We start from the raw sequence: 57,671 nt of genomic DNA on the forward strand, positions 1-57,671 counted from the left end.
TTTGCATTACAATTGGGCCCGCTTTAATTTTATTGGCGGCATTTGAAAATTTTAAAAATAGCTTATCGAAAATATTTATAACCATCGGACAAGTACCTATGTTTTTTTATGTGGTACATATCTACATTATTCACGTTGTAGCCATTTTTGCAGCTTTAGCAACTGGGTATCAATTCTCCGATATGATACTAAACGTATGGATACCTTTTAGTCCTGATTTAAAGGGTTATGGATTCAGTCTCCCTATTGTATACCTAGTCTGGTTAGGTATCCTTGTGGTCTTATATCCTATAACCAAAAAATATAACCGTTATAAAAAAGACAATAAAGACAAGTGGTGGCTAAGTTATCTATAATTAACTACCGCCAACACCGTGTATCATTAATGGCTATTTCTCGCGGACTTTCTATCTGTAATTTATTTGATAACTTTAGTAATTAAACACGCAACGAAATCATACACAAAACCGTTGTGCTTCATTATAAAAAACCACGAACCAATGATAAAATTCTTCAGAAAAATTAGACAAAAAATGCTGACTGAAAACAAATTCAGTAAATATCTCATTTATGCAGTTGGAGAAATTATTCTTGTAGTTATTGGAATATTGATTGCCCTTCAATTAAACAATGCTAAAGAAATTAGTAAACTGGATGAAACAAGGCACAACTACTATAGTCAGATTTTAGTGGATCTGGATAAAGAAATAGAAAACATTACCAATCGAATTTCCTTTTTAGAAAGTAACACGGTCTCTTTTGAAGCATACAACAAATATATAGAGACTTTAGATTTAGAGCCTAATCAAATTATGAAGGAATTACTTAAAATTAATAGAGTATCTAGATACGCATCCTTCAACACGAATACTATTCAAACATTAGAATCGACTGGAGATATAAAATTAATGCCAGAAATTATTCGAAATCAACTACTCGATTTAAAGCGCGCTCAAGAAAGCTACAGTAAAGTGTCTAATGGCAATAATGAAGTATACTTAAATGCGCTAATGAAACCGCTTCAATTAGGTCTTCTTCGATTAAAAACGAAAAAACCCATTTATAAAGGTTCAAGAATCCATGCTAATATGGAAGAAATTATTTTGACACTTGAAGGTGCATTAAGTTTAAAGTATTTTACTGAAATTAACAATACTAAAGCCCTTATCGATATGCGGATTCATATAAAAGAATTAAAAGAAATGATTAATCTGGAACTTAAAAACAAATAACGAAAGCACAACCACACATATAATTAATTACTAGCTTCTCGCCTACGTATAAAAGTCTTCGCAGATTTTCATCCTACTGTACGGTTTCCCGTAAGGTAATTATCAAGCCTTGTTATATCTTCGAATGGTGAACTAATGTGAATAACTTTACTAAAGATACGTAGAACTACGTATTGTAAATAAAGGGTTTAAATGGTAGCTTCGCTTATAACTAAAGGTGCTTTCTTTAAGTAAAAGTTGCGTTTATTGATTATATAACACGTTGCCTACAATTTGAAGGGAATGGACAGGGGAAACGATAAGAAAAAAGAATTAAATTATAATTATGATAAAAAATAAAGGAGCGATAACATTTTGGATTTCTATGGACAAAAACCCATTCGCATTCAAAGATGGAAACCAAGTAAAATTTGTAAACCAAGATATAAACGGAGAGCATTTAACTATAAATTTGGAATCAAAACAGATAAATGTCATTTTTAACAAAGGTACAAATCGAGCAATATCAATATTTTCCCCAATAATCAGCAATATAGACCCAGTTAAAAATTTTGTGGCGGTATCTTGGTCTTCAGAAAAAATACTCATAATGTTTAATGACCAAGAATTGTTCAATAAAAAATTCGTTACGAACATTAAAAAAATATCTATTTCTGGTTCTCCTGAAAACCCTTCAATCGATGAAGCTTTCGGCTTAACGTTTCAGTTACATGCCCCTTATAACAAAGATGAGGTTACTCTATTGATTAATCCAAATATAACAGATTATGAAGATTCTATGGGAGATGAAAATGTTTCTATAAGGCATCTTACGTTCAGTGAACATACACCCGACACGAAAATTATAAAATTTGATTTTGGTGATAATAATGTAAAGAAAATAGGAGGTACTTATATCAAATTGGAAAAAATAGGCACAATTGTATTTGAAAATCAAGAATTTTTAACCTTTGATTTCTTTATAGAGGATATATCTACGGAATAGATGTACTTCCAGTCAAGATAGTGGTCGAAATCCCGTTTGTTTTCTATTGTTCTGCAATGATGCCATCGGAGTTATTAAAGAAAACACTTAATTCCATTGTTGGAGACGAAAAAGAATAAAAACTGTAGGCAACACCTAATAAAATTTATTACTTGTTCCATTCTACTTACACAAATCCCAATGGATTTTTATATCCGTTTTATTTGCTAAACCCATAACTTCATCACTCAACAAATCTGTTACACAACCATTTCCATTTATTATACATTACTGTACTTTATGAAAGATAAGATTATTGAAAACATTCAAAATATTGAGAAGAAATATTTACCAATAAAGGAAATCTTAGAAAAATCTAATAACTCGAATAAGTATCACGGTTTATATAAAGGAATTATTTCTATACAGAGTAAAATTGTAAACAATCCAGATATCCTGTTCTTAGGAATTAATCCAGGAGAAGGAGCATATATAGAAATGAACCAGAACTCTAAAAACCATAAAACTAAGTTCCCTGAAAAATTAATTTCTAACATTGATTATTTATCAAATATAGAACTTGATTGGGTAAAAAAAGGTGTTTCAAGAGGTGAAAAAATAAAAGGAAAATGGTTTGGTTATGAATGGTATGAAAGGGATAGAAAAATAAATAATTCTTTTCCTTCAAGAATGATTGATCTACTCTATTATTGGAGTGAATTAAAATTAGGGCAAAATATTGAATCAAATTCAGAACAATTTATACAGCAGTTTAATGAATAAATAATTGACAAAATTGTATATTCTAATATAAATCCGATTGCGACTAAATCAACTACTGAATTAGAAAAAATTATTACCTTACTTTCTAAAGAGGAAAACCTAAAAAATCATTGGAGCCATAATAAACAGAATAAAATAACAAAATCAATAGTGAAAAATTTCTTTAGACAAAGGACTTTTGATTTAATAAACATTCTAAAACCTAAAGTTATAGTGTGTTTAGGAAACACTGTATATTCAGAACTTACTTATCGAAAAACTGTAAATAAAAATAAAGTTTTTTCTTCAAAATATAATGTAAGAAATATAGAATATGATATGGTTACATTTTCAAGATCAGGTACTTGGTCTCCTCTATTGAAAGACGTTTCAATTCAAATAAATAATAGTCTTTCAAATCATAACTAATATCAAAATACCTAATCCCCTAAAAACTTCAAAAGCACAAACTAAGGTTTGTGCTTTTCTATTTTCTACAAATACCGTTTCAAATCATTTCCTAGAACAAAAACAAATCCCTCCTGTCCTACTCCAAAAACCCCAACATCTTTGCATTCACAACTTCCGCTTGATCGATAGATAAAAAATGACCTGCATTGCGTATCACTTCTCCTTTTCCCTTAGGTAGCATGTTTGCAATTTCTACGGTGCGTTTTTCATTAATCATATCGTCATCCCCAATTAAAACCAATACTGGCATTTGCAGTGATTTCAACTCTTTATTAGAAAACGGTTGCATACTCGACATAAATTGATTCACCGAATCTTTTTCGGTAGCAATATAATATTGCTCTAAATAGGCATCACTAATATTAGGTACATTACTAGACATACTTTCTAGGCTTTGTGCAATTTGCTTTTCTTTAGAAGAAAGTAACGTCGCAATATTTTTAAATAAATCCATACTTGGTTTAATCCAAGTAAAGGTTTGCGCCGGACTCAATAAAATCATGCTTTTAATACTTTTCTGGTTGTCTAAAGCCAGGTTTACCGCTAACCAACCACCTCTAGAAGCGCCAATTAGATCAAAGCGATCTAAGTCTAAAGCAAACAACACTTCTTGATACCAATCGATAACGTGGTCTACACTATCTAAATCGGTATACAAATAAGACTTTCCTGGTTCTAGTATAAAATCAATAGCATACACACGATGGTTGCTGCTAAGTGCTTCTATATTTGGGTACCACATGGTAGAACTCGCATTCATGCCATGCAATAAAACTACAGGTTCTGCATTTTCTGGTCCGCTAACAATCACATGCGCAACACCATCGGTAGTAGGAATGTATAATTCTTCAAAAGCAACATCCCATAATTTTAGGGTTTTGTCATAGGCTTCAAAATATGCCTTATCCGAAGCATCTGCCTTGGTAATATAATCTGGTATTTTTTTATAGGCATCGTATTTACTAGTACAACTAACAAATAAAACAGAAAAAATAAGTGCAGTAAAGAATCTCATAATTGGTGTTATTAATCCGTGTAAAAGTAACTATAAATAGCGTTTCACGTGCTACCAATTTTGTAAATTTGTTATTCTGAAAAATAAAACAAAGAAGATTTTTCCGATCTTATCTACCAACAGGCAGGTTCACGGAATAGAAAACACAACCAATGGAAAGAGCCCACGTTTTAGAACAAATCATTACTGGTTACCGAAATACCATTCAGCAACGCTACCAATATCAAAACATCAAGGATACGTACGGAATTCCAGATTCTATAGATCCCGAAACCGTAAACCAGCTTCGGGAATACTTCTTGAATTATATGTATCCCGAATTTGAAAAACGCCAAGAATTAAACGAAGCGTTTAACAGCCTAGAAGATTTTACCAAGCATCCTAAAAAATTGGTAGCCGTTGCATTAGATGCTACCAAACTGATCTTTAAATACGGAAGACATCTTCCTAAAATATTAAATACCGGATTAAAAGCCATGCAATCTTTTAAAGCTGCAGATACTTTTGAAAATAACCTGGTAGATGAAGCCATCAAAAATAACATCGAAGGACCTTATAATCCAGAAAAGATAGATGCGCTCATTACCTTATTGTCTCGCGAAGAAATAGAGAAATTTATTAGTATTTCAGAATCGTTATTTGATGTGTTACATGATAAAGTTCTGATTAAAAAAATCAAAGGGATTATTGAGTATCTAATAAAAATGATGCAAAAAAAGGAAAATACCTATACTCCGCAACAAATTAAAGGTCTAGAAATGGGTCTGGAAATGTTAACCGAAGGGGATGCCCTTTTTAACCGATTAACTTTAGAAGACCAACAAAATTTAGTCGACCTCATTATAGAAATAGAAAAAGATGCTTTAGAACGTATTTTTTAGAAAGTACTAAAGCCACAACTAAAATTCCAAGTCTCAAGGCAATTGCTTAACTTTGTTGTGCTATAAAAAAGTATTCCATAAAACAATAATGCCATTTCCTCTTTCGCGGAATAAATTATGATAAACATACCCGAAAAAACATTACAAGATTTAGAATTTTCTACCGTTTTACAACAAGTAAGTGAACTTTGCATTACGCCTTTAGGACATGCAAAAGCCTTACAAATTACGCCGTATAAAACCAAAGAAGAATTACTAGTATCCTTACAATTGGTAGACGAATATCTATCGTCTTTTCATAATGACAATAGAATCCCGAATCATGGTTTTGACACTATTGCTAAAGAATTAAAGCTTTTAAAAATTGAAAACACGTTTTTAGAAATACACAGTTTAAAAAAATTGGTATCTATTTCATTAACCTGTAATGAGATTGTAACATTCCTTAAAAAGTTTCAGGAGTATTATCCTAAATTACATGACTTCGCTTTCTATATCGAAGTGACCAAAGAAATCATTGAAAAAATTGATGCGAATGTAGATCGTTTTGGTGATATAAAAGACGACGCTTCTCCCCTGCTTTTTGAGATAAGAAAAAGCATGAATGCGCTTAAAGGTAAAATTAATGGTAGTTTTGCTTCGGCATTAAACAGTTACCATCAACTCGATTATTTAGATGATATACGCGAATCTGTTGTAGAAAACAAGCGGGTTCTTGCTGTAAAAGCCATGCACAGACGTAAGGTGAAAGGTGCTATTATGGGAAGTAGTAAAACAGGAAGTATTGTTTATATTGAACCAGAAGCGACTTTAAGACATACCAGAGAACTTAATAATTTAGAGTTTGAAGAAGCCGAAGAAATTGTAAGAATCCTTAAGGAAATCACCAATTTTGTAAGACCCTTTTTACCTTTATTAGAAAAGTACCAAGACTTTTTAATTGCCATCGATGTGATTTCCGCGAAAGCGAAATATGCAAGATCCATGGATGCTATTCTTCCGGAAATTAATGAAAACAGAACGCTATTTATACGCGATGCTTATCATCCTTTATTACTTTTAAATAATAAAGCGAAAAAGGAAAAAACATTCCCGCAAACCATAGAATTAAAACAAGACAGTAGAATTATTGTTATTTCTGGTCCCAATGCAGGAGGAAAAAGTATTACACTAAAAACCGTAGGATTATTACAAGTCATGCTGCAATGTGGGATGTTAATTCCGGTACATGAACGTAGTTCTGTGTGTTTATTTGATAGAGTTTTAAGTGATATTGGAGATAACCAATCTATTGAAAATCATTTGAGTACCTACAGTTACCGATTAAAGCAAATGAATTATTTTTTAAGAAAGTGTAATAAGAATACGCTTTTCTTAATTGATGAATTTGGTACAGGATCAGATCCGGAACTTGGTGGCGCTTTAGCAGAAACTTTTTTGGAAGAATTTTACCATCGGGAAGCCTTTGGGATTATCACCACACACTACTCCAACTTAAAGCTATTAGCCAATGAGTTACCTTTTATGGAAAATGCAAATATGCTTTTTGATGAAAAAAGTTTAGAGCCTATTTACAAACTCGTGATTGGTAATGCAGGAAGTTCGTTTACGTTTGAAGTAGCGCAGAAAAATGGGATTCCGTATAGTTTAATAAACCGTTCTAAAAAGAAGATAGAACGCGGTAAAGTGCGTTTTGATGCTACTATTGCAAAGCTTCAAAAGGAAAGAAGTAAACTTGAGAAAACCGGACAATCTTTAAAAGAAAACGAAAAGAAAAAACTTGCTGAAGCAGATAAGCTCGAAGAGATTAATGCGAAGGTGCAGAAAAAGCTAGAAAACTATCAAGAGCTATATGATAGCAATCAGCGTTTGGTATATTTAGGAACCAAAGTGAATGATTTAGCCGAAAAATTCTTCGATAATAAACAGAAGAAGCAATTAATGGCTGAACTGTTTAAGCTGGTTCAAATTGAAAATTCGAAACGTAAAAAAGTTACTGTCAAGCAGAAAAAAGCTAAAAAACAGAAAGAGACGCAAGTCAAACAAGAAGTAGAAAAGAAAGTAGAAGTTATTAGAGAAAAGAAAAAGGAAGCCAAGAAAAAAGCAATTGTTCCCGATAAGCCTAAAGCAATTCTAAAAGTTGGTGATCGTGTACGTATGGAAGATGGTCGTGCTGTTGGAACCATTGATAAAATGGAAAAAAACAAGGCCGTTGTGAATTATGGTATTTTTACGACTAACGTTAGTATAGCGATGTTAGAACTTGTAGAGGCTGTTAAAAAGTAGGCCGTCTGTACAATTACAGTTGCAGTTTGCAATAAAAACAACATAAGAGTAAGCCAAGAAAAACATTCGTGTATTCGTGGCTAAAAAAATAATTAATAAAAAGAGATTCCTACTTTCCTTCTACGACAGGCAGGTTCGGGAAATATTATGAACCAATTACCAAAACATAAACAACTAATCTTATTTGATGGTGTTTGCAACTTATGCAACAGCACAGTACAATATGTGATTAAACACGATAAGAAAGATGTGTTTCGGTTTGCGGCTTTGCAAAGTGATATTGGGCAAACCATAATAGCCAAGTATCATATAGATCCTGTAAAAACGGATTCTATTCTACTCTACTCTAATGAAAATGGATTGAAAGTGAAATCTACTGCTGCATTGTATATTGCCAAGCATTTAGGTTTTCCGAATAATATAATGGTGGTGTTTTTAATTGTACCAACGTTTATACGGAATAGCGTGTACAACTACATTGCTAAAAACAGGTATAAATGGTATGGTAAAAAAGATGCTTGTATGATACCTACTCCCGAATTGAAAGATAAGTTTTTAGGATAATTAGTTAGTCGATTCTAACAAAAGGAATTTCGGAAATAGCACTTAGAATAAGTTGTCCTTCTGCATTAAAAGAATACGGAGTGTTTATTTCTTCGTCCATCAAAAGTTGTATGTTATTGCTGGTAGCATTCCATTCTATTCCTGTAGCAGAAGAAGTTGCTGTTCCATCATCATGGTATTCAGCATAAATTTTAACTCCAGAATTGTCAGCATAAAACTCAAAAGTATTAACAACACTTGCATTAGAATCTAAACGTTGCCATTCACCAACTAATGTGTTCGTTTCGTTTTGGTTGTCGTCCATATCGTTAGTACTACAAGAAAATAATGTAGCAACTATTAGTAATACGACTGCAAAACTAGATGTAATGGTGTTTTTCATTTTATAATATATAAAGACGATTAACAGGTTTTAATACCACGCTTCGTTTTAAAAATTAAATTCTTTCTACCAGAAAGTGTATTCTCAATAATATACTTGTAAGATTTCTTTCTTGTGATGGTATTTGTGTCCACTTTAAACTCTAATAACTGTACTTCGTTTATAGAAGATACAGAGATATTTTCAATGGTAATTGGAGTTGAATGTAATTCATTTACTAATTCTATATCTTGAGCAGATGCTGCAAAAAAAGAAAAAGTAACCAATAAGAGGGTTGTTACTAATTTCATGAGACCTTTAATTTATTGAAGTAAAGGTAGTGGTAGTATCTAGTATGCTAAAATATATTCGGTATAGAACAAGTATATTAGATGATGAAAAAATTATTGTAAAAAAAATCGATGAACAACCAATTCCTTTTAAATTTTGCCATAAAAACCTACTGTTTTAGAGGGGTTTTAAAATGAATAAAATTAGATTGAATGTATAATGGCTGTAAAAAGCTTTGTTAAGTAGTGTGTTGGATTACTATAAATTGAATAATTTATTCAAGCTTCTATAGGTAATACGCTCCATAACATCAAACTCTCCATCTGCAAAAAACATCGTTTTTATTTCTACAAGTAGTTTATCGATATCCTCTTTTGTGAAGTGATGTTCTTTAAGACCTGCTTGAATTTTTTGAATACTCTGATAATCATTATCTGCATCAAACTCATCATGAATTTTCTGAAAGGTTTGCATGTCTACTTTTTCAATGATCAGGTTTCTTTCTTTATTATCCTCTTCAAAATTAGAGTTTGCAGCGTATAATAAAGTATAAGCAATTAATTCGTTTTTAGTCCAATGCATCTTATTATCTTTTGTAATTAAAGCGCCGTATTCTGTCCAGGAACCATCATAAACAGCAATATTCTTATAATCTATACTATCTGCTGCTAATGCTAAAACACAAGCTGTAATTCCAGAACCACAAGAAAAAACGAGATTGTCCTCCTTAGTGGTTACGTTTTTAAATATTGTTTTTAATTGTTCTTTAGATAGTAGTTTTTTATTCTCTAATAAATCTTCAAACGGCAGGTTTATGGAATTTGGTATGCTTCCACTTCTTAAGCCTTTTCTTGGTTCAGCCACTACTCCTTTAAATCTACCTGCAGATCTTGCATCTAAGATGGTATAGTTTTTGTCTTCTTGAATTTTTAAAATATCATCAAAAAACAACATATAACCAGGTTGCTTTTTGGCTTGAAAATTACCAACTTGTACGGGATGCGTTTGTTTTATTTCAATAGGAAATCCTTTTTGTTTCCATTCTGGGAATCCGCCATTTAAAACAGCAACATTATCATAACCAAAAGCTTTAAAAAGCCACCAAACTCTGGCGCTGGAGTAAATGCCTTTTTCATCATACACTACAATTGCGGAATCTTTATTAATACCCAATTCTTGTGAAGAGGCCGTAAATTGTTCTGCAGAAGGAAATGCACTAGGAAAGGCATCATCGACATTACTAAACTTCTTTTTAATATCGAAAAATCGTGTATTTGGTATTTGATCTGTTTCGGAATCTACCTCCTTTGCATCCACTACTTTTGGTATGGTTGCATTTAAAACAACTAGATTATTAGCATGTACATTTTCATGTAACCAATCTACCGAAACAAGTGTATCATTAATGGTGATATTCGACATCATATAGCATCTATAATAATTAAGTTTTTACTTTACAGCATCATAATTATCATCCCATTCTTTTGGTTTCGGATGGTCATGAAGCTTTCCTAAAGATTTGGCAACTATCATAGAAACTGTAGCATCTCCAGTTACATTAACAACCGTTCTACACATATCTAAAGGTCTATCTACTGCAAAAATTAAGGCCAAACCAATAGGTAATAATTCTGCTGGGAAACCTATAGATTCTAAAACGATTACTAGCATTACCATTCCTGCACTTGGTACCGCAGCACTTCCAATAGAAGCTAATAAAGCTGTTGCAATAATCACTAATTGGTTCGTAAATGTTAATCCTTCTGGCCAAATTACCTGCATGATAAAAACAGCAGCAATACCTTGATATAAACTTGTTCCGTCCATATTTACGGTTGCTCCAACTGGTAATACAAACCCAGAAACTTCTTTATCTACACCTAAATGTTCTTCCACACGTTCCATAGTTACTGGTAAAGTTGCAGCACTTGAACTTGTAGAAAAAGCTAATAATTGCGCTGGAGATATTTCTTTTAAAAACCAAAGCGGCGATTTCTTAACCACAAACTTTATAAGTACTAAATAGAAACCAATCATTAAGGCCAAACCTAGCACTACACAGCCTGCGTAGTTTAATAGTTTGATTAAAATTTCGGTATCATCAAAGGCTATAATTACGTTTGCCATTAAAGCGAATACGGCATAAGGCGCAAATAACATAATTAAATCCACCATTTTCATTACGACTTCATTTAGCGAATCAAAGAAATTTATTAGCGGTTTTGCTTTTTCTTCTGCGATTAGCAATAAACAAATACCAACAAATAAAGCAAAGAAAATAACCTGAAGCATTTTTGCTTCTGCTAACGAAACGAATATATTACTCGGAAAAATATCGACTAAAGCCTGTAATGGCCCCGCATCATTTTGCGCTGTAGCTTTGGCTAATTTATCGGTAACACCGGCATCATTTTCATATTTCATTTTGATTTTAGTAATCGTATCTTGCGACATTCCAACTCCTGGTTTCACGGTATTTACAATCGTTAACCCAATTATAATAGCAATTAGCGTAGTACCAACATAAATCGCGATGGTACGTAATCCCATGGATTTAATTTTAGAAATATCTTTTAAATCGGAAATCCCTTTAATTAACGAAGCAAGAATTAACGGAACAGCAATAAGCTTTAAAAGGTTAATAAAGATTTTACCCCAAGGAGCAATCCAATCGGAAACAAAATCTTTGCCATCATACGCATTCATTATGAATCCGAAGATAATACCCAATATCATTCCTATTATTATTTTCCAATGTAATGCTAATTTCATGTTGTTTATTTTTCATTTCCGTTAGGCGGAAACTTCGTTAGTTTGTTTTTCTTCCTATTGTTTTATGTCTCCAAACCTCATAAAGATAACAATCTGTATGTTCTTCTTCTGGATTATTAATTGGTAATTCTTTCTGTATCCTTTTGGCTTTGTCATAGTCTGAAACTAATCCATACCCATTTAAATCATTTGGTAGAAAAGTTTTATCAAAACCACCACAGTTAGTCAGAGCACTTGTGTCTCCTCCAATTTCGATTAAATCATACCCTATAAAATCATAGGTAGCGTTTAAATCTGCTTTTTCTTTTCCTGGTTCTTTAATTATCGCTAGTAAATTAAAAAAGGGAATATCCTTCACATGATTCAAGACATAATCTAAGGAATTAAAATAGAACATGACCATACCGTTATCCGATATAATATAATACCACACTTCAGCCGCATCTAAATCTAATACAAATGCTAACCGGTTCAAATTTCCATCTAAAGAAACCAATTCTTTTACATGAAATAATTCTGTCCAATCTATGTATTCTTTCCAGCTAAAACCAGTGGTATTCTCGGAATCGTACGTTTTTAACGCCGTATAGTAAATCTCAGGTTTCATCGGAATGTCTATAATAATTTCAGTCTACCTACTTTCGCGGGAATTTTATTTATACATTTTGTTTAGTAAATAATAATCTGCTATAACCAATGCTGCCATTGCTTCTACAATAGGAATTGCACGAGGTACCACACAAGGATCATGTCTTCCTTTTCCTTGCATTTCTAAAACTTCGCCTTTACTATTTATGGTTTCTTGTTTTTGCATAATGGTTGCCACTGGCTTAAAAGCAACACGGAAATAAATATCCATGCCGTTACTTATTCCTCCTTGAATACCACCAGAAAGATTTGATTTCGTGGTTCCGTCTGCATTAAAAATATCGTTATGTTCGCTACCTTTCATTTTAGCACCACAAAATCCGCTACCATACTCAAAGCCTTTTACAGCATTTATAGAAAGCATGGCTTTACCAAGTTCTGCGTGTAATCTATCAAAAACAGGTTCGCCTAAACCTACTGGTACATTTTGCAGAACGCAAGTTACGGTACCACCAATAGTATCTCCTTCTTTTCTAATTTCTTTAATTCTAGCAATCATTTTCTCTGCAATTGCTTCATCCGGACAACGCACTATATTGTTTTCCGTTTTGCTAAAATCTAAATCTTGGTATGGTTTATCTATAAAAATTTCGCCTACAGAAGATGTAAACGCATTAATTTTTACATTTTTAAGTACTTGTTTTGCAATCGCTCCTGCAACTACTCTACAAGCAGTTTCACGTGCAGAACTACGTCCGCCACCTCTATAATCACGAACACCATACTTTTGATCGTAGGTGTAATCTGCGTGACTAGGACGATACACATCTTTAATATGGGTATAATCTTTAGATTTCTGGTTTGCGTTTTTAATAACAAAACCGATTGGAGTTCCTGTGGTTTGTCCTTCAAATATTCCAGATAAAAACTCTACCGTATCTGGTTCTTTACGTTGTGTTACGATTTCAGACTGTCCTGGTTTTCTTCGGTTTAATTCGTTTTGAATAGCTTCAAAATCCAATTGTATTCCCGAAGGACAACCATCTATTACGCCACCAATTGCAACGCCGTGAGATTCACCAAAAGTGCTAACTTTAAATATATTTCCAAAAGAATTTCCTGCCATTTTTATATTACGAATAGTTATTTGTGCTAATGTAAATCTATTATTAGAGAAATAAAAAAATTAATTGCACCAAATATTTTAATGCTTTAATATTCAAAATATTATATGAATATTAGTTTGAACTAATACAATATAAGCTTATTTTTGTTGCTTAAAAAAATGATTAATATGAAAAACATAAAAACCCTTTTATTATTTGCATCTGTTTTACTAATAGCTTCTTGTAGTAGTGATGATGACAATACTCCTTCTACACCAATGTCTACTTTAACGGTAAATCTTTTTGGAATTGCACCATTAGAAGGAGATGTGATATACGAAGGTTGGGTTATGGTAGACGGATCTCCTGTTTCTACAGGAAGGTTTAATACAACATCTGCCAATAACATTACTAAAACCTTTAGAGTACCAACTGCCGAATTAGATGTAGCTACTGCTTTTATTCTATCTATTGAGCCTAAAACTAATGATGATCCAGCACCGTCTAATACAAAAATTATGAGTGGTGATTTTATTGGAAATTCTAATGCTGCTACTTTAAACATTGAAAACCAATTTTCAGGTATTTTAGGAATAACTGGGAAATTTATATTAGCAACACCAACGGATGCTGTAGCGGATAACGATGAATTTGGAGTATGGTTTATGAATCCTCCTAATGCTGGATTAACTAATTTACCAACATTAGCATCTGGTTGGAAATATGAAGGATGGGTTGATATTAACGGAACTGCAATTTCTACTGGAAAATTCACAAATGCAAATTCGTCTGATGAATCTAGTTTCTTTAGTGGTAATGAGACCGCTCCATCATTTCCTGGTGAAGACTTTTTAGCAACAGGTGTTCCAATTGACGGAATTACTTTTCCTATAGATTTAAGAAATCAAAAAGTTGTTGTTTCTATTGAACCACATCCAGACAATAGTGCAAGTCCTTTTTACTTAAAGCCATTAACTGCTAATACCAACACTGCCATTGGTGGTTCTAATGTATATAGTATGACCTTAAACAATGCATCTTTTCCTTCTGGATTGGCTGTAAAATAAAGAGTATTATTTTATAATGCTTATTGAAGAACCTCCTTTTGGGAGGTTTTTTTATACAATAAATGCTCCTTTCTGTTATATTAAATCTTAATATACATAACCTAAACTTTACAATTCCCTAGTAATTATATAATTACCTGTTAATATTCAAATAACATACAAGTGTGTAATTTGAATAATAATAAAAGTTAAAATCTTACTAGTTTGAAAAAGAAAAGAAAAGTAGAAATTGCTGTTATATCCGATGTGCATTTAGGAACCTTTGGTTGTCATGCGAAACAATTACTAACTTATTTAAATAGTATAGACCCCAAAAAACTAATCCTTAATGGAGATATTATAGATATTTGGCAATTTAGCAAACGCTACTTTCCTCCTGCACATTTAAAGGTGATAAAAAAAATAATTACCATGGCGGCAAATGGTACTGAAGTCATCTATATTACTGGAAATCACGATGAAATGCTCCGGAAATTTAGTGATTCGCAAATTGGTAAAATTTCTATTGTAGATAAATATGTAACCGAACTAGATGGTAAAACAGCATGGTTTTTTCATGGTGATGTTTTTGATGTTTCCATTCAAAATGCCAAATGGCTAGCCAAACTTGGAGGTTATGGTTATGATTTTCTTATTGTTATTAACCGCTTTGTAAACTGGTGCTTAGTAAACTTAGGAAGAGAGCGTTATTCCCTTTCCAAGAAAATAAAGAATAGCGTAAAAGGTGCCATTAAATACATTCATGATTTTGAAGAAGTAGCTACAGATTTAGCAATAGAAAATGGTTATGATTATGTTATTTGCGGACATATACACCAACCAAAAATGATTGTTAAGGGGAATAAACACGGACAAACAACCTACTTGAATTCTGGCGATTGGGTGGAAAATTTCACCGCTCTAGAATATCAATTTAAACGTTGGAAAATCTACCATTACAACAAAGATAAGCTCTCCCCTTTTTTTGCTGATGAAGATATTAAAGAAATGGAAATGAAAGATTTAATTGCCGCAATAACCATTGTAGATCAAAACAAGAAGAAATTAGATTAGCGCTTCTTTTAAAATGGTAATAGGATGCAATGCCTCACGTTGTGTTCCATCTTTTATCTGATGCCTACAACTGGTTCCATTTGCAGCAATAAGAGTCTCTTTACTTGCTTTTCGAACAGCTGGAAATAGCGTTTGTTCCCCAATTTGCATACTTACTTCATAATGCTCTTTTTCATACCCAAAACTTCCAGCCATACCACAACAACCACTTGGTATAATGGTTACTTTGTAATTCTCGGGAAGGTTTAAAACCGCAAAACTAGAAAGCTGATTTGCCTGTGCCTTTTGATGGCAATGTCCATGAAACTTAATCGTTTTCGCTTCTTTAGTAAATTGCGAAGCTTTTATATTTCCTAGTTTGATTTCTTGCTGAATAAATTCTTCAATCAAAAAGGTGTTTTTTGCAATTTTTTCTGCGGAAACTTTATCGTCCACAAGCTTTATATATTCATCTTTAAAGCTTAAAATAGCGGAAGGTTCTATACCTATCAACGGTGTTTCATTAGTGATCAAATCTTTAAAAATAGCAACGTTTTTATTCGCTACATTTTTGGCTTGTTTTAATAATCCTTTCGATATAAAAGTCCGACCAGATTCTTCATGATTAATTAGCTTTACTTTATAATTTAAGTCCGTTAAAAGCGATATAGCATCTACTCCAATTGGTGTATCTAAAAAGTTAGTAAACTCATCATTAAATAAATAAACCGTTTTAATATTTTTTTCATCAACTTTCTGTATAATAGTGTTTTGAAATAACTTACTTAAACTTTTACTTGAAATTAAAGGCAAGTTTCTTTCTTTAGCAATTCCAAAAGATTTTTTTAATACCGAAGCCGTATACGTATTGGAAAACACAAAATTGGTAAGCTTTGGAAAATGACTTCCAAACTTGTTTAATTGGTTGTTATAGGCGAACAATTTAGTACGTAATGAAACCCCATTTTCTTTCTGATATTGGTATTGAAATTCGGCTTTCAAACTAGCTACATCTACACTACTCGGACACTCGCTAGAACATGCTTTACAGCTTAGGCATAAATCGAAAACCTGCTTTAATTCTTGATGGTTAAATTTATTGGGTTTATCGGAATTGGTTAGAAACTCACGTAATGCATTTGCTCTTGCTCTTGTGGTATCTTTTTCGTTTCTGGTGGCTCTGTAACTCGGACACATGGTTCCTCCAAATTCCGGTAATTTTCTACAATCTCCAGAACCGTTACATTTTTCGGTTTCTCGAAGTATACCTTCCGATTTGGAGAAATCCAGTATCGTTTCAATAACTGGTTCTACTCTGTCTGGTTGATATCGCAAACTTTCATCCATAGGATAAGCATCTACAATTTTCCCTGGATTAAAGATATTTCCTGGATCGAAAGTTGTTTTAATACGTTTTAAAATCTCATAATTAGTAGCACCAATCATTAACGGAATAAACTCTGCACGAACAATACCATCACCATGTTCGCCACTCATCGACCCATTGTACTTTTTCACTAGCTTGGCTACATCTGTTGTTATTTTTCTAAACAGAATAACATCTTCTTTTTCCTTTAAGTTTAAAATCGGTCTTAAATGCAATTCTCCAGCTCCGGCATGCGCATAATACACCGCTTTTTGATTGTAGGTTTTCATTAAAGCCGTAAAATCTTCAATATAATTTGCTAAGTCAGGAAGCGCAACCGCAGTATCTTCAATACATGCAACGGTTTTTTTATCTCCAATCATATTACCCAATAAACCTAATCCCGCTTTTCGCAACTCGACCGCTTTATCAATTTCAACACCTAATAACAAGGCATTTGCATAACTTAAACCTTGCTCTTCAATGGCTTTAATAAGTGCTTCGGCATGATTTTTTGCTTCCTGAATCGTATTTCCTTTTACTTCACACATTAAAATAGCTTCTGGATCCCCTTGGATAAACTGCCTGTTTTCTTCTTGCGTTTTATTGTGTTTGGTTAAATCTAAAATGGTTTTATCCATCATTTCACACGTATGCAAATCATGTTGCATCACAACGGTTACACTTTTCAAGCAATCTGCAACACTTTTAAAATGCGCAGCAACCATAACACTTTCGGCTGGAGGAAGTACATCTAATTTTAGGGTGATTTGTGTGGTAAATGCAAGCGTACCTTCGCTACCAGAAAGTAATTTACACATGTTGAAATTGGAAGTTGCATCTGAAAAAACAGACGCTTTTATCAATTCATCCATCGCGTAACCGGTATTTCTTCGGTGTATTTCCGGATTTGGAAACTCGTTTTTTATTTGAAGTTGCACGGCTTCCGAAGCTAATTCGGAATATAAAGATGCATATATGTTACCTTCTAAAGTATCTAGTTTTGTTTTGTCTTTAAATGCTTCCGAAGACAATTCCGTAAAGACAACATCACTTTCATCACTTAAAATAGTATGCAATTCCAACACTTTATCTCTGGTTACTCCGTATTGAATAGAGGTGGTTCCTGAAGAGTTATTCCCAACCATTCCGCCAATCATACAGCGATTAGACGTGGAAGTATTTGGTCCGAAAAACAACCCAAAAGGTTTTAAATAATTATTAAGAGAATCTCTAACAACTCCTGGTTGCACAGTAACCGTTTTCTCCTTTTCGTTTACACGTATAATCTTTGTAAAATGTTTAGAAACATCTACTACAATTCCATCTCCAACACATTGTCCTGCTAAAGATGTACCAGCAGTTCTTGGGATTAAAGAAGTTTTATTTTCTTTCGAAAAACGAATAAGTAGCTTTATATCGTTGTTATCTTTAGGAAAAGCCACAGCAACAGGTAATTTTCTATACACCGAAGCATCTGTTGCATAAATAGAACGCATTAAATCGTCAAAGTACAAATCGCCAAGTAGTTGGGTTTGTAAATTTTTTAAAGCATCGTTAATAGTGTTGTTCATTTAATAATTTTTGAAAATAAAAGGCTTAAATTTACGTTTAGTTTGCCAATAATTAAGAAACAAGTGCGTTATTATTTAACAAGAATAAAATTATAGCCTTATGAAAACAAGATTTTTAATTGTAATTGCTTTATTTGGATTTACCCTTTCTACAACTGCTCAAGAAATAGCAGAAAACGCAATAGGTTTAAGACTGGGAGACGCCAATGGAATAGGTGCTAGCATCTCTTACCAACGTGCCATTTTAGAAAACAACAGACTAGAAGTAGATTTTGGTTGGAGTAACGATAGGGATTATAATGGCATCAAAGCCGTGGGATTGTTTCAATGGGTGAAGCCAATTCAAGGCGATTTTAATTGGTACTTTGGTGCTGGAGCTGGTTTTGCTAGTTATAAATTTGATTCTCGCGGAAATAGAAACTATAACGACTCTTTTGTTTTTGCTTCTGGTGATATTGGCGTAGAATACAAATTCGATTTTCCTTTACTATTATCTTTAGACCTAAGACCAGAACTAGGTTTTGGTGATGGTGCTTACGACAATAATAATCTAGATATAGATGTTGGTGTTAGTGCGCGTTATACGTTTTAATCTTTAATTAAACATCTGCTAAGTGTTCTTTCGTAAATAGCTTCGTATTGCGGAACAATATTGTGTATATCAAATTTTCCAGCCTCTTTTTTAGCATTTGCTTTAAAAGTGTTCAATCTTTCTGGATCACTTAAAACGTAGATTGCATTTTTAGACATGTCTTCTACATCTCCAACATCACTTAAATAACCTGTAACTCCTTGTATATTTACTTCTGGGATTCCTCCTGTATTACTAGATATTACTGGAACTCCTGATACCATTGCTTCTAAAGCTGCAAGACCAAAACTTTCGGTTTCACTTGGCAATAGGAATAGATCACTAAAGCAAAGAATTTTATCTATTTCGTTACTCTGACCAAAAAAGACTACTTTTTCAGAAATGCCAAGTTTTTCACATAATAATTCTGCTTTTTCCTTTTCAGGACCTTCGCCAACCATCATTAATTTTGCTGGTATTTCTTTTTGAATGTTATAAAATACATGAACAATATCTTCAATTCTTTTTACCGGACGAAAATTACTAATGTGTGTAATTATTTTTTCATCATCGTTTGCCATCATACCTCTTTGACAGTCTGTAAAACCATGATTATACTTACTTACATCAATAAAATTAGTAACTACATCAATTTCATTTTTAATATCAAACAAACGTAGCGTATCGTCTTTTAAACTTTGGGAAACCGCAGTAACAGCATCTGATTTATTAATACTAAAAGTTACTGCTGGTTTATAAAAAGGATGCGAACCAACTAGTGTAATATCTGTTCCGTGAAGCGTAGTCACTATTGGGACATAAATATCTTCTTCACGCAACATTTTTTGCGCCATATATGCTGCATAGGCATGCGGAATGGCGTAATGCACATGCAATACTTCAATTTTATGAAGCTTCACCATATCTACTAATTTACTAGATAAAGCAAGCTCATAAGGTTGGTAATGAAATAAAGGATATTCTGGTACATTTACTTCATGATAATGCACATTGTTCCCTAACAATTCCAATCTAACGGGCTGATTATAGGTTATAAAATGAATTTCATGTCCACGTTTAGATAGTTGAATACCTAATTCTGTGGCTACTACTCCACTTCCTCCAAATGTTGGGTAACAAACAATTCCTATTTTCATTATTACGCCTGCGAAAGCAGGTAACTTTTTAATTAAACTTTTATTGAACTCCTCTTTCTTTTAATTTTCTTATACGAAAATCAAAATGCATTCTCCTCTTTAAGAAAAAGAAGAGAGCTATACATATTTAGCTTTTATTGATTGTTCTAAATTTTTATTACTAAACTTAAAAACGCATGAAACGTTCTAACTTTATCACAATAAACACCTGTAACTTTAAGTACTTATACCTTTCGAACTCTAAATACTTTTCTATTAATCTATAATAGCTTCGTAAATAGCTGCTTGAATATTGGTTCTAATATCCTCTCTTAACAATAGATTCTTTCCAGCTTTTGGATAGGTTCTATTTGCTAAAAACACGTATACAATTTCTTCTTCTGGATCTGCCCAAGCGTAAGTTCCTGTAAATCCGGAATGCCCAAAACTCGTCATAGAAATCAACCACAAGTTGGTCCAGCATCTCCTAATTGCGGTTTATCGAAACCAATTCCTCTTCTATTATTGTCATCGCAATAATAACAGGTATTAAACTTATCTATGGTTTCTGGTTTTAAATAACGCTTACCACCATAAAATCCTTTTTGCAAATACATTTGCATGATTTTAGCAACATCATTGGCATTACTAAAAATACCTGCATGACCACCAATACCACCTTGCATTGCCGCTCCCATATCATGTACATAGCCTTGAATTTTTTGGTATCTATAATAATCGTCTTCTTCCGTTGGAACAATATTTTTATTACTTACCTTATTATTAGGATTGTACATGGTATAATTTGCACCTAATGACTCGAAAAAATGATCTTTAGCCAATTCATCTAAAGGTTTGTCGTAATGTTCCTCAATAAATTTCTTTAAAATATAATAAGGTAGATCACTATAGCGATAACGCTGTCTAGAAAGCAAGTCGGTATCTTTAATTATTTCCTGAATGGAATCTTTATAATCTTTACGCATGTATAATTCATCTGCTACTTTAACACTGAATTCTGGATCGAAATGTTTTCTGTAGTATTTTGGATCCGGACGTTTGGTAACGGAATCTAATGTGGCATAATAAAAAGGAATCCAAGGTTTTAATCTTGCATAATGCGAAAGCATTCTTTTAATCGTTACATCCTTTTTGTTAGACGTTTTATATTCCGGAAGCATCTCAGACAGTTTACTATCTAAAGAAACGATTCCTTGTTCTTCTAACTCCATTAACAATGGCAATGTCCCTAGTATTTTAGTTAAGGAAGCAACATCATAAATATCATCAAATTTTACTTTTTCTCCATTTTTGCTATAGCTATGTTTTCCGAAGTTTTTATTATAAATCACTTTTCCTTTTCTAGCGATTAGCAATTGAATTCCTGGTGTCATCCCGCCATTTACAGCATGATTTGCAATAGAATCTATTTTCTTTAATCTAGAAGAACTCATACCTACACGCTCTGGAATGGTATATGATAATCTACTTACTTCATTATATAAATCTCCTTGACCAACCGCATAATCCACGCCTGCGGAAACTGGCAAAGTACCTTTTGCTGGTAATGCTCCAAATATAATTTGTGCCGATTTTTGTTGTGCTATTTCGCTATTTTGATAACTAACAACAACACTCCTAATATTATTAATTGGATCTATATCTAAAAGCGCATAAGGTTTCACAAAAACATCTAGTATAACCGTATTGTTTTTAGCGATTTCGATTAGCCATTTTAATTCTTTTTCTGTGAACTTGTAACTTTTCCAAGGATTATCATTAGATCGATGCAAACCAATAATAACCGTGTTATAAGGCTTAAGCTTATTTAAAAGCGTCTCTAAATTATCTGCTTTAATTTCGTGTACACGTGTATATTTTCTAAGCTCATTATAAAAAGCAGTCCCATCTGCGTCACCAAACTTCACATAAGCAATGCTTTTCGTTTCTAACTGTTGCAATGGTAAGATTCCGGATTTGTTTTCGGCAACTGTAATGGCATTCTCCAAAAGCTCTTCATATAAAGCATCATCTTTAATTCTATTTAAATCTGCAACCAGATTTGTAGTTCCAATTGGGGAATAATTATTTAAGCCGACTTTATATTTTGCTTGTAATATCTTTTTAACCGAATGTGCTAAACGCTCTTCCGTAATTTTCCCTTTACCGAAAGCATCCATAAATTTAGCGATTCCTTTTTCTGGATCTTCAGACATTAGCATCACATCATTACCAGCTAAAAACGACATTAAATCAATTTCTCCTCCTGTAATAATCGTTTTAGAAGTATTTCCGTCAACAGATTTTTCAATATAATCTGCAGCTCCTTTCATGGTTAAGGCATCTGTAAAAATTAAACCTTTAAAACCTAAACGTTCTTTTAAAATATCGGTAACAATATGTTTGGATAAAGAGGAAGGAAATCCTTCGCGGCTCTCTAAACTTGGTACATTTAAATGCGCAACCATCACGCTAGACAAACCTTCGGTTATTAGTTTTCGGTACGGATATAGCTCTACAGAATCGATGCGTTTTTCATCAAAAAGAACCGATGGTAAGGTTTTATGCGAATCGCTTTCGGTATCTCCATGACCTGGAAAATGTTTCGCGTTTGCTAAAACTCCGGCACTTTGCATCCCTTTCATAAAAGCCAAGGCTTTTTCGGTAACATTATCTCTATCTTCACCAAAGGAGCGATTTCCAATAATTGGGTTTTTCGGATTGGTATTAATATCTACAACAGGAGCAAAATTAAAATGTACTCCTAAACGTTTGCAATGCTCTCCTATTTGTCTTCCCGTTTGCTCTACTAATTGTTTATTTTTAATGGCACCAAGTGTCATATTCCAAGGGAATGCATAGGTGGAATCTAAGCGCATGCTTAAACCCCATTCGGCATCCATACCAACCAACAAAGGAATTTTAGATGCTGCTTGTAATTCATTATTTAGTTTCGCTTGTCTTACTGGTCCGCCGTTAGAATAAATTACGCCACCAATTTTTTGCTTGATAATTAAATCTACAACCTTGGCTTTATTTTTAGCATCTTGATTAGAAAAAACCTGAACCATAAAAAGTTGTCCGATTTTCTCTTTAAGTGTCATGCTATTATAAACGCTATCTACCCATTTATTTTGAGAAATACCATCCCCTTTTAAAAGCGGATTATACTCTTGAGCATGACTAAAAATGGGAAAAAATAATATGGAAAATAATATATAGTGACGACGCATAAAATTGTTTAATAAATATAGCTTAAAAACTATGCCAAAATAACATTTTTAAAACGAAGTTTTACGGACTTTATGATAGATTTTAGAAGAATTATTAACTAAGGCATTAATAAACAGGATTAATCCATAACAAACTTAAAAGCGATAGCGAATATATTTGCAGATAAACCAGTATTCCGTTTGTAGTTATGGTATTTAAAATCGACATTCTTTAGTCCAAATTTCCAGATTTTAAAATTTGTAAAAATATCGGTATATGAAACTCCGAAACCATATTGATTGGCTGAGAATTTTGACAAATCATAATCGGAAGTATAAAATTCACTCGTAGATACGTTTTCTTCATAAGGAGCAAAATAGTCTGCTGCAGTCTGATTATAAAATCGATACGAAGGATAAAGTGTAAACTTGGAAGTTATTTTAATAGGCAATTCTACATTGGCTGTATGTGAGTTAATTCCCCAATCATCAAAGTAATATCGGTAATACGTTCTTAAAGAAACGGTTTCGTTTATATAATAATTAAAACGCATTCCTAACGGAATTTTAAATCTACTATCTGGTAGTCTTTCTATATCATCTGCTAACTGAAATACGTCTTTATTGCTAGAAGAAGTATAATTAGCAATACTTGCCGCATTACCAATATAATAATTATCTACATCGCCAAAATACACACGTTGCATTGGGTTTGCGAGCCATCCATCTTGTTTCACTAAATCGAAAAACAACGACATTTGTGCTTTTTTGCTTAATATTTGAGAAAAACTAAAAGACAGCGAATACGAATTTCTAGCCTTATCTTTTATCAAATCGAAACCAGTAACAGGACTCCAATTTGTACTTGTATTTCCATTTTGATCTAATATATCTACTCCTTGAAAAAGACCTTGATTCAAATTGCCATTCGTTTGTTTATACGCATCCAATTCAACAGGATATACAGGTTTCCAAGTATCTAAATAGACATTTGCTTTCACTCCTATTTCTGTGTTTTTCTCGTTGAAGAGTTTTGCGAAACCACCTCCCAAACCGATAGAAGTGTAATCATATTCATTAGCAAAAGAAACATTGGCACTCCAAATATTATTTCTGTCGTCTGAACTATGCGAATACCCTACATTAAGACTTGCCCAAGTATCTTGTTGCGAAGCACCCGAAGAAGCTACCCAAGGACTTCCTTCACTAGCCCCATCAAATGGATCTAAATTACTAGAAGAGGCAGAAGAATAGGAAGAAATCCCTGCATCAATAGTTAAAACTTCATCTGCACTTAATGGCAAACTAACAATTATTGTTGGTGTAAAATCGGTTAATTCTTCAGATCCAATTCCTCCTGTAACAGATGCATTATCGCCATCTTGCGAATAATAACTCGTTAGAAAATCTACTTCTGTAGTTTCTAAAACACGCTTTTTATATACCGCTGTAGAATCTTGCTGCGCAAAAGTGTTTCCAATTGCAAATAAAACTACTAAGGTTAAAATATTTTTCATAATTATTTTTAATATAATGAGATCCCATTTTACAATGGGATAAGTTCAACTTACGTTTTTATAAAACAAAAACTTGTTACCCTTAGTTACAACCACAGCCTCCGCCAGATTTACCTCCATTTGCTCCAGAAGCAGCTTCACGATAGACTTGAAAATTGGTTTCAAAACGATCTACTTTTTTTTGTGACAAATCCATATCTGGATCATTTATATACACTTTTTCATATTCCTTTACAGCAACACAAGAACTACATGAACTATAATTCCTATTACTAATAAGCCTTTTTTAATCATGATTATTTTGCTTTAATTCTATGTGGTTGGATGTAATAATTTTATTGTCACCATCAACAATAATACACTCTACATCTTTTAGTTGGTTTATAAAATCTAATCCTACTTCTACGCCCATTACAAAAACTGAAGTTGCCAAAGCATCTGCTAATTCTGCAGATTTAGTAAAAATGGAAACACTCAAAATCCCTTTACTTGGATAGCCTGTTCTAGGATCTATTATATGGGAATACAATTCTCCGTCAAAGGATACATATTTTTCATAATTACCAGAAGTCACTACAGCTTGATTATGAACTGGCAACCAAGAAAATACTTTGTTTTTATTTAAAGGATTTACAATGGCAACCATCCAATCTTTATTATTTGGTTGTTTTCCCCATGCGTTTAAATCGCCAGACGCATTAATAATTCCTGCTTTCACTCCTTTGCTTTGCAATAAAATCTTAGCTTTATCTGCGGCATACCCTTTACCAATGGCTCCAAAGCCAATTTTCATTCCCTTACGTTTTAAAAACACGGTTTGTTCTTTGTGATCTAAGAGAATGTTTTGATATCCTACTTTATCGACAGATTTCTTAATGATTTCTTCGGAAGGCATAGCCGTCATAGAACCATCAAACTTCCAAATTTTATCCATAGAAGCATAACTAATATCAAAAGCACCACTAGTCAATTTTGAGATTTTTAAAGCACGTTCTATTAATTGAAACAATTCAGAAGCTACTTTTACAGGTGCAATTCCTGCTTGACTATTTATTAATGACGTTTGTGAGTTTTCATCCCAAGAGGAAATTAATTTTTCTATTCTTGAAATTTCTGCGACTGCAATATGAATAGATTCTTCTCCTTCTTCTTTAGTATTTGCTACCACTGAAATATCAAAACGACTTCCCATTAGTTTCATAGTTTCCGAATAAACCTCTTGTGAAAAAGAAGATGAAAACACTAAAAAAGCTATTATGAAAAGTGAATTTTTCAAAAGTTATTTAATTTATTAAAGTATTTTTTCGGAGTAGATTTTTCGTAACCAGAATTTCCTACAACTTCTCCTTTATCGTTTAAAACAACAACAAAAGGGAAATACCCATTAGGATTATACTTCTCTGCTAATTTATTATTGTGTGCTTGTAATTCTGGAGTTAATTTGTTTCCTTTTCGTTTTGGAAAATCTGCTTGTAGCATGACAAATTTATTTTTTGCCAAAGTTTGAAACTCTGCGGTACTCCAAACTTCTTTATCTAGTTTAATGCAAGGTGCACACCAATCGGATCCTTGAAAAACTAAAACTATTTTTTGATTGTTTTGCGTAGCTAACGCTTTGGCTTCGTCAAAATTTGTTAGCCATTCTTGTGCAAAGCTAGATACTGAAAAGAACAGCATAAAAGCGATAGCAATTATCTTTTTCATATAACTGGATTTAATATGTAAATAAAGAAAAAAGTAAATACATATTTTGTAACAATAGTTACATAGTCGCAAAAAAATAAATAGCCTTACTCTATTAAATCGATATGTCTATCGTGATAGCCTAAAAGATATAAAACACCATCTAATCCGATACTAGAAATAGAACTCTGCGCATTGTCTTTTACTGTAGGTTTGGCATGAAAAGCGATACCTAAACCAGCTAAACTTAGCATTGGTAGATCGTTTGCTCCATCACCAACAGCAATAGTCTGACTAATATCTATACCTTCTTTGATTGCGATTTCTTTAAGGTATTCAGCCTTTTTGTTTCCATCGACAATATCACCAAGATAACCCCCTGTTAACACACCATCTTTAATCTCTAATTGGTTGGCATACACATAATCCATACCTAATTCTTTTTGTAGGTAATGTCCAAAATAAGTAAAACCACCAGAAAGAATAGCCGTTTTAAACCCGTATTTTTTTAAGGTATCTATCAGTCTTTTTGCTCCTTTGGTTATTGGTAAATTAATGGCAACATCATGCAATACGTCTTCGCTTAAACCTTTAAGCAGCTTCATGCGTTGTATAAAACTTTCGTTAAAGTCGATTTCTCCTTGCATGGCAGATTCTGTAATCGCTTTCACTTCATCTCCAACACCTGCTAGCTCTGCAAGCTTATCAATAACTTCTGCCTGAATCAAAGTAGAATCCATATCAAAACACACTAAACGTCTGTTACGTCTATAAATATTGTCTTCTTGAAAAGCAATATCTACATCTAAATCCCTAGAAATCTGCATGAATTTAGAAGCAAGGCCTTGTTTGTCTTGTATTTTTCCTCGAATAGATAGTTGGATAGATGCTCTAGGATACTCTTCCTGCATCACAAGTGAGGTACGACCTGTGAGTCTTTTTATAGCATCAATATTTAAATTTTGTTCAGAGATCACTTTGGTCACTTCTGAAATTTGTTCTGCCGCCAATTTTTCACCTAAAACAGTAACGATATAACGATCTTTTCCTTGAAGGGAAACCCATTTTTCGTAATCTTCTAGAGATATTGGCGTAAATTTGGCGGTAACGCCAAGTTCGTAAGCTTTAAAAAGTAAATCTTTTAAAACTGCTGCTGATTTTTTTTTAGAACCAATTTCAAAAAGGAAACCTAAAGAAAGTGTATTATGAATGTTTGCTTGACCAATATCTAAAATCTTAGCTCCATAATCTGCTAAAACACCTGTTAAACTTGAAGTTAGTCCTGGTTTGTCTGGTCCAGAAATGTTTAATAAAAAAATTTCGTTGGTCATGCTTACTGTTTATTTACTATACTTAATTTAAAAATCTACTATGCCAACTTTCGCTAGCAGGAACCTCCCAATTTTCTTTAAATTCGGCAACCGTGTTTATTAGATTATTAAAAACAATCGTGTTTTTAGAAACCGCTTTATCTTTAGCCATTTTTCTAAAATCGGTTAACGTCTTGTATGCAATGAATTCTCCTTGCTTGTAGGAAACATTCATTTTATCCATTAAATCTACGTTGTATTCCTTTTCTAATTGTTGAATAAAATGAACAGACGCATCAATAGAACAGCCTGTTGCATTATTCATGTCTTGGTTTAAACCAATAACAATAAATCGCTTATAAACAATTTGATGTCCAGCTTGTAGATCTGCACCATGCGCTGCCCAGTTTTCGACAAATATATTTAGCTTATTTGAAATTTCTTCTATTTCTTGTTCGGAAAAAGAACGGTTTGCTTGGTAGATCCAAACACGAGATTCTTCTGGTAATGTATTAAAGTCTACTAGCATTTTTTTTTGATAAATGAATATGAATGAACGATTGCTGATTTTATACTATTGCTCTCGTAATAATTATTAGTCTTATAAATTCTGTGAACTTGCAATTAACTCTGCAATATCCATCACTTTTATTTGTGCTTCTTTTTCTTTTACTTTAACACCATCGGACATCATAGTCATGCAATACGGACAAGCCGTTGCAATAATATCTGGATTGGTTTTTAATGCATCTTCTGTACGAAGCTCATTAATGTCTTTATCTCCTTTTTCAGGTTCTTTAAACATTTGTGCTCCTCCTGCTCCGCAACATAAAGCGGTTGCTTTACTACGTTTCATTTCTACTAAATTGGCATTTAGTGCACTTAAAACATCTCTTGGCGCATCATATTCAGAATTTGCTCTACCCAAGTAACAAGGATCATGAAAGGTGATTTGTTTTCCTTTATAATCGCTTTCTTTGATATCTAATTTTTTGGAATCTATTAATTGCTTAATAAATTGCGTGTGGTGCATCACTTCGTATGTACCACCTAAACCAGGATATTCGTTTTTTAAACAGTTAAAAGAGTGTGGATCGCAAGTTACAATGCGTTTCACTTCATACATATTTAAAATCTCGATATTCATCATGGCTTGCATTTGAAACAAGAATTCGTTTCCTGCTCTTTTTGCTAAATCACCTGTAGCGCTTTCTTCGGTACCTAGAACTCCAAAATTAACGCCTGCTTTGTTTAATATTTTCACAAATGCTTTGGTGATTTTTTTTGCTCTATCATCATAACTCCCAGCAGAACCAACCCAGAATAAGATATCTGGTGTTTTACCTGCTGCCATTAATTCTGCCATTGTTGGCACGTTAAGTTGTTCGCTCATTATTTTAGCTTTTAGCTATTGGCATTTCGCCTTTAGCATGTGAAACTTGTTCTTTATTTTTACTAACACTTCTCGTATTTCGAGATACTTTCGTTACTGAAAGACTGCGTTAGGGATTGAGGCATTTGTTGAAGCTCTTTTTTGTTTTTCTCAAAAAAAGCGACTGCCGAAAGCGCGACCCTTGCGGTAACGCCCAACTACGCTAAAGCTTTGTTGGACACGCCTAAATTATTTTACTCGTCTTTCCAGTTTAATCTATCCTGTTGGTTGTAAGGCCAAGGTGCTCCGTTGTTTTCAATATTGGTCATCATATTGTTCAACTCTGTTGGCGCATCACTTTTTTCCATCACCAAATAACGACGCATCTCGATAATGATCGACAATGGATCGATACTTACCGGACAAGCCTCTACACAAGCGTTACAACTGGTACATGCCCAAATTTCTTCGTTAGTGATATAGTCACCAAGTAATTGCTTACCATCGTCTTTAAACTCGCCGTTGTTTGCATCTATGTTTTTCCCAACTTCTTCCAGACGATCTCTGGTATCCATCATGATTTTTCTAGGCGAAAGCTTTTTACCTGTTAGGTTTGCAGGACATTCGCTGGTGCATCGTCCGCATTCTGTACATGTGTATGCATTTAGTAATTGTACCCAAGATAAATCTTGCACATCACTTGCTCCAAATTTTGCCGGCATTTCGTCTTCTGCTCCTTCTGGTGCTGCTGCAAATGGATCTGCATCTGGATCCATCATCATTTTTACTTCTGCAGTAACAGATGCTAAATTATTTAGTTCTCCTTTATTATTTACACGTCCGTAAAAAGTATTTGGAAACGCTAAAAGAATATGTAAATGCTTCGAAAAGTATAGGTAATTTAAAAAAGTTAAGATTCCAACAATGTGTAACCACCAAGCTGCTCTTTCTATGATATGCACGGTACTTTCTGCCATTCCAGAAAATAAAGGCGCTATAAATTGACTGATGATATTTCCAGAATTTGCTTCTTGAAAATGAAGATCGGTAGCATTCATAACTAAGAATAGCGTCATTAATACCATTTCGAAATACAGAATGATATTTCCATCGCTTTTTGGCCAACCTTTCATTTCCGGTTTCCAGAAACGCGCTAATTTTATAATGTTTCTTCTTATCCAGAATACAATAACAGCAACAAGTACAAGTACTGCAAGAATCTCGAAAGTCCCAATTAAAAAACCATATACTGCTTCTGGTAAAACGCTAGAAAAAATACGATGTGTACCAAAAAGTCCATCAATTATAATTTCTAATACTTCAATGTTTATTATTACAAAACCTACGTATACTACAACATGCAAAAATCCAGAAACCGGACGCTTCACCATTTTACTTTGTCCTAAAGCAATGTTAGCCATGTTTTTCCAACGTTGTGATTTATTATCACTAACATCTACATCTTGCCCTAACTTTATATTACGAACAAGTTTTTTTACATTTTTTGCAAAAAAGCCAAAGCCTACAATTAGTGCAATGGCAAATATTATATTTGGTAAGTAATTCATGTATAGGTTGGTTTATTGTCTTTCGCTTTCTGGTTTAATATATCCTTCTTTATTGTTTTTCCCGAAAACGGATACTTTAATATATCTACTTGGATTTAATTTAAAGTCTTGTAATAATTCTTGTAGTTGTTGTGATGCTACTTCTAAGTTGGTATACAACTCGTCATCTGTAAGTAGTTTACCAAGCGTACCTTCTCCTTTATCTAAATCGGATAAAAGCGTATTTACATTCAGTAATGTTTGGTCTAAGGTTTTTACGGTTTTAGATAATTCTACATCTTTTAAATCTTCGGAAAGCGCTCCTAAATCTTTACTTACTTTATCAAAATTAGAAAGCATAGAAGTAAGCGTTTCATCATTTTTAGCAATTAAAGAATTGAAAGAATAGGATAATGTTTTAAAGGATTTTATAGTCGTATTTAATTCGCCAATGGCATTTTTCAAGCCTTTTTCGGAATCGTCTTCTACTAATCTATTTAAACTGATTAAAAGAGAATCTGCAGATTCTAAAGTACCATCTAATCCAGAACTCAATCCAGAAAAGTTGCTTGTTAGGCTTTTTACAAGACCTTCTTCTACTTCCGATTGTAAGAAATCACCAGATTTTGCAGGCGTTCCTCCTTCCACAGGAATAATTGCAATTCCGTTTCCTCCCATCAAACCTAATTCATAAAGGCGCATTTTACTGTCTTTAGAGAATTTTAGATCTTTATCAATAGTAAAAGCAACTCGTGTTTTTCCAGATTCAAAATCATATTTAATGCTATTTATTTTACCTACATTATTTCCTTTAATAGTAACAGGAGATGAAGGTGTTAGTGCATTATAATCAAATTCTGTGTAGAATTCATTTTTGGGTTGAAAGATATTTATTCCTTTCAAATAATTGATACCTATTATAAGGAATACGATTCCTAATATAACAAGTATGGCAGTTTTAACTTCTCTAGATAACTTCAACGTTTATTGGATTGGTTATGAAACAAAATTAGAAATAAATTTACAAAGAACGACTCTAATTAGCACTTGTTTTTAAGGCTTGGTCTAGTGTAATTTTTTTCCCTTCTTTAAAAGCGACTAAAAAACAGGAAGCATATCCTCTCTTTTTAGCGTTGACTTGCAATTGTTTCGCTTTAGTGTAATCGGATGTGTAGCCGTGAAAATATTTATAAAGGTTCCCTTCTTTTTCTCTAGAAAGATCGGTTAAACCTTTAAAATTATATGCTTTTAGTGCCAGTTTTCTAGAACTAGCAGCGATTTGCACTCTAAAAACGACATCTTCAAAGATTTGCTCATGCTCCTTATTAGTAACACTTGGAAACTCTTCTTGCGGTGTAAAAACAAAAGCACCTATATTTTGGTCTAATGTAGCTTTGTAATCTGTAATAGCATCACTAATAGATTTCGATATTTCTTGTTGTCCTTTAGAAGAGTTTAAATATTTACCTTCGGAATTATTCGTAATAAAACCAGTTTCAATAAGTACACTAGGCATATAGGTATTATGTAACACCCAAAGACTAATTTGCTTTACGCCTCTACTTTTTCTTTTTAATTTGTTTTGAAAGCTTTTCTCTACCAAATCTGCAAGCATGATACTTTGGTCTACGTATTCTTCTTGCATTAATGTTAATCCTATCATGGACTCTGGTGCATTAGGATCGAAACCTTCGTAATGTTTTTCATAGTTATCCTCTAGAAAGATCACTTCGTTTTCTGCTTTGGCAATATTAAAGTTACGTTCGGTATTACCAACACCCAGAACATAAGTCTCTGTACCAGACGCTTGTGTATGATGCGCATTACAGTGAATAGACACAAATAAGTCTGCATCTGCATCATTTGCAATTTTTGCTCTACCACGAAGGGTTACAAAAACATCTGTTTTTCTAGTATAAATAACTTTAACGTTTTTGCTTTTCTCTAAATTTTTACCGACTTGTAAAGCTACTTTTAAAGCAATATCCTTTTCTGTGTACCCATTTTTTGTTGGTCTTCCAGGATCATGTCCACCATGACCAGCATCTAAAACGACAACAAACTGTTCTGCTTGTTGTGCGTAAACATTGGGTGTATTAACAAAAACGGTTAATACCACTATAAGGAATAAGGAATATAATAATCTATTGGTTTGCATACAGATAATAACTATTTAAGGTTTGAATTATTTTAAATTGCTTAATATTAAATTAATCATAAAAAATATATGTAATTTTGGCAATTCAATAACCGAGCCATACTTTTACAAAAATACATTAAAAGCGTTGCGTACAAATAAATTTCAAATACTTTTTGCTTTAAGTTTTACCATGTTTATTAACATGTGTGGCTATGCACAAGACAGACCAAAATCTGGAGGGGAGATTGTACCTGCAAAAAAGGAAGATTCTATTACCGTAAATGTAAACGATGTTTTACAACCAAAGGCTAAGAATACCACAGTAGAACTTACAGAAAAAGGAAAAGACTCTACAAAAACAGACTCTGTAAAACCAAAACCAGAATTTCTTACCGATATTGTTACCTATAAAGCGAAAGACTACACTGCTTTTAACCGAAAGGAGCAAAAGCTATACTTATATAATGAAGCTGAGATTTATTATGGAGACATGGAAATTAAAGCTGGAGTAATTGTTATTGATTATAGTAAAAACGAAGTATATGCCGGAAGAGTGAAAGATTCTGCTGGTGTTTACTCACAACATCCTATTTTTAAACAAGGAGAACAAATAGTAGAACCAGATTCTATCCGATTTAATATAGATACCGAAAAAGCATTAATATTTAACTCAAGAACAGAGCAAGCTGGCGGATTTTTTGACAGTGAAATCTCTAAAAAAGAAAATGATTCGGTGTATTTTGTACAAAATGCTAAGTATACAACTTCCGAAAACAGAGAAGATCCAGAATATTACTTTTTATTGCGAAAAGCAAAAGTGGTTCCAGACGAAAAAGTAGCTACAGGTTTAACCAATATGTTTATTTATGGTGTTCCTACCCCTATAGGTTTGCCTTTTGCGTATTTTCCGTTAACCAAAAAACAGACTTCTGGTGTTATATTTCCTAGTTTTGGAGAGCAAAGCTCTAGAGGGTACTTTTTACAAAATGGAGGTTATTACTTTGCACTTAGTGATTATGTAGATTTAGCAGTCCTTGGTGATTATTATACCAATGGTAGTTATGGTCTGCGTTTACAAAGTAAATACAATGTACGTTATAAATTTAATGGAGACTTTAGTTTTAGGTATGAAAACCTAATAACTAGTGAACGTGGTTTTGATGATTACGCAAAAAGCACTGTTTATAATTTACGTTGGTCGCACAGTCAAGATACTAAGGCTAGTCCGAACTCCCGTTTCTCCGCTTCTGTAAACTTAGGAAGTAGTAACTACTACCAAACCTCTGTTAATCAAACAAACGTTTCCAACTTTTTAAATAATACGCTATCTTCTTCTATCTCCTATTCAAAAACATTTCAAGGAGAACCACAAGTAAATATGAGCGCCACTGCAACACACAGACAAAATACCAATACAGAAAGTATTAACATGACACTTCCAACAATACAAGCAAGTGTTAGCCGTATTTTTCCATTTGCAAGTAAGACAGGAACAAAAAATGGAATTATTCAAAACATTAACTTTCAATATAATTTAAGTGCAGAAAACAATATAACTACAACAGATTCGCTATTCTTTAAAAAAGAAATGTGGGACGATATGTTAACTGGTATTAAACATACCATACCATTATCTACCAACTTTAAGCTTTTTAAATATTTTAGTTTAAGTGCAAGTAGTAATTATGAAGAAAAATGGACTTTTAATACCATCAGTAAAAGTTACGACACTGTTTTAGAAGAAGAAGTAACTACAGAAAAAAGTGGTTTGGATGCTTTTAGAACTTATAATTTTAGTACCAGCCTAGGAACTACTATTTATGGTATGTTTAATTTTGAAAAAGAAGGCGAAGACAAAAAAATAAAAGCGATTAGACACGTTATGCGTCCGTCGGTGAGTTATAATATTAATCCTTCCTTTGATAGATATTGGGATTCTTACGAAGTCGTAAATGCCGATGGAGAGGTTGAAGAAGAAGTAGCTTTTTCACGATTTGAAGAAAGCCTTTATGGAGCACCGAATCGAAATTTCTCTAGCTCGATGGGTTTAAGTCTTTCTAATAATTTTGAAGCCAAAGTAAAAGATAAAGACAGCACAAAAACCGAAGCTAAAAAAATCATTTTATTAAACAATTTAAACTTTTCTACTTCCTATAATTTTGCTGGAGATTCCCTACAATGGAGCCCAATGCGTGTTAGTGGAGGAACACAAATACTTAACGATAAAATGTCTATCAATTTTGGAGCAGTTTTAGATCCTTATGCTTTAGATAATAACAACAGTAAAGTAGATGTGTATAATATAAATAATGGAGGTAGCTTATTTCGACTTACAAGCGCAAACCTTACCATGAATTATACGTTAAACAGTAAATCTTTTAGCGGAAAAGAAGACGAAAGCAGAGAGAACAGTAGAGACGAAACCTTAAAAAGTGGTGGTCGAGCAGATGACCTTTTTGGTGTTTCTGAAGATTTTGCAGACCAAAGGTTAAATAATAATAAACAAGAAGATAAAGAGTCCAGCGAGTTTTATAATTATAAAATGCCTTGGAGTTTACGACTTGCCTATGCGGTAAATTACTCTAATGCAACCAGGCAGAACGAAATATCCTCACATTCGTTAATGTTTTCTGGAGATATTGAGTTTTCACCACGATGGACTGTTGGAGCTTCTTCTGGTTACGATTTGCAAAACCAAGGTTTTACTTACACACAATTACGTTTTGAACGTGATTTATTAAGCTGGCGAATGAATCTTTCTTGGGTTCCGTTTAGTTCACGAAGTTCTTGGAATTTCTTTATTGGTATTAAATCTAGTATATTAAAAGATATTAAATACGAAAAACGTAGACAGCCAGATGATCAACTGTAATGTTTAGTATTCAGTCGCAGTTTGCTGTTAGTGGTAAAGAAGTTATTTATCATGCTGAGCTTGTTGAAGCATTTATAAAGACTTGTCATTCTGAACTAGATTCAGAATCTATATAAATAAAGTTTAATTAAAAGAGATTTCCACCTTCCTTCCTACGGCAGGCAGGCTCGGGAAATGAAAAAATAAGTTTTCTATGAAAAAAATAATCACAACACCAAACGCTCCTGCTCCTATTGGACCATACAACCAAGCTGTTTTATCTGGAAATACGTTATATACTTCTGGACAAATTGCATTACATCCAGAAACTGGAGAATTGGTTATGGACGATATTAAAACTGAAACCAAACAAGTTATGGAAAACATGAAAGCGGTTCTTGCTGCTGCAAACATGACTTTTGACAACGTGATTAAAACGTCTATATTTATTAGCGATATGCACAACTTTGCACAAATAAACGAAGTGTATGGTCAGTATTTTGATAACGACTCCGCTCCTGCTAGAGAAACGGTTGAAGTTGCTAATCTACCAAAATTTGTAAATGTGGAAATTAGTTGTATTGCTGTTTTATAAATTCCAAAAATAGCTAACCTTAATAAAAACACCCAAAGACTCCTGTAGTTTTTGGGTGTTTTTGTTTAAAGTCCTTCCGCTATATTAGCATTCTATTCTTTAATATTTCTGCTCTATTTCTAAGGTTCATTTGTATTCCATTCCTTCCGAAGAACAAATAGAAACATATTTAATACCGCTATTTTTATTTATTATAGAGAGTCCGGCGTACTAAACTTTCCTCCTTCTTTCCTTCCGGCTAATTAGTCACTAACTGTTGCCGGATCTTACGAAAGAATTTAATCTTATATACTTAATTATTTTCCGTTTTATTTACCTATACCTTCAAAAACAGGCAGTCTCCTACTCTTTTATCTGATACATTTCATTTTCTTACTGAATAAAATACACCTTTTTAATCTTATTATTTTCTATATGATAGATGGCTACTGCTTCCAACATTTCATCACCAAATTGCACAAGTTCTTTATCTATAACAATATTGCCCTGAACAATTCTTTCCTTTAATTCACAATGTAGATTAGGCATATTATCAAACATGCTAGCATATTGTTTTCTCATCGTTTCTTTCCCTGTATAAAGTAGTTTATCTGGATACATATACACGGCAACATCTTCGGCATAAGGCTCTAAAAAGGCCTCAATATTTCTAAAGTTATAGGCATTTAATTGTCGTTGTGCTAAATCTGCAGGTGTATCTTTTAATAATTCATTCGGTTTAAAAACTTTGCCTTTATTGATAACGACATTAATTTTACTCACATTTTCTATGTCATCAATCGGATTTGCATCCAATAAAACAAGATTCGCTTTTTTACCAATACTTACTGTTCCGAACTCTTCTTCTTTATTAAATATTTTCGCACCATTTATTGTAGATGCTTGTATGATTTGCCAAGTATTCATGCCGCTTTTTTGCATGGCTTTTAATTCTGCTAAATAGGAAGAAGCATGTAAAGTTCCAATATTTCCAGCATCTGTACCCGTAGCAATTAAGACTCCTGCATCCGATAGGATTTTAAGGTTTTCCATACTAATGGCATTTAACTTTTTTAAGTCATTAATACTTTTTTCGCCGTTTGCATAGTTTTTATAATTATTAACAAGTGTAGTATCCGACAAATGTTTTAGATCCAATAAAGAACCTAATTGGTACGGATCTGCTTTTTGCAACTCGTGATTACTCATATTTATGTTTTGACCGAATGTATTAAAATAGCCATTATTCACTATTAATGTTGGACAAATAATGGTCTTATTCTTTTTCATTAATTGTACAAAATCGTCCTTTAAAATCTCGTCATCTATACTATGCACTAAAAAATCGGCACCATTTTCAACGGCCAATTGTGCTGTGATACGTTCGGTTGCATGCACTGCAACTTTCAAATTATTTTTATGAGCTTCTTCTATTATAGCTTTTATTATTGGCAAGTTTTTATGCGCGCTTTCTTCTACACTTAAACCATCCGCTCCAGCGATATACCATATTTTGATAAAATCTGGACTATACTGCAGTTGTTCTTTAACGCCATGGATACCATCTTCTATTGTTTTAGTTAATGTAAATGGTTCGTCTATTCCTAAATTCTCATATACTTTTGGTTCATACGTGGTTAATAAAGGTCCTGTGATAAAAATGGAAGGCGAAAAAGCTTTGTCGGTAAAATCTTTTCGCTGATTAAGGAAATGATAATTTGCACCAACATCTACTACGGTAGTAATCCCATTTTGAAGGTATCTTCTTAATTTGGTTTCCATATCGCTTTTTGCATGGGCGATTTCTTCGTCATAGCTCTTATATTTTTGTAAATTCATAACATCTGGACGCGTATATAATCCGCCATTTTGAAAAAAATGAATGTGAGCATCTACAAAACCTGGAAATAGATATTTATTAGAACCATCGATTATTGATGCCTTTTCGGGAATCTTTATTTTATTACTTTTTGCAATATTGGTAATCACATCATTGGTGATAACAACTGTTTGGTTAGGAATTAATTTTTGTTTTTCTACATCTGCAATGGTAACATTGGTAATATAGGTTTGTGCAAAAATGGAAAATGAGGTCATTAGAACTGCGAAAACTATAATTTGTTTTTTTATCATTTTAATAGATTTTTAAATTAATAGTATTTTTACTTAAACTGCACGCAACAAATTAATAAACAAGTAGTTAAACACAACACACAACCAATTTAGTAAATAAAAACGTATAAAAAACTCGGAAGGTTTTACTCTTTTTATTCCGTTCATTTTTGTCTTACCGTATCGTAGTCATTTTCGAAATCTTACCATTTTCAATTTCATAAATAACAATCGCGTTAAAATTATCGCCATTAACAGTTAGATATTCTTCGTCAATAACTACATTTCCAATAATTATTCGGTTTTTAATGTCGCAGTGTAAATCGGGTGTTTGTGCAAAAAAATCACTAAAAACGGTTTGTAATTGTTTTTTGCCCTGTACATAAATCTTATTCGGGAAGTCATACGCCGCTACTTCGCTATCAAAGGTTTCCACAAAAGCGTCCATATTTTTTGTATTGAATGCTTCTAATTGTTGCTGAATAATAGCTTCTGCTTCTGGTAATTTTTCTTTATTCTGAATGAAAGTCTTACTAACTATTTGTCCATTTCGGATTTCATATACTACAGCACGATGATGCTCTTTACCATTTATGTTTATGCGTTCTTCATCGATAACTATATTCCCTTTATGTATTCGTTTTAAGATTTCAACGTTAGCTTCCGGATTCTTTGAGAAGAAATCTTTATAGTCTGAAATTAGTTTCGATTTACCTTGGTATAATGTATCGTTGGGAAAGTTCTGAACGATTACAGGATCGGAATAATAAGATGCAAAACGTTCTAAATCCTTATTGTTGAATGCAAGAGATTGCTTTTCAATCAAAATTAATGGTGATTCTTCAGACACTAGCGCCAAATGCTTGCCGTCCGGACTTATTGCCATTCTAGAAATCCCATTTATTTCATTTTCTTGGAACTGATGTATAATACTTATGCTATCGTCTAAAGTATTTAATTGGGCGATTATTTTATCATCGGGAATTAAGATTTTGTTTTCAGATAACCAACATATATCAGGAATTAAGATAGGTAACGATTTGATGATTTTTATATCGCCTGTGATAGGATTTAAAGATTTTATTGTTGTGGCATTATTTTCGACACTTATAAAACCAATTAGATTAGAATTCGGAATTTTATGTAAAGAACGTCCAACGTTTTTATGTACCGTTTGATTCGTGTTTTTTTCTAAGTCAGATATCACTAAGTTCATGCTATCTTCTACTAACATCGCAGAAACCAAGATGTTTTGGTTATACCAAACGTGATAGCCCACTTTTATATCCTTTAAAAGGATTTGAGAAGTTTCGTTTGTGAAGTCGTAGCTATACAATCTTTGTAATCCGTTTTTATCTAACCGAATTGCAGAAACAGCCTTCTTATTTGGAATTTTTAAAGGAGAATATTCGCTTCCGGAAGCAGTATTTGTTTTCCAAGCATTTTCATCTGTAGTTATCGTATAGCTTTTAATATCGGTCTGATGGTTTCTAGAGGAAGCGAAAAGAACTGTATTATTATCATAAAAATAAGGCTGGTTGTCATAACCCGCATTATTTGAAATATTTTTCAGGTGTACCAATGCGATAGTATCCTTAGTATTTGTGATATCTAATAAAAAAACCTCTGTGTTCGTTTGGGAAAAAAGGTGCACTGAGATAAAAACGAGGAGTAGAAATATTATTTTTTTCATTTGTTATTTATTTTGATTTGATAATCTGTGTAAACTAACACCTTACTCTAATTACTTCTAACGTATTTAACAAAACGGGATACCGTCTTTTTCCCCATCACCTTCTACTTCTCATTCTCCAGCAACCAATTTGCATAACATTCCGTTAAAAACGCAACACCTTCTTTTTTGTAGTCATCCGTAAAAAGCGTAAAATGATCTCCCGGATAGTAGGTGAATTCCATGTTAGCATCTAGTTTTTTCATTTCTTTTTCTAACAGTCTTACCGCATGATGTAAATGAAAGTTATCACTAGTACCTACAGAGATTCTAATCTTTCCGTTAAGGTCTTTTTGAAGATCGTTCCAGTTTGCTCGTAATAAAAGGGATAAGTCATATCTTTTCCATAGCGGAATCGCATTTTTATTAATCGATCCATCTGGAATATGTACTAATCGGATTCTATTTCCTTCCGCATCATAACCACCAAAAACTGCATCAAAAGAACGCAATTGCGAACCTCTATAAATCACGTTTTCGGTTCTATAAAAATCTTTCGCACTAATTACTGGGAATCTTCCTGCTATGGTAACATCTGCTAGTAGATTTCCTGCTGCATCATAAAACATATCTTCGGTTTCATAGATATTTTTGTTTTGATAATTTCTAAAATCTACTTGATCTGGCGCACTAGACCAAGCACCTGCAAAAACTTTTGGATAGTTAATTTGTAACCATAAACTGGTCCAACCACCACTACTATGTCCGTGTAATAAATTAGCCTTATTGGTTTGATACTTCTGGTTTACTGCTGGAATTAATTCTTGTACAAAGGCATCACCCCAAGGACCATTCACATCACTGTTAGCGTAGGTAGAATGCCCTTCAGAACAACTTCCATCTAAATACACCACAATTACTGGTTGATCTCCTAGATTGCCTATATGCGATTTTCCTTTGCCAGGATAGTATTTATAATTCCCACCAAAACCAGAAATAGTATATACAACAGGATATGTCACTTTCGGATTTTCATAATAACCTTCTGGCAGACTTACGGCTGCACTTACAAACATCTCTTTATTATGAAATGCACTTAATAGTTTAGAGGATACGCGTAACTCTTTTAAAGACGCTGTTTCATTAAATGGTGTTGCTGCTACCTCTTGATTCGCTTCTATTTTAAAAACGGTTTTAAAGTTCTTGTCAAGATTTACACGAATGGGTTCGGAATAGATATTTCCAGTACTTGTCCCAATATTAGCATCTCCATAAAGATTTAAGTCGAAAACCGCTTGCACATAATAGATACCTCGTTCTATATTGGATAATGCCACAGGATACGAAATCGCGTCATCATTAAAAGTTACGGTTTCGTTCGCTTTTAAATTTTGTACCTGCATGCGGTAGACTGGCGTTAGTTCTAATCCGACAAAAATATTCTTTGGGGCTTTTTTCTCTTTAGAAAGATACAAGAGCACATTCCCAGAAAAGTCTTCTTTGATTGCTTCTTTTGCAAAACTAACTTCAAATACTTGCGCATTCAAATGGAGTCCAATTATTAAAAATAGGAGATTAATAAGTGCTGTTTTTTCCATGTCTTTCATTTTTTCATATAAGGAATTAGAACTTTAAGAATACCAGTTCTTTCCTTATAATAGATTAATAGCTAAACAAATCTAGAAGTTTATTTCTTCATATTAAAACAATCTAATATAGGGTTTCTAAAAGTTATTAACAGAAAACGCTATGAGTCAACGTGTTAAATAGTGTTTTCTTTTTTTGGCACGATGCTTGTATCTCTCTTAGTAAGTTCAATTTTAAAACTTACAATTATGAAACAGATATTAGCAATTTTTACAGCAATCCTTTTTACGGGATTTACTGCAAACGCAACCCCAACCACCACACTAGATGACGATATTAATACCAATACAGCTTCGAGAGGTTATGGAAATTCTTTCATATTTGTAGAACAAGGTGTTGAGTTTTCCATCTTTCCAGACGGCCAGTTTGATTTTTACATGAACAATCAAGGGTCGAACATCAACGTGTCTGTAAACCATGGTAATACAAATATTAGTTTTAACACTGGTTATGATTATGATGCGTATGTACAATACGATGAATTTGGAGCAATAGTACAAATAGAACATGTTCCTGTTTTTTACGATTATTATGGTCGTGTAAATCAAGTTGGTAATGTTTTCATTAACTACAACAGCTTTGGTTATGTAACACAAGTTGGTGGTTTATATGCACATTATAACAGGTACAACCGTTTTACGCACCACACTGGGTTTATAAACGTATACAACCGTTTTTATGTGTATAGACCTTGGCATGCACATTTTAGAATTCCACTTTTTAGTCATTGTGTAGTTTACAACAGACCTTACAGACAGCATTACAACCCTATTAGATACCAATACACAAGACCCTTTACAAATAACTACAGACGTACATCTGCAGTTGCTAGCAGACGTGGAAGCACGATAAACAGAAGAAGTGAATTGGCAACTAGAGGAAACGATAGACCTAGAAATACAGTAGCTGCAAATACGGTTAGACCAAGAGGTGCTGCAACAACGCCTAGAAGTACGAATACTACAAAACCTAGAACAACATCAAGTCCTAGAAATACAGTATCAACGAAACCTAGAACAACATCTAGTCCTAGAGGTACTGTTTCAACAAAGCCTAGAACAACGTCTAGTCCTAGAAATACAGTATCAACAAAACCTAGAACAACATCTAGTCCTAGAAACACAGTATCCACAAAACCTAGAACAGCATCAAAGCCAAGAAGTACCGTTTCGACAAAGCCTAGAACAACATCTAGTCCTAGAGTAAATACATCAAGCCCTAGAAAAAGCACAACAAAAAGCGTTTCAAGAAGTACAAAATCTAGTAGCAGAAGCGTTGCTTCTAACTCTAGAAGTAGAAGATAAAAAAATTGCTTAGTTAGTTGAAGATCCTATCACAAGTTTGCCCCAAAGCAACGTGATAGGATTTTTATATTTTATCTGAATAAATATAGGTCTTTAGACTGTTATCGAGGTAATAGATTCCTTCTTAATAAAGGAATTACTTAATCTTTAATAGCTTTTTTATTAGTGATGTAATGTCACTAGACAAAGAAAACTGAAGTACAACAAAACCATAAAGCATTGCTACTAATGTACTTTTTATTGCAATATTAAGTATTGGATGAAAAGGGAATTCCCAGAAATAAAATCCTAAACAAAGCATTATTATCAGCACTAATGTATACCCAGTCTTTTTTGTAAAAGGATGGATTTTAAATTTTAAATTTACATACCACAATTTTAAGGCATCGTATATAGTAAATGCTATAAGACTTGCAATTGCAGCTCCTTCTATTCCGTACAAAGGAATAAGAAAATAATTTAATCCTATAGCAAGTAAAACAATACAAAAACCAAAGGTTAGTATGATTCGGTAATAATCCGAATTAAAAATAATAGCGCTATTGTTTCCTAAAAGATTATCTACCAGTTTTACAATAGAAATTATAAAAACAATGAATAACCCCTGACTATATTCTGGATTCATTAATGTATATAATTGATTGATATTTACGATAATGAGTACAAAAATAAAACCTCCTATAATAAATAAATTGATAGAACTCTTTTTGTAGAGTTGTGCTAATTCCCGATGGTTTTTATTATTTAAATACGAAGCGGTTAAAGGGTTTATTATTTGTTGCATTGCTCGAGAAGGAACTGCAATTACCGTAGCAATAAAAATAGCAACACTATAATATGCAATGTTTTCTATTTCAATAAGTTCACCAATCATAAACTTATCTAAATCTAAAAGAACCATAGACACAGAACCCGCAATTATTATTAGGAAACTATATTTTATAACCGTTAGATAATCGAAAGATTTAGTAAAGCTTAACTTTGGAAAACGTACACTAAAAGCATACACCATCATGATTAGCATTCTAATAATATACACTATGGTAACTGCATAAATAAACTCGTCTACCGTCAGTTTTTTAAAGTAAACTGCAAATAGCAAAGTCATGGTACCTAACCTATGAAATGCTTCACGCATGAAATTCCCAAAAACCGATTTAAAGTGAATTTTGCTCCATGAGAAAAAGATTTCAAAATAAGCAAAAGCAACAGCTAAAACATACATTAGCCAAGTATAGTCTTTAATTATTTGGTTTTCTTTAGCTAGCCAATTGGCAATCGTTTCGTAAAAAAGAGAACCTAAAATCCCAGCAGGAATAATAACCAATAAAGGTAAAAACAACATGAACGTTAAAAAGTTGTTTTGCAGTCGCTTTGTTTTATACGAAGAATAGAATTTTATTAAGGTATTGTTTACACCAAATATTAGTATTGGCATCATTAGGTTTGCTGTAGAAAGTACAAATACGACCAAACCAAAATAGTCTGCAGATAAAAATGCGGTATATAAAAACAAGGTATTAATTGCTCCTACACCAAAACCTAAATAGGTAACGATGGTGTTTTTTATAGATTGTGAAGCAACTATTCCCATAAATATTTATAAATAACAAATATCAAAAACTAAATTCCAAATTCCAAAATTCAATTCGAAGTCGAAAATACATTAATTAAAATCATTTTTTTTCAAATGTTTTTCTCTGTGAAACTCTGTGCATCAATTTTATTTCAATTTAAAAAATTGCAACAACTTTTCGATTATTGGTTTTTTTTATTTTGAACACGGAACACAGGTTATTGCTTACTGCTTACAAAATGAATTAATTCCCCCAATGTACTTGTTAACGTTCTCCTGCTATATTTTTGCAATCCTATAGCATGCGATTGTAATGTGTTTTCTTGAAATGCTTTAAAGTGCGTCAAAATTACGCTTTTTAAATTATCATAATCCGAATAACTAAAATAGTTTCCGGTATTGGTTTCTGCAATTATTTTTTCGACATCCGATCCCTTTGGGCCCAATGCAATTATTGGTCTTTTAGAAACCATATACTCAAACAGCTTTCCAGGAATAATGCATTTTGTTTCTTCGGAATTGATTTCAATTAGCAATAATAATTGTGACTCTTTCTGAATACTAATAGCTTTATTATGAGAAACATATCCTACCTTATCTAAATATTCACTTAAACCGTAATCATCCATGTTTTTAAGAACGTTTTCACTAACGGCACCTACCAGTTTTAATTGAAAATATTTCTTGAAAGCTTCATTTTCTACTATTAATTCCTTCAATACTTGCCATAAAACTTCTGGATTTCTTTTTGCTAATAGAGAACCAATATGTGCTAAAGTAAACTTTTTATCTAAAGTAATTACTTCGGTTTTCTCTACATCATACCCATTTGTAATTACTGCAATTGGCTGTTCTGTTTTTTGCTGAAACTCCTTTTTTGTCACATTACTAGTAACTATAATTTGGTCTGCATTTTGTAAAACCTTTCGTTCTAAAGCAATGTGTTTTTGCTTGGCTATTTTAGTTAGCTTTAATTCTTTGTGATAACCAATGGTAGTCCAAGGATCTCTAAAATCTGCTAACCACTTCACTCCTAGTCTTTCCTTAAGCTGCATACCAATAAGGTGTAAACTATGTGGCGGACCCGTTGTAATAATGGTATCTATTTTATAATCACTTATATATGTAGAAAGATAGTTTACAGAAGGTTTTACCCAGTTTTTACGAGCATCAGGAATAAAGAAATTACCACGAACAAAAAGCATTAATTTTTCAATAACCGTTTGCTTTTTCTGCTCCGGAATTAAACCTTTACTAATTGACTTAGCGTTCTTTTTAGATAGAAATCCTGCGAACTTATAAGGCTCGCTAATGGGTTGTTTAATAATGGTTAACTCTTTGGAAACCTCGCTTATTAAACTTGCATCTATTAAAGGATAATTAGGATTCTCTGGAATATAAACAATAGGTTCTATATCAAATTCCGGTAAATACTTTACAAACTTTAGCCAACGTTGTACTCCTGGCCCTCCTGCTGGTGGCCAATAATAGCTAATAATAAGTACCTTTTTTTTATTCATTATTTTATTCCTACGAAGGCAGGAATCTCATAAATTAAACCATATAGTAGATTCCTACGAAAGCAGGAATACCAATCATTTTTTCTTTATACCAAAATATAATCCGCCAAGAAGTATCAATCCGAAAAGAATAGAACTCGCAAGCGCTATGCTACTTCCTGTTTGTATTACTTGAGGTTCAAACTTAAATTCTATGGTATTTTTTCCTTTAGGAACTTCCATACCACGCAATACATAATCTACTTGGTAATGGTCTTTTAATTCTCCGTTTATATAAGCATTCCAACCTTTACCATAATATACTTCCGAAAACACCCCAAAACCAGGATTGCTATTATTAGCTTGGTATTTTATATAGTTTGGTTTGTATTCTTTTAAAGTAATACTTGCTAAAGAATCTACTCGAAACTCTTTATTCGCTGTAATATTTTGAGTTTTCAGATAGACTGCTTTTTTGCTTGTATTCAAACTATCTAAAGCAATAATTTCTTGATTAGCAGTTTGTACTTCTTCTAACTCTTCCACAAACCAAGCATTTCCGTTAGCATCTGTATTGGTAAACGGAAATATTTCACCTTCCTCTTCTGCAATAATATACTTGGTGTTTAGCATATTTAGTACGTTCATGTTGTTTCTAGCAATATGAAAATCGAAAAGTTCATTATAGCGTTTCAGTTTTGCAGCATGATAACCACCTAAAGAATTATGAAAATAGGAAGCTCTTGCAGTACCATCAGTAATATCGAAAACTCTAAAATGCGTAGTATCCTTAAGGATTTCCAAATCTGCTTTATTCGCTTGATATGGTTTTTTGACTTGTATAGCGGAAACGAAATTATCGTTATTTACGTAACGTCTATCCACAGAAACTAAATCGAAAAGAATTAAAGCTGCAAAAGCTACAATTACAAGTGTTTCGGAAAGCTTTTTCTTCAAGAACATAAATATAGTTCCTGCCGAAAGCAATACCAACACCAATGTTCTTAAGGTATCTTGTGTGTATAATGCTTTTCTATCGTCACGCAAAGCATCTATAAATTGTTGTCCGTAACTTTGTTTATAATACCCATCATTTACACCTACAAAATTAAAAGCAGATTTAGATAGTAAGAATAAGACTGCGATTCCTACAGTAATACCGATGGAATATTTTAGAGCTTTTAGTTTTTCTTCGTCTTTTTCAAAATTACTAAACAAACGTGATAATCCGAAAATAGCTAAAATAGGAATACATAATTCCAAAATCACTTGAATGGAACTTACCGCTCTAAACTTATTGTATAATGGCACATAATCGATAAAGAAATCAGTAAGGAAACCTAGATTTTTTCCGTAGGAAAGTAATAAAGAAAGTATTGTACCACCAACGAGCCACCATTTTAATCTTCCTTTTACTAAAAACAAAGCAAAGACAAACAAGAAAATCACCACAGCACCAACATAGGCTGGAGCTTCTACTATTGGCTGACTACCCCAATAGGTTGGTGTTTGTTTTACATATTCTTTAGCTTGTAAAGCAGGAACTCCTTGTCCGATAAAAAAGTCGTAAGATGCAGAATCTTTACCAACATCTTCGTTGTTTCCTCCACCTGTAATTCGTGAAATATATAGATTAAAAGATTCTAAAAACCCGTAACTATATTCTGTTATATATTCTTTAGTTAGTCCAGAACTAGCCTCTTTTGGTGATCCATCTGGATTAATAGTTAATTCACTTTTACTTCTAGTACTTTCATTTGCATACTCTTTAGTAGCCATAATACTTGTAGCATTTAACCCTAAAGCAAGAATTACTGCGATTACTAATACACCAACCGATTTAAAATAATGTGGTAAAAGTTTTTTGTTATAAGCATCTACTAAATAGGCAATTCCTAAAACAAGGACTAATAGCATTAAATAGTAGGTCATTTGCGGGTGATTTGCTACTAACTGTAGTGCCATAGCGACGGTTGTGAGCAAAAATCCGGATATGTAATTTCGTCTGAATGTGAGTATAATTCCGCTTAAAACCAAAGGCATATAGGCAATGGCGTGCGCTTTACTATTATGTCCAACCCCAAGAATAATAATGAGATAGGTAGAAAAACCAAAGGCCATAGCACCAAGTGCGGCGAGTTTATAATCTACTTTTAAAACGAGTAAGAGGATATAGAATCCTATAAAATATAAGAAAAGATAATCTGCTGGTCTTGGCAGAAAACGTAAGGTTAAGTCTAATTTTTTAATGTAGTTATGCGGATATTTCGCACCTAACTGATACGTTGGCATACCACCAAAAGCACTATTGGTCCAATACGTATCTTCACCAGTACTTGCTTTAAAATCGGCTTGCTGTTTAGACATACCAATGTATTGCTTAATATCGCTTTGATATATTTGTTTACCTTTTAATACAGGACTGAAATATGCAAGTGAGAGTAATATAAAACCAACAAAAACAAGGAAATGAGGAAGTACTTTTTTTATAGAAAATTGCATGAAATAGATATATAACAATAAGTCTGAAAAATAATAATAATTTTTGAAACTTATTCCATTTAAAGGAAGCTAATTATTTTAGAATTCCATTTTTTAGAAATAATAGATAAAAGCGTTTTACTCCACTTCTTCGTAATCTACATATTCACCAACATTTTTATTTGAAGATTTATTATTCGGCATTTTATCTATAGTAATCTCTCCTTCGTTCTTTTGAGGAGGCGGATTTCTAAAACCACCAAACTGTTCTCCAAAACGCTGTTCGGCTTTTTTAGTGATAAACTTTAATAAAATAGGAGCAAATAATCTAGATAAAATCTTCACACCATAATAAATTAATAGTATGATTAAGATAACTTTTACAACTCCAGTAACAGATGCTAATTGCAACATAAAATCATTTTTTAACAAAAATACAACTCTTATGTCTTAATTTATGGTATAAATTCTTAAAAAAACTATAAAATATATATATTTGAACCCTAACAAATTCACAAACATGAAGTTCTTAAAATTCTATTTAGCAATTTTTGCTTTTTCTGTTTCACTAACTAGTTATTCGCAATACACCGATGTAATCAACTCTAACAGACCTGGAGTTTCTAAAAGTGCATTTTCAGTAGGTACCAATGTCATTCAATTTGAAGCTGGACCATATATGCTAAACGAAGACCATTCCCGTTTAAGTCGTGAAGATAAAAGTTATGGAATAGACTTTACAGCACGATACGGTTTACTTTGGGAACAATTAGAACTGAATATAGAAGGTACTTACCAAGCTACAAAAAGAAGCTTTACCAATACGGTAGCTAACGAGGACAAATTCAGTAATTTTAAAACATTAACACTAGGAGCAAAATATTTGGTGTACGATCCTTATAAAAAAGCAGGAGAAGAAAAACCGAATATCTATAGCTGGAATGCCAACCATAAATTTAAATGGAATTCATTAATTCCTGCTGTTTCTGTTTATGTTGGCGCTAACTTTGATGCTAAAGACAATCCGTTTACCGCTTATGGCGTGGAAGGCTTTAGTCCGAAAGTAATGATTGCTACACAAAATAACTTCGCAGGTGGCTGGGTATATGTGATGAACTTTGTAAAAGATAGAATTGGTACAGACCAATCGGATTTCTCCTATATATTAACCCTTACGAAATCCATAAACTCCGAATGGGTTGTATTTGGAGAAGCGCAAGGAATAAGTAGTGATTTCTATGCCGATAATTTAATCCGATTTGGAGGTGCTTATCTTTGGAGTAGAAACTTTCAGTTAGATACAGCTTTAACGCTAAATACAAAAGATACACCATCTGTTTTTGGTGTCACTGTTGGTGCCTCTTACCGATTAGACTTTCATCAAGATAAAGAAATAGATAATGGTGGTGAGCTTGGTGATGGATCGAAGGCTAAAAAGAAGAAAAAAAGTAAAGGAGATAAAAAGTCTAGAAAATCTAAAAAGAATAACAGACAAAAGCAAGAACAGAATTTTGATGAAGACTAAAGCATTATTGATTTTATGATTACCATAAAACAAGTACACACGAAGAAAGAATTTAAGGCATTTGTTACATTTCCTTTCTCACTATATAAAGATTCTAAATATTGGGTTCCCCCAATAATCTCGCAAGAAATAAAAACTTTCGACAAGAACGAAAACCCTGTATTTAATGATGCGGATGCCTACTTTTTTCTAGCCTATAAAGGCAATGAAATTGTTGGTCGTGTTGCGGCAATTATTAACTGGTTGGAGGTGAAAAACCAAGGTGAAAAAAAAATGCGCTTTGGTTGGTTTGACTACATTGATGATCTGGACGTATCTAAAGCGCTTTTAGATAAAGTTACAGAAATTGGTAAGCAAAATAATTTAGAATATACAGAAGGTCCTGTAGGATTTTCTAATCTAGATAAGGTTGGTGTTTTAACGGAAGGATTTGACGTATTAGGTACTATGATTACTTGGTACAATCACCCGTACTACGTAACACATTTAGAAAAACTAAACTATCGTCCGGAAAAAGAATGGATAGAAAGTAGATTTCCGTTTAGTAATATTAATCCGGAATCCTTCACTAAAGCGAATACCTTAATTAAAAAGCGTTATCAAGTAAGTGTTCGTAATTTTACACACACTAAAGATGTTATGCCGTATGCAGATGAGATGTTTGATTTGTTTAACACCTCTTATGCTTCCTTAGCTTCTTTTGTAGAGATTACCGACATCCAAAAAGCATATTTTAAGAAGAAATTCATCAGTTTTATCAATCCGGAATACATCAAATTTGTTTTTGATAAAGACGATAAAATGATTGCTTTTGCAATTCTGATGCCTTCGTTTGCTAGAGTATTGCAAGAAATAAAGGGAAAACTTTTTCCTTTCGGATTTTTAAAAATGTTAAAAGCTAAAAAAGAAAGCAAGGATATTATTTTCTATTTAATAGGAATTGCTCCAGAATACCAAAACAAAGGGATCACCGCTATCATATTTAATGAGTGTTACGAAACGCTTAAAAATAAGAATATTGAAAACTGTATTCGAACTCCAGAATTAGCAGATAATATTGCTATTCAACAAATTTGGAAACACTTTGATCCAGAAATTATAAAACGCAGAAAAACGTTTAGGAAGGAGATTGAATAGTTTTTCAATCTACTATAAGCACTAAAAAAAGGTGTTATATCTATAATATTAACTTTATAGCTTTTAAAAAAGGTCTCTCCTAAAGAAGAGACCTTTTTTTTAGTTACTAGGGATTATTTAAATATATTTTTTTCGTTTTTTAAAACCTACTGCAACCCTATTTTTGGATTTTAAATTTATCGTTTTAAAGTAAAATGAGATGTGAATTTCCCTCTATTACCTGTTATTGGATCCTTGTATTCTACGGTAAACCAATAATCACTTGTTGGCATCCTATTTCCGTTAAAAACACCATCCCAACCAGAACCTGATGGATTCATTTGTTTTATTAACTTTCCGTAGCGATCAAATATGTAAATTATTGCACTGTTTCCAATTCCTTCAATATTCCAAGTGTCATTAAAACCATCTCCATTTGGGGTAAAATACGATGGATAATCTAAAACAAATATTTCTTCGCTACTTATACCACAACCATTTTTATCTCTCGCTTGTACTTCATGATTCCCTGAGGAAACATTATTAAATACACCTTCATCTTGCCATGGGCCATTATCTAAACTATATTCATATGCGCCTAAACCTGTAGCAATAGCCTCTATAACATTATTGTCAGCGAAAGTTTGAGATACTAAATGAACCTCTAATACTGGTGGTTCACTTTCTTCAATATTAAAAATATTAAAACTTTGACTGCTTAGAATACAACCTGTAACATTATCATATATTCTTACAATATTTCTTGCGGATTGCTAGAGCTAGAATACGGGCTAGATAAACTATTACTTCCTGTTTCTGCATCTGCCAAACTAGCATGATAACTCACTATAAACTGTGATGCATTTTGACCATTTAAAACCTCATCGTCTTTACTTGTAAGATCAAAAGTGTCTGTACTTAATCCGCATTGAATAAAGTCTGTTATTGTAATAGCATCTGGTAAAGCATGTACATGAATTGTAAAACTAGAAAGCGAGTAACAATCTGTAGCATCATTAGTTAATCTTACATAGATTTCTTGTTCTGGTGTTTCTGTATTTGTATACTGTGTTGGATCTGTTATCGCATTAATTCCTAAATCAGCATCTGTTGCTGTCTCATGATAGGTAGCTGTTTGACCAACCACATCTGCTATACTTAACAAATTAAAAATCTCTACTCCATCTCCAGGATTAGTAGCATCACACAATTCTAAATCTGGCAATACATCACTAATTTCTGGGTTTGGTAAAACCCGGATGGTCATTGTTGTAAAATCTACACAGTCTGAACCATTATTAGTAACGGTAATATATAAGGTTTGCGGATTAGCAGGAAGGCCACCAATAGCGGTATTGGTATATTGTGTAGGATTTGGAATTGCATTGGTTTGCGCTTGAGCGTCTGCATCTGTTTCATAATAAGTAACTGTCCAATTGGTATTTCCACCTGTAATTTCGGTATCTCTCAACGTTAAATCAAATTCCGTAATTTCATTTCCTGGATTTTCTCCTAAATCGTCACAAAGACTTAACGGACTAGGTTGCGTTGCTATAGGAAAAGCATTTATAACCAAATCGAAACTTGTAGTACTATAACAATCTACATGCAAAGGGTCTTCCACTCTTACAAATATTCTCTCTACGCCAGGTGTACTATTCGTATAATTTGTAGCTAATGGAAATGCATTATTTTCAGCATCGGTTGAACTACCATGAAAAGAAACATAAAATACCGTTGGATCTTGCGTACCTAATATTTCTGCTTCTTGTGTACTTAGATCAAAAGTTGCAATACCATCATTGCTCGAATCATCACAAACAACCATATCTATTGGTGCATTTGCGATTGCCTTTTCGTTAACTATTAGATTAAATACAGAATTTAACGAGGCATTATAACAATCACTATCCGCTATACTTTCGACCCTTACATAGATTGGTTCAAAATTGTTTGTAGTAGTATATAAATTGGGTAATGCTCCTGTACCTGCGTCTGCATCAGCAAAACTTAAATAATACGTCACTTGAAAATCTGTAGATAATTGACTACCCAATATATCTGTGGTTTGTACACTTAAATCAAATGCTTCGACACCATCATTAGTAGCATCATCACATGTCTCTAAATCTAATGCTGAGTTAATTATTGGCTGATTAGATACCGTTATATTAAATGCTGTTGTTGCAAAACATACTTGCGAATTATCTGCAATACGAGCCCAGAGAACTTGAGGGTTATTTACATTAGTATATGGTATTGGTAAAGGATCTATATTATCTATTGCATGCTGCTCTGAAAAGTGATAGCTAATTATATAATTGGAAGCATTTTGACCTCCAAGAATATATGAATCATTTTCGGTTAAATCAAAATCGACATCCCATCATCATCACATATGTTTAAATCATTTGCTGTGTTTGCTATTGGACTAGCTTTATATTCTACAAAAATAGAATCTGTAGATTGGCATACGTTAGATAAAATGATATCTACAGTGTACGTTCCTTGCTCGTTAATATCTAAAGTAGAACCAGTTTCTCCTGGAATTACTACACCATCTAAATACCATATATGATTTGCGGTTAGTGCTCTAGTATCTAATGTGATTTCTACACCATCACATTCAGAAGTACCAGCAGCAATAGTAATATCTTCACCTAAATCACCACCTAAATCAAAACTACCCGCTTTAAGAAAGACACCAGAATCAAATCCGCCATCGCGATCATCGGCAATTACCAGTTTTATCGAATAACTTGCTCCTGGAACTACTGTAGCTTGGGCAGTAAAAACAACCGTTCTACCATCAAAAGAAATTGGCGGGTTATTATCTGGAGTATACCCGCCAAAATACTGTTCATTTACACCACCACAAACTTCTCCGTTATCTGGATGAATATTAGTAACTAAAATTGGCGTGTTTGTATTTGGCAATACTGCTAGATTAGTAATATTATTCATATCATCTTCTAACAAAAAAGCAAATGCATCGGAATAACTACATTCAAAATTTCCCATATCATACTCTTCGGATGCCATAAGAAAGTCAAAGCTTATGCTATCGGCTAATGGCACAAAATCAAACTCAATATATGTTGCATTATTGGAATTGATACCTGTTGCATTCTCTAAATCTGTATCGCCTGGCCATACCGCAGAAGATCCATCACTTAAAAAAACATTTGGACCTCCAGATATGCTAGCGTCTCCTGTTGTTAATAACAAACCATCTTGAAAAGGAAAATCCACTTCATTACTATAAAAATAACCGATACCATTGGGTTCTGTCGGACTAAAGTTTGTACCTGTTGAATATCTAATATTACTTACTAATGCACAAGGGTTATCTACTAAGACATTTTCTATAAGCTGTTCTGGAGTAAACATATCGGAATCTACAATAACATTAGGGCCTAATACAAATACGGTAATGGTAGTAACCCCCGTACATCCTTGCGGATTATTATCTGTAACGGTTAATGTTACATTATAGGTGCCAGCGTTAGCAAAAACATGAGATACATCATTACCAGCTGCCGTATTTGAATCTCCAAAATCCCAAGTATACGTAGCGTTTGTTCCATCCATTGAAAAAATGGCACTTCCTGAGAAATCAACCGATTCTCCCGCTAGTATACCAACAACTCCAGATGCATTTATTGCAGGTAATGTACTGTCTATAGAAGCTATAATATCTTGACATGGTGTAACGCATATAATATCTGCTTCCCAACCAGTGGTATTTACAGATCCGTTGCTAGTAAAAACAAAAGTTAAACATCCAGAAATATTAACACTGGAAGCAGAAACTTCTTCGGGAGAAACTACTCCAGAAAACGTGCCTATAATACTTCCTGTGGTATCCTCTCCATCATAAATAGTTAGTGTATCTTGATTGAGTTGCGTAAGATAATTTGTGAAATTAATTACTACAAAATCATTAGGATCTTGTGCGCAAATTGTGGTTGTAAAACTCTCATTATCGGAGTAGTTACCTGCATTTCCTCCAGAATCAAAAAATTTATCTGTAGCACATCGATAAAAAGTTCCGTTTTCCATAGAGATGTTTTGAGAAAACCCTAGTGTATAAAATAAAACGGCTATGAAATAAAAACTCTTTTTCATTATATATTCAATTTTCAATTTATCTTTTTTATGATTCTACGTTTTGTTTTAAGGTGGTAATAGTCTTTTTCATTTTTTAACTCATTATTACTTAGGAAATTTTTAATTCTATTGGTTAATTCTAATTTACTCCCTTTGGTTAAAAGCTGATTCTCCTTACAAAACACTATTAACTCAAACTTTTGCCAATTGCAAACATCAGTGATATTTGAATGCATACCTTTTTAATATTTTTTAAAATTATCATACGCTAACTATCCTCATACTAAAATAAAACGCAGGTAAACACCTAATAGCGTGACTTTCATTACAACAAAAAACACAACTACGTCCATGCTAACTATATCCTATTTAACCTTTTACTGGTCCGCCACTAACAATGATAAACTCACTACGTCTATTTATTGCATGTTCTTCATCTTTACATTTAGCGCCGCAATTTATTTTTAAATCACTTTCCCCTTTACCAACTCCAGTAATTCTATTTGCTGCAATTCCTTTTGAAATGACATACTGAATTGTGGATTGTGCTCTACTGCTGGATAATTTCTCATTATACTTCGCAGATCCTCTACTATCTGTATGCGACTCTGCAGATATTATCATGTCTGGATATTTAGTCATTATAGATACAAGCTTATCTAACTCAAAAGCGCCTTGTGCTGTTATATTAGCTTTATTAAAATCAAATAATATTGGATTTAAGATTACACGATCTTCCACTATAATTTTTTCAATAGCGTTTAACCTTAGTTGTATAGATTCTTCTTTTTTGCTACTTCCAGAAAAATCAAGAGTATTACTTTCATAATCGGTATAAGAAGCTGTTATATTTAATGTATTATCACAAGGAACCGTATATGCTACTTCTCCTTTATTATTCGTCTTTTCGGTTGCAACTACTTGTCCTTTGGCATCTGTAATGGTAATAGTAGCTTCGGCAATTGGATTAGTTGTTTCACTATCTACAACCGTTGTTGTTATAGCTACAAGACATGGTTCTAAACGCTTTAAAGCATAAATATCATCGCTTCCTATTCCTCCTTCTCTATTAGAAGACACAAAACCTTCGCCAGTTTCTTCGTTTATAAAAAAAGCTAAATCGTCTGCATTACTATTTACAGGAATTCCTGCGTTAATAACATCACCTGAATCTGTAGTATAGAATACATCTAATCCGCCAATACCTAAATGTCCATTAGAGGAAAAGTATAACGTACCATTATCACTCATAAACGGAAACATTTCTTGACCTTCGGTATTTACTTTATCCCCAAGATTTTCTGGTGTACCAAAAGTGCCATTTTCTTTAATTGCAGCTTTATAAATATCATATTTTCCTTTTCCTCCAGGCATATCGGAAGCAAAATATAATGTTTTACCATCTGTACTTACCGATGGATTTTTAACCGAATAGCTATCCTTATTAAAAGGAAGTGCGCTTACGTTTTTCCAGGAATCACCAACCTTATTCGCTTGGAATAAATGTAAAACGCTTATCTTGGTTTTGGAGTCTTCTCTTTTTTCATAAACGCCATCAAAAAAGCTTTCTCGTGAAAAATACATGGTATTTCCATCTGGACTAAAAGCAACTAATCCTTCATGGTATTTGGTATTGATATCTCCAGAAACTGCTTTTGCTTCTGCATTATCCGTATTAGACATTGCAACTTGATAAATATCTAGGAAAGGCTCTTCATTCCATCCATAATTACGTCTTGCATTATTTCTAGCGGAAGAAAAGTATAAAATACCATTCTTTAAAGTTCCACCAAAATCGGAAGCTTCCGAATTAAAACTTAAGCTTTTCGTTTCATATTGTTGAACGCCTTCTAAGATACCAGGAAGATAATCTTGGTTGGATTCAAAGGCTATAGCTCTATCATCTTTTGGATTCGCTGTTGCAAATTTTCGCATCCATGTATTAGAATCGCTATATTTTCCATTTGCTTTAAGCATTTGCGAATAGTTATACATCATTTCAGCATCTTGAGATGTTTGTAATGCTTTTGCATACCACTTCTCTGCTTCCGTTGTACTAAATATGTTATAATTGGCTTCGGCTAACTTTGTATATACATAAGTATCTGCCTTTCCGTTTTCAACTAGTTTAGTATAGGATGCAATAGCTTCAACAAAATCAAATTTATCAAAATGTTTATCTGCAATTTTTGTGTCTTTATTTTGAGCAGTTAAACTGAAGCTACTCCATACTAGTGCGATTATATATATTTTTATATTTTTCATAATATCTTTAGCTTAATGGATTAGAAATAACGCGGGGAACGAGATACTTTTTTAGTAAAAGAAATATCGAAATTAATAAAGACCTCGTGCGATGAACTGGTTGTATAGTTTAAGTCAGA

Annotated in this window: 47 protein-coding genes and 1 pseudogene (2 of these 48 cut by a window edge); 15 read left to right on the forward strand and 33 right to left on the reverse strand. The window is 33.0% G+C overall.

Annotated elements, in window-relative coordinates; translation table 11 throughout:
* From AMD28_RS14985 to AMD28_RS15000, 4 genes are all read left to right on the forward strand, one after another.
* Positions 1-356: the 3' end of an acetyltransferase domain-containing protein gene (locus AMD28_RS14985; RefSeq protein WP_083478332.1), read on the forward strand. The gene continues 826 nt to the left of window position 1, outside the view; only the last 356 of its 1,182 coding nucleotides appear in the window; its start codon lies beyond the left edge, outside the window; its stop codon occupies positions 354-356.
* Between the two features lie 144 nt (positions 357-500).
* On the forward strand, positions 501-1,232 hold the full coding sequence (locus tag AMD28_RS18690; RefSeq protein WP_055444938.1) for a hypothetical protein: 732 nt from the start codon (positions 501-503) through the stop codon (positions 1,230-1,232).
* Positions 1,233-1,557: 325 nt separating this feature from the next.
* Positions 1,558-2,217: a hypothetical protein gene (locus AMD28_RS14995; protein ID WP_055444939.1), complete on the forward strand. Its 660-nt coding sequence runs from the start codon at positions 1,558-1,560 to the stop codon at positions 2,215-2,217.
* 279 nt (positions 2,218-2,496) lie between these two features.
* Positions 2,497-2,979, forward strand: coding sequence for a hypothetical protein (locus tag AMD28_RS15000; protein WP_055444940.1), 483 nt, complete (start codon positions 2,497-2,499; stop codon positions 2,977-2,979).
* Positions 2,980-3,505: 526 nt separating this feature from the next.
* On the opposite strand, the gene AMD28_RS15005 is transcribed toward AMD28_RS15000, so the two are convergent.
* Complete coding sequence (locus tag AMD28_RS15005) at positions 3,506-4,444, reverse strand: alpha/beta fold hydrolase (protein WP_055444941.1); 939 nt, start codon at positions 4,442-4,444, stop codon at positions 3,506-3,508.
* A gap of 152 nt (positions 4,445-4,596) precedes the next feature.
* On the opposite strand from AMD28_RS15005, the gene AMD28_RS15010 reads away from it, so the two are divergent.
* From AMD28_RS15010 to AMD28_RS15020, 3 genes are all read left to right on the forward strand, one after another.
* Positions 4,597-5,325, forward strand: coding sequence for a hypothetical protein (locus AMD28_RS15010; RefSeq protein ID WP_055444942.1), 729 nt, complete (start codon positions 4,597-4,599; stop codon positions 5,323-5,325).
* A gap of 117 nt (positions 5,326-5,442) precedes the next feature.
* Complete coding sequence (locus tag AMD28_RS15015; protein ID WP_055444943.1) at positions 5,443-7,611, forward strand: endonuclease MutS2; 2,169 nt, start codon at positions 5,443-5,445, stop codon at positions 7,609-7,611.
* A 147-nt stretch (positions 7,612-7,758) separates the two neighbouring features.
* Entirely contained in the window at positions 7,759-8,175 is a 417-nt protein-coding gene (locus AMD28_RS15020) for a thiol-disulfide oxidoreductase DCC family protein (RefSeq protein WP_055444944.1), read from the forward strand.
* Between the two features lie 4 nt (positions 8,176-8,179).
* Here the strand turns inward: AMD28_RS15020 and AMD28_RS15025 are convergent, their stop codons facing one another.
* The 6 genes from AMD28_RS15025 to aroC form a co-directional block, all read right to left on the reverse strand.
* Positions 8,180-8,557: a hypothetical protein gene (locus AMD28_RS15025; protein ID WP_055444945.1), complete on the reverse strand. Its 378-nt coding sequence runs from the start codon at positions 8,555-8,557 to the stop codon at positions 8,180-8,182.
* 20 nt (positions 8,558-8,577) lie between these two features.
* The gene (locus AMD28_RS15030) at positions 8,578-8,847 is read right to left on the reverse strand and encodes a hypothetical protein (RefSeq protein WP_055444946.1); all 270 of its coding nucleotides are present in this window, start codon (positions 8,845-8,847) and stop codon (positions 8,578-8,580) included.
* 238 nt (positions 8,848-9,085) lie between these two features.
* Positions 9,086-10,252 carry a sulfurtransferase gene (locus tag AMD28_RS15035; RefSeq protein WP_241492529.1) on the reverse strand — a complete coding sequence of 389 codons (1,167 nt, stop codon included), beginning with the start codon at positions 10,250-10,252 and terminating at the stop codon, positions 9,086-9,088.
* Positions 10,253-10,276: 24 nt separating this feature from the next.
* Positions 10,277-11,599, reverse strand: a complete 1,323-nt coding sequence (locus AMD28_RS15040) for a dicarboxylate/amino acid:cation symporter (protein WP_055444947.1) — start codon at positions 11,597-11,599, stop codon at positions 10,277-10,279.
* A 37-nt stretch (positions 11,600-11,636) separates the two neighbouring features.
* Complete coding sequence (locus tag AMD28_RS15045; RefSeq protein WP_055444948.1) at positions 11,637-12,206, reverse strand: hypothetical protein; 570 nt, start codon at positions 12,204-12,206, stop codon at positions 11,637-11,639.
* Between the two features lie 45 nt (positions 12,207-12,251).
* On the reverse strand, positions 12,252-13,313 hold the full coding sequence (aroC, locus tag AMD28_RS15050; protein WP_055444949.1) for a chorismate synthase: 1,062 nt from the start codon (positions 13,311-13,313) through the stop codon (positions 12,252-12,254).
* 168 nt (positions 13,314-13,481) lie between these two features.
* On the opposite strand from aroC, the gene AMD28_RS15055 reads away from it, so the two are divergent.
* Both AMD28_RS15055 and AMD28_RS15060 read left to right on the forward strand, forming a co-directional pair.
* Positions 13,482-14,360, forward strand: coding sequence for a hypothetical protein (locus AMD28_RS15055; RefSeq protein WP_055444950.1), 879 nt, complete (start codon positions 13,482-13,484; stop codon positions 14,358-14,360).
* Positions 14,361-14,564: 204 nt separating this feature from the next.
* Positions 14,565-15,413: a UDP-2,3-diacylglucosamine diphosphatase gene (locus AMD28_RS15060; RefSeq protein WP_055444951.1), complete on the forward strand. Its 849-nt coding sequence runs from the start codon at positions 14,565-14,567 to the stop codon at positions 15,411-15,413.
* Here the strand turns inward: AMD28_RS15060 and AMD28_RS15065 are convergent.
* Positions 15,405-18,332 (reverse strand): FAD-binding and (Fe-S)-binding domain-containing protein, encoded by a 2,928-nt coding sequence (locus AMD28_RS15065; protein ID WP_055444952.1) that lies wholly within the window; start codon positions 18,330-18,332, stop codon positions 15,405-15,407. The two genes, AMD28_RS15060 and AMD28_RS15065, sit on opposite strands and share 9 nt — an antisense overlap.
* Before the next feature lie 100 nt (positions 18,333-18,432).
* On the opposite strand from AMD28_RS15065, the gene AMD28_RS15070 reads away from it, so the two are divergent.
* Positions 18,433-18,924, forward strand: a complete 492-nt coding sequence (locus AMD28_RS15070) for a hypothetical protein (RefSeq protein ID WP_055444953.1) — start codon at positions 18,433-18,435, stop codon at positions 18,922-18,924.
* Here the strand turns inward: AMD28_RS15070 and bshA are convergent.
* From bshA to AMD28_RS15130, 12 genes and pseudogenes are all read right to left on the reverse strand, one after another.
* Positions 18,921-20,060, reverse strand: a complete 1,140-nt coding sequence (gene bshA, locus AMD28_RS15075; RefSeq protein WP_055444954.1) for an N-acetyl-alpha-D-glucosaminyl L-malate synthase BshA — start codon at positions 20,058-20,060, stop codon at positions 18,921-18,923. The two genes, AMD28_RS15070 and bshA, sit on opposite strands and share 4 nt — an antisense overlap.
* Positions 20,061-20,315: 255 nt before the next feature.
* A pseudogene (locus AMD28_RS15080) lies at positions 20,316-23,272 on the reverse strand (glycoside hydrolase family 3 N-terminal domain-containing protein).
* Between the two features lie 119 nt (positions 23,273-23,391).
* Entirely contained in the window at positions 23,392-24,768 is a 1,377-nt protein-coding gene (locus tag AMD28_RS15085) for a DUF3570 domain-containing protein (RefSeq protein ID WP_055444955.1), read from the reverse strand.
* An 82-nt stretch (positions 24,769-24,850) separates the two neighbouring features.
* Positions 24,851-25,045 carry a DUF4266 domain-containing protein gene (locus tag AMD28_RS18545; protein WP_055444956.1) on the reverse strand — a complete coding sequence of 65 codons (195 nt, stop codon included), beginning with the start codon at positions 25,043-25,045 and terminating at the stop codon, positions 24,851-24,853.
* Positions 25,046-25,054: 9 nt separating this feature from the next.
* Positions 25,055-26,044 carry an FAD:protein FMN transferase gene (locus tag AMD28_RS15095; RefSeq protein WP_055444957.1) on the reverse strand — a complete coding sequence of 330 codons (990 nt, stop codon included), beginning with the start codon at positions 26,042-26,044 and terminating at the stop codon, positions 25,055-25,057.
* Positions 26,041-26,472 (reverse strand): thioredoxin family protein, encoded by a 432-nt coding sequence (locus AMD28_RS15100; RefSeq protein WP_055444958.1) that lies wholly within the window; start codon positions 26,470-26,472, stop codon positions 26,041-26,043. Before AMD28_RS15100 ends, AMD28_RS15095 begins: the two co-directional genes overlap by 4 nt.
* Before the next feature lie 86 nt (positions 26,473-26,558).
* Positions 26,559-27,782 carry a phosphoserine phosphatase SerB gene (serB, locus tag AMD28_RS15105; RefSeq protein WP_055444959.1) on the reverse strand — a complete coding sequence of 408 codons (1,224 nt, stop codon included), beginning with the start codon at positions 27,780-27,782 and terminating at the stop codon, positions 26,559-26,561.
* A gap of 22 nt (positions 27,783-27,804) precedes the next feature.
* Complete coding sequence (locus AMD28_RS15110; protein ID WP_055444960.1) at positions 27,805-28,290, reverse strand: hypothetical protein; 486 nt, start codon at positions 28,288-28,290, stop codon at positions 27,805-27,807.
* Between the two features lie 72 nt (positions 28,291-28,362).
* A complete protein-coding gene (locus AMD28_RS15115; RefSeq protein WP_055444961.1) occupies positions 28,363-29,154 on the reverse strand; it encodes a (Fe-S)-binding protein in 792 nt (263 codons plus the stop codon).
* 233 nt (positions 29,155-29,387) lie between these two features.
* Positions 29,388-30,701 carry a 4Fe-4S dicluster domain-containing protein gene (locus AMD28_RS15120; protein WP_055444962.1) on the reverse strand — a complete coding sequence of 438 codons (1,314 nt, stop codon included), beginning with the start codon at positions 30,699-30,701 and terminating at the stop codon, positions 29,388-29,390.
* A 12-nt stretch (positions 30,702-30,713) separates the two neighbouring features.
* Positions 30,714-31,661, reverse strand: a complete 948-nt coding sequence (locus tag AMD28_RS15125; RefSeq protein ID WP_055444963.1) for an MlaD family protein — start codon at positions 31,659-31,661, stop codon at positions 30,714-30,716.
* Positions 31,662-31,716: 55 nt separating this feature from the next.
* On the reverse strand, positions 31,717-32,838 hold the full coding sequence (locus tag AMD28_RS15130) for an N-acetylmuramoyl-L-alanine amidase family protein (RefSeq protein WP_055444964.1): 1,122 nt from the start codon (positions 32,836-32,838) through the stop codon (positions 31,717-31,719).
* 172 nt (positions 32,839-33,010) lie between these two features.
* Here AMD28_RS15130 and AMD28_RS15135 point away from each other — a divergent pair, with 172 nt between their 5' ends.
* Together AMD28_RS15135 and AMD28_RS15140 are read left to right on the forward strand one after the other, a co-directional pair.
* Entirely contained in the window at positions 33,011-35,692 is a 2,682-nt protein-coding gene (locus AMD28_RS15135; protein WP_420806057.1) for a putative LPS assembly protein LptD, read from the forward strand.
* Between the two features lie 193 nt (positions 35,693-35,885).
* Positions 35,886-36,266: a RidA family protein gene (locus AMD28_RS15140; protein WP_055444965.1), complete on the forward strand. Its 381-nt coding sequence runs from the start codon at positions 35,886-35,888 to the stop codon at positions 36,264-36,266.
* A gap of 372 nt (positions 36,267-36,638) precedes the next feature.
* Here AMD28_RS15140 and AMD28_RS15145 read toward each other — a convergent pair whose 3' ends face one another.
* The 3 genes from AMD28_RS15145 to AMD28_RS15155 form a co-directional block, all read right to left on the reverse strand.
* A complete protein-coding gene (locus AMD28_RS15145; RefSeq protein WP_083478336.1) occupies positions 36,639-38,378 on the reverse strand; it encodes an amidohydrolase family protein in 1,740 nt (579 codons plus the stop codon).
* 154 nt (positions 38,379-38,532) lie between these two features.
* Positions 38,533-40,050 carry a nuclear transport factor 2 family protein gene (locus AMD28_RS15150; RefSeq protein WP_083478337.1) on the reverse strand — a complete coding sequence of 506 codons (1,518 nt, stop codon included), beginning with the start codon at positions 40,048-40,050 and terminating at the stop codon, positions 38,533-38,535.
* A 104-nt stretch (positions 40,051-40,154) separates the two neighbouring features.
* The gene (locus AMD28_RS15155; protein ID WP_161804643.1) at positions 40,155-41,627 is read right to left on the reverse strand and encodes an alpha/beta hydrolase-fold protein; all 1,473 of its coding nucleotides are present in this window, start codon (positions 41,625-41,627) and stop codon (positions 40,155-40,157) included.
* Between the two features lie 237 nt (positions 41,628-41,864).
* On the opposite strand from AMD28_RS15155, the gene AMD28_RS15160 reads away from it, so the two are divergent.
* Entirely contained in the window at positions 41,865-42,980 is a 1,116-nt protein-coding gene (locus AMD28_RS15160) for a hypothetical protein (RefSeq protein ID WP_055444968.1), read from the forward strand.
* 136 nt (positions 42,981-43,116) lie between these two features.
* On the opposite strand, the gene AMD28_RS15165 is transcribed toward AMD28_RS15160, so the two are convergent.
* The 4 genes from AMD28_RS15165 to AMD28_RS15180 form a co-directional block, all read right to left on the reverse strand.
* On the reverse strand, positions 43,117-44,574 hold the full coding sequence (locus tag AMD28_RS15165) for a lipopolysaccharide biosynthesis protein (RefSeq protein WP_055444969.1): 1,458 nt from the start codon (positions 44,572-44,574) through the stop codon (positions 43,117-43,119).
* 200 nt (positions 44,575-44,774) lie between these two features.
* A complete protein-coding gene (locus AMD28_RS15170; protein ID WP_055444970.1) occupies positions 44,775-46,076 on the reverse strand; it encodes a glycosyltransferase family 4 protein in 1,302 nt (433 codons plus the stop codon).
* 75 nt (positions 46,077-46,151) lie between these two features.
* Entirely contained in the window at positions 46,152-48,557 is a 2,406-nt protein-coding gene (locus AMD28_RS15175) for a YfhO family protein (protein ID WP_055444971.1), read from the reverse strand.
* Between the two features lie 117 nt (positions 48,558-48,674).
* Entirely contained in the window at positions 48,675-48,950 is a 276-nt protein-coding gene (locus AMD28_RS15180; protein ID WP_055444972.1) for a DUF4834 family protein, read from the reverse strand.
* Between the two features lie 106 nt (positions 48,951-49,056).
* Here AMD28_RS15180 and AMD28_RS15185 point away from each other — a divergent pair, with 106 nt between their 5' ends.
* Both AMD28_RS15185 and AMD28_RS15190 read left to right on the forward strand, forming a co-directional pair.
* A complete protein-coding gene (locus tag AMD28_RS15185) occupies positions 49,057-50,061 on the forward strand; it encodes a transporter (RefSeq protein WP_055444973.1) in 1,005 nt (334 codons plus the stop codon).
* A 15-nt stretch (positions 50,062-50,076) separates the two neighbouring features.
* Positions 50,077-51,198, forward strand: a complete 1,122-nt coding sequence (locus AMD28_RS15190) for a hypothetical protein (protein ID WP_055444974.1) — start codon at positions 50,077-50,079, stop codon at positions 51,196-51,198.
* A 176-nt stretch (positions 51,199-51,374) separates the two neighbouring features.
* Here AMD28_RS15190 and AMD28_RS19110 read toward each other — a convergent pair whose 3' ends face one another.
* The 6 genes from AMD28_RS19110 to AMD28_RS15215 all read right to left on the reverse strand — a co-directional run.
* The gene (locus AMD28_RS19110; RefSeq protein ID WP_338035244.1) at positions 51,375-51,935 is read right to left on the reverse strand and encodes a T9SS type B sorting domain-containing protein; all 561 of its coding nucleotides are present in this window, start codon (positions 51,933-51,935) and stop codon (positions 51,375-51,377) included.
* Positions 51,929-53,233 carry a hypothetical protein gene (locus tag AMD28_RS18940; protein WP_055444975.1) on the reverse strand — a complete coding sequence of 435 codons (1,305 nt, stop codon included), beginning with the start codon at positions 53,231-53,233 and terminating at the stop codon, positions 51,929-51,931. Before AMD28_RS18940 ends, AMD28_RS19110 begins: the two co-directional genes overlap by 7 nt.
* A gap of 308 nt (positions 53,234-53,541) precedes the next feature.
* Entirely contained in the window at positions 53,542-55,305 is a 1,764-nt protein-coding gene (locus AMD28_RS18945) for a choice-of-anchor L domain-containing protein (protein ID WP_241492530.1), read from the reverse strand.
* Positions 55,306-55,319: 14 nt separating this feature from the next.
* Complete coding sequence (locus tag AMD28_RS19180) at positions 55,320-55,523, reverse strand: hypothetical protein (protein WP_055444977.1); 204 nt, start codon at positions 55,521-55,523, stop codon at positions 55,320-55,322.
* 133 nt (positions 55,524-55,656) lie between these two features.
* Positions 55,657-57,552: an OmpA family protein gene (locus AMD28_RS15210; RefSeq protein WP_055444978.1), complete on the reverse strand. Its 1,896-nt coding sequence runs from the start codon at positions 57,550-57,552 to the stop codon at positions 55,657-55,659.
* 20 nt (positions 57,553-57,572) lie between these two features.
* Positions 57,573-57,671, reverse strand: partial view of a PorP/SprF family type IX secretion system membrane protein gene (locus tag AMD28_RS15215; RefSeq protein ID WP_055444979.1) — the 3' portion only. It continues 807 nt past the right edge of the window; 99 of the gene's 906 nt are visible here — the last part of the coding sequence; its start codon lies beyond the right edge, outside the window — the gene reads right to left on this strand; its stop codon occupies positions 57,573-57,575.

This window comes from Lacinutrix himadriensis (assembly GCF_001418105.1).
In the GTDB taxonomy this organism is placed as follows: Bacteria; Bacteroidota; Bacteroidia; order Flavobacteriales; family Flavobacteriaceae; genus Oceanihabitans; species Oceanihabitans himadriense.

Coding starts and splice junctions, on each gene's coding strand:
- AMD28_RS18690 (WP_055444938.1), top strand. CDS start 501: ATGATAAAATTCTTCAGAAAAATTAGACAAAAAATGCTGACTGAAAAC.
- AMD28_RS14995 (WP_055444939.1), top strand. CDS start 1,558: ATGATAAAAAATAAAGGAGCGATAACATTTTGGATTTCTATGGACAAA.
- AMD28_RS15000 (WP_055444940.1), top strand. CDS start 2,497: ATGAAAGATAAGATTATTGAAAACATTCAAAATATTGAGAAGAAATAT.
- AMD28_RS15005 (WP_055444941.1), bottom strand. CDS start 4,444: ATGAGATTCTTTACTGCACTTATTTTTTCTGTTTTATTTGTTAGTTGT.
- AMD28_RS15010 (WP_055444942.1), top strand. CDS start 4,597: ATGGAAAGAGCCCACGTTTTAGAACAAATCATTACTGGTTACCGAAAT.
- AMD28_RS15015 (WP_055444943.1), top strand. CDS start 5,443: ATGATAAACATACCCGAAAAAACATTACAAGATTTAGAATTTTCTACC.
- AMD28_RS15020 (WP_055444944.1), top strand. CDS start 7,759: ATGAACCAATTACCAAAACATAAACAACTAATCTTATTTGATGGTGTT.
- AMD28_RS15025 (WP_055444945.1), bottom strand. CDS start 8,557: ATGAAAAACACCATTACATCTAGTTTTGCAGTCGTATTACTAATAGTT.
- AMD28_RS15030 (WP_055444946.1), bottom strand. CDS start 8,847: ATGAAATTAGTAACAACCCTCTTATTGGTTACTTTTTCTTTTTTTGCA.
- AMD28_RS15035 (WP_241492529.1), bottom strand. CDS start 10,252: ATGATGTCGAATATCACCATTAATGATACACTTGTTTCGGTAGATTGG.
- AMD28_RS15040 (WP_055444947.1), bottom strand. CDS start 11,599: ATGAAATTAGCATTACATTGGAAAATAATAATAGGAATGATATTGGGT.
- AMD28_RS15045 (WP_055444948.1), bottom strand. CDS start 12,206: ATGAAACCTGAGATTTACTATACGGCGTTAAAAACGTACGATTCCGAG.
- aroC (WP_055444949.1), bottom strand. CDS start 13,313: ATGGCAGGAAATTCTTTTGGAAATATATTTAAAGTTAGCACTTTTGGT.
- AMD28_RS15055 (WP_055444950.1), top strand. CDS start 13,482: ATGAAAAACATAAAAACCCTTTTATTATTTGCATCTGTTTTACTAATA.
- AMD28_RS15065 (WP_055444952.1), bottom strand. CDS start 18,332: ATGAACAACACTATTAACGATGCTTTAAAAAATTTACAAACCCAACTA.
- AMD28_RS15070 (WP_055444953.1), top strand. CDS start 18,433: ATGAAAACAAGATTTTTAATTGTAATTGCTTTATTTGGATTTACCCTT.
- bshA (WP_055444954.1), bottom strand. CDS start 20,060: ATGAAAATAGGAATTGTTTGTTACCCAACATTTGGAGGAAGTGGAGTA.
- AMD28_RS15085 (WP_055444955.1), bottom strand. CDS start 24,768: ATGAAAAATATTTTAACCTTAGTAGTTTTATTTGCAATTGGAAACACT.
- AMD28_RS15100 (WP_055444958.1), bottom strand. CDS start 26,472: ATGAAAAAGATAATTGCTATCGCTTTTATGCTGTTCTTTTCAGTATCT.
- serB (WP_055444959.1), bottom strand. CDS start 27,782: ATGACCAACGAAATTTTTTTATTAAACATTTCTGGACCAGACAAACCA.
- AMD28_RS15110 (WP_055444960.1), bottom strand. CDS start 28,290: ATGCTAGTAGACTTTAATACATTACCAGAAGAATCTCGTGTTTGGATC.
- AMD28_RS15115 (WP_055444961.1), bottom strand. CDS start 29,154: ATGAGCGAACAACTTAACGTGCCAACAATGGCAGAATTAATGGCAGCA.
- AMD28_RS15120 (WP_055444962.1), bottom strand. CDS start 30,701: ATGAATTACTTACCAAATATAATATTTGCCATTGCACTAATTGTAGGC.
- AMD28_RS15130 (WP_055444964.1), bottom strand. CDS start 32,838: ATGCAAACCAATAGATTATTATATTCCTTATTCCTTATAGTGGTATTA.
- AMD28_RS15135 (WP_420806057.1), top strand. CDS start 33,011: ATGTTTATTAACATGTGTGGCTATGCACAAGACAGACCAAAATCTGGA.
- AMD28_RS15140 (WP_055444965.1), top strand. CDS start 35,886: ATGAAAAAAATAATCACAACACCAAACGCTCCTGCTCCTATTGGACCA.
- AMD28_RS15145 (WP_083478336.1), bottom strand. CDS start 38,378: ATGATAAAAAAACAAATTATAGTTTTCGCAGTTCTAATGACCTCATTT.
- AMD28_RS15150 (WP_083478337.1), bottom strand. CDS start 40,050: ATGAAAAAAATAATATTTCTACTCCTCGTTTTTATCTCAGTGCACCTT.
- AMD28_RS15155 (WP_161804643.1), bottom strand. CDS start 41,627: ATGGAAAAAACAGCACTTATTAATCTCCTATTTTTAATAATTGGACTC.
- AMD28_RS15160 (WP_055444968.1), top strand. CDS start 41,865: ATGAAACAGATATTAGCAATTTTTACAGCAATCCTTTTTACGGGATTT.
- AMD28_RS15165 (WP_055444969.1), bottom strand. CDS start 44,574: ATGGGAATAGTTGCTTCACAATCTATAAAAAACACCATCGTTACCTAT.
- AMD28_RS15170 (WP_055444970.1), bottom strand. CDS start 46,076: ATGAATAAAAAAAAGGTACTTATTATTAGCTATTATTGGCCACCAGCA.
- AMD28_RS15175 (WP_055444971.1), bottom strand. CDS start 48,557: ATGCAATTTTCTATAAAAAAAGTACTTCCTCATTTCCTTGTTTTTGTT.
- AMD28_RS15180 (WP_055444972.1), bottom strand. CDS start 48,950: ATGTTGCAATTAGCATCTGTTACTGGAGTTGTAAAAGTTATCTTAATC.
- AMD28_RS15185 (WP_055444973.1), top strand. CDS start 49,057: ATGAAGTTCTTAAAATTCTATTTAGCAATTTTTGCTTTTTCTGTTTCA.
- AMD28_RS15190 (WP_055444974.1), top strand. CDS start 50,077: ATGATTACCATAAAACAAGTACACACGAAGAAAGAATTTAAGGCATTT.
- AMD28_RS18945 (WP_241492530.1), bottom strand. CDS start 55,305: ATGAAAAAGAGTTTTTATTTCATAGCCGTTTTATTTTATACACTAGGG.
- AMD28_RS19180 (WP_055444977.1), bottom strand. CDS start 55,523: ATGCATTCAAATATCACTGATGTTTGCAATTGGCAAAAGTTTGAGTTA.
- AMD28_RS15210 (WP_055444978.1), bottom strand. CDS start 57,552: ATGAAAAATATAAAAATATATATAATCGCACTAGTATGGAGTAGCTTC.